Source organism: Janthinobacterium sp. Bl 1, assembly GCF_058215535.1.
Genome location: NZ_CM177086.1, coordinates 57,672 through 115,342 on the forward strand (window position 1 = coordinate 57,672; position 57,671 = coordinate 115,342).

Annotated in this window: 44 protein-coding genes, 4 tRNA genes and 1 pseudogene (1 of these 49 only partly in view); 17 read left to right on the forward strand and 32 right to left on the reverse strand. The window is 62.0% G+C overall.

What is annotated here, in order from left to right; all coding sequences use genetic code 11:
- Positions 1-206 precede the first annotated feature (206 nt).
- A complete protein-coding gene (locus AC4BCN_RS00240) occupies positions 207-2,078 on the reverse strand; it encodes a phosphoenolpyruvate carboxykinase (GTP) (protein WP_490492296.1) in 1,872 nt (623 codons plus the stop codon).
- A gap of 357 nt (positions 2,079-2,435) precedes the next feature.
- Here AC4BCN_RS00240 and AC4BCN_RS00245 point away from each other — a divergent pair, with 357 nt between their 5' ends.
- The gene (locus tag AC4BCN_RS00245; RefSeq protein WP_490492297.1) at positions 2,436-3,449 is read left to right on the forward strand and encodes a D-2-hydroxyacid dehydrogenase family protein; all 1,014 of its coding nucleotides are present in this window, start codon (positions 2,436-2,438) and stop codon (positions 3,447-3,449) included.
- On the opposite strand, the gene AC4BCN_RS00250 is transcribed toward AC4BCN_RS00245, so the two are convergent.
- Entirely contained in the window at positions 3,437-4,210 is a 774-nt protein-coding gene (locus AC4BCN_RS00250) for an L-asparaginase (RefSeq protein ID WP_230519488.1), read from the reverse strand. The two genes, AC4BCN_RS00245 and AC4BCN_RS00250, sit on opposite strands and share 13 nt — an antisense overlap.
- A gap of 176 nt (positions 4,211-4,386) precedes the next feature.
- On the opposite strand from AC4BCN_RS00250, the gene AC4BCN_RS00255 reads away from it, so the two are divergent.
- Both AC4BCN_RS00255 and AC4BCN_RS00260 read left to right on the forward strand, forming a co-directional pair.
- Complete coding sequence (locus AC4BCN_RS00255; protein WP_034754431.1) at positions 4,387-4,872, forward strand: asparaginase domain-containing protein; 486 nt, start codon at positions 4,387-4,389, stop codon at positions 4,870-4,872.
- Between the two features lie 521 nt (positions 4,873-5,393).
- On the forward strand, positions 5,394-8,123 hold the full coding sequence (locus AC4BCN_RS00260) for a TonB-dependent receptor (RefSeq protein ID WP_490492298.1): 2,730 nt from the start codon (positions 5,394-5,396) through the stop codon (positions 8,121-8,123).
- A gap of 133 nt (positions 8,124-8,256) precedes the next feature.
- On the opposite strand, the gene AC4BCN_RS00265 is transcribed toward AC4BCN_RS00260, so the two are convergent.
- Together AC4BCN_RS00265 and dinB are read right to left on the reverse strand one after the other, a co-directional pair.
- Positions 8,257-9,153, reverse strand: coding sequence for a recombination-associated protein RdgC (locus AC4BCN_RS00265; protein ID WP_034754435.1), 897 nt, complete (start codon positions 9,151-9,153; stop codon positions 8,257-8,259).
- 118 nt (positions 9,154-9,271) lie between these two features.
- Positions 9,272-10,456 carry a DNA polymerase IV gene (gene dinB, locus AC4BCN_RS00270; protein WP_490492299.1) on the reverse strand — a complete coding sequence of 395 codons (1,185 nt, stop codon included), beginning with the start codon at positions 10,454-10,456 and terminating at the stop codon, positions 9,272-9,274.
- A gap of 142 nt (positions 10,457-10,598) precedes the next feature.
- On the opposite strand from dinB, the gene AC4BCN_RS00275 reads away from it, so the two are divergent.
- The 6 genes from AC4BCN_RS00275 to AC4BCN_RS00300 all read left to right on the forward strand — a co-directional run bounded on the left by AC4BCN_RS00275 (position 10,599) and on the right by AC4BCN_RS00300 (position 14,206).
- Positions 10,599-12,773, forward strand: a complete 2,175-nt coding sequence (locus AC4BCN_RS00275) for a S9 family peptidase (RefSeq protein WP_490492300.1) — start codon at positions 10,599-10,601, stop codon at positions 12,771-12,773.
- Between the two features lie 99 nt (positions 12,774-12,872).
- Positions 12,873-12,948: transfer RNA gene (locus AC4BCN_RS00280), tRNA-Val, on the forward strand.
- 54 nt (positions 12,949-13,002) lie between these two features.
- A tRNA-Asp gene (locus AC4BCN_RS00285) sits at positions 13,003-13,079 on the forward strand.
- Positions 13,080-13,296: 217 nt separating this feature from the next.
- Positions 13,297-13,372 (forward strand) — tRNA-Val (locus AC4BCN_RS00290).
- A gap of 57 nt (positions 13,373-13,429) precedes the next feature.
- Positions 13,430-13,506, forward strand: a tRNA-Asp gene (locus tag AC4BCN_RS00295).
- 361 nt (positions 13,507-13,867) lie between these two features.
- On the forward strand, positions 13,868-14,206 hold the full coding sequence (locus AC4BCN_RS00300; RefSeq protein ID WP_490492301.1) for a CzcE family metal-binding protein: 339 nt from the start codon (positions 13,868-13,870) through the stop codon (positions 14,204-14,206).
- 68 nt (positions 14,207-14,274) lie between these two features.
- Here the strand turns inward: AC4BCN_RS00300 and ahpF are convergent, their stop codons facing one another.
- From ahpF to AC4BCN_RS00415, 23 genes and pseudogenes are all read right to left on the reverse strand, one after another.
- Positions 14,275-15,870, reverse strand: coding sequence for an alkyl hydroperoxide reductase subunit F (gene ahpF, locus AC4BCN_RS00305; RefSeq protein ID WP_490492302.1), 1,596 nt, complete (start codon positions 15,868-15,870; stop codon positions 14,275-14,277).
- A gap of 98 nt (positions 15,871-15,968) precedes the next feature.
- Complete coding sequence (gene ahpC / locus AC4BCN_RS00310) at positions 15,969-16,532, reverse strand: alkyl hydroperoxide reductase subunit C (RefSeq protein WP_092717461.1); 564 nt, start codon at positions 16,530-16,532, stop codon at positions 15,969-15,971.
- A 187-nt stretch (positions 16,533-16,719) separates the two neighbouring features.
- A complete protein-coding gene (locus AC4BCN_RS00315) occupies positions 16,720-17,118 on the reverse strand; it encodes a DUF3597 domain-containing protein (protein WP_034753903.1) in 399 nt (132 codons plus the stop codon).
- Positions 17,119-17,287: 169 nt separating this feature from the next.
- A complete protein-coding gene (locus AC4BCN_RS00320) occupies positions 17,288-20,089 on the reverse strand; it encodes an EAL domain-containing protein (protein WP_490492303.1) in 2,802 nt (933 codons plus the stop codon).
- Positions 20,090-20,223: 134 nt separating this feature from the next.
- Positions 20,224-20,616, reverse strand: coding sequence for a D-ribose pyranase (gene rbsD, locus AC4BCN_RS00325; RefSeq protein WP_034753900.1), 393 nt, complete (start codon positions 20,614-20,616; stop codon positions 20,224-20,226).
- 4 nt (positions 20,617-20,620) lie between these two features.
- Positions 20,621-21,529 carry a ribokinase gene (gene rbsK / locus AC4BCN_RS00330; RefSeq protein WP_139092007.1) on the reverse strand — a complete coding sequence of 303 codons (909 nt, stop codon included), beginning with the start codon at positions 21,527-21,529 and terminating at the stop codon, positions 20,621-20,623.
- Positions 21,526-22,581 carry a LacI family DNA-binding transcriptional regulator gene (locus AC4BCN_RS00335; protein ID WP_490492304.1) on the reverse strand — a complete coding sequence of 352 codons (1,056 nt, stop codon included), beginning with the start codon at positions 22,579-22,581 and terminating at the stop codon, positions 21,526-21,528. Before AC4BCN_RS00335 ends, rbsK begins: the two co-directional genes overlap by 4 nt.
- A gap of 9 nt (positions 22,582-22,590) precedes the next feature.
- A complete protein-coding gene (locus AC4BCN_RS00340; protein ID WP_035823046.1) occupies positions 22,591-23,562 on the reverse strand; it encodes an ABC transporter permease in 972 nt (323 codons plus the stop codon).
- An 18-nt stretch (positions 23,563-23,580) separates the two neighbouring features.
- Positions 23,581-25,134, reverse strand: coding sequence for a sugar ABC transporter ATP-binding protein (locus tag AC4BCN_RS00345; protein ID WP_490492305.1), 1,554 nt, complete (start codon positions 25,132-25,134; stop codon positions 23,581-23,583).
- Between the two features lie 79 nt (positions 25,135-25,213).
- On the reverse strand, positions 25,214-26,173 hold the full coding sequence (locus AC4BCN_RS00350; protein WP_128140586.1) for a sugar ABC transporter substrate-binding protein: 960 nt from the start codon (positions 26,171-26,173) through the stop codon (positions 25,214-25,216).
- 208 nt (positions 26,174-26,381) lie between these two features.
- A complete protein-coding gene (locus AC4BCN_RS00355) occupies positions 26,382-27,263 on the reverse strand; it encodes an EamA family transporter (protein WP_490492306.1) in 882 nt (293 codons plus the stop codon).
- 159 nt (positions 27,264-27,422) lie between these two features.
- Positions 27,423-28,523 carry a zinc ribbon domain-containing protein gene (locus tag AC4BCN_RS00360; protein WP_490492307.1) on the reverse strand — a complete coding sequence of 367 codons (1,101 nt, stop codon included), beginning with the start codon at positions 28,521-28,523 and terminating at the stop codon, positions 27,423-27,425.
- An 8-nt stretch (positions 28,524-28,531) separates the two neighbouring features.
- A complete protein-coding gene (locus tag AC4BCN_RS00365; protein WP_490492308.1) occupies positions 28,532-29,647 on the reverse strand; it encodes a hypothetical protein in 1,116 nt (371 codons plus the stop codon).
- Positions 29,648-29,712: 65 nt separating this feature from the next.
- The gene (locus tag AC4BCN_RS00370; protein ID WP_139092014.1) at positions 29,713-30,438 is read right to left on the reverse strand and encodes a hypothetical protein; all 726 of its coding nucleotides are present in this window, start codon (positions 30,436-30,438) and stop codon (positions 29,713-29,715) included.
- A 49-nt stretch (positions 30,439-30,487) separates the two neighbouring features.
- Positions 30,488-31,225, reverse strand: a complete 738-nt coding sequence (locus AC4BCN_RS00375; protein WP_490493645.1) for a hypothetical protein — start codon at positions 31,223-31,225, stop codon at positions 30,488-30,490.
- Between the two features lie 174 nt (positions 31,226-31,399).
- Positions 31,400-31,507: pseudogene (locus AC4BCN_RS00380) on the reverse strand (zinc-ribbon domain-containing protein); the annotation flags it as partial.
- A 31-nt stretch (positions 31,508-31,538) separates the two neighbouring features.
- Positions 31,539-31,748: a hypothetical protein gene (locus tag AC4BCN_RS00385; RefSeq protein ID WP_490492309.1), complete on the reverse strand. Its 210-nt coding sequence runs from the start codon at positions 31,746-31,748 to the stop codon at positions 31,539-31,541.
- A gap of 40 nt (positions 31,749-31,788) precedes the next feature.
- Entirely contained in the window at positions 31,789-34,050 is a 2,262-nt protein-coding gene (locus tag AC4BCN_RS00390; RefSeq protein WP_490493643.1) for a YgiQ family radical SAM protein, read from the reverse strand.
- Between the two features lie 244 nt (positions 34,051-34,294).
- A complete protein-coding gene (locus AC4BCN_RS00395) occupies positions 34,295-34,573 on the reverse strand; it encodes a DUF4404 family protein (protein WP_034753883.1) in 279 nt (92 codons plus the stop codon).
- 11 nt (positions 34,574-34,584) lie between these two features.
- The gene (locus AC4BCN_RS00400; RefSeq protein ID WP_034753881.1) at positions 34,585-34,797 is read right to left on the reverse strand and encodes a VF530 family protein; all 213 of its coding nucleotides are present in this window, start codon (positions 34,795-34,797) and stop codon (positions 34,585-34,587) included.
- A 109-nt stretch (positions 34,798-34,906) separates the two neighbouring features.
- On the reverse strand, positions 34,907-37,060 hold the full coding sequence (locus tag AC4BCN_RS00405; RefSeq protein ID WP_490492310.1) for a M3 family metallopeptidase: 2,154 nt from the start codon (positions 37,058-37,060) through the stop codon (positions 34,907-34,909).
- A 229-nt stretch (positions 37,061-37,289) separates the two neighbouring features.
- Positions 37,290-39,449: a M3 family metallopeptidase gene (locus tag AC4BCN_RS00410; protein WP_490492311.1), complete on the reverse strand. Its 2,160-nt coding sequence runs from the start codon at positions 39,447-39,449 to the stop codon at positions 37,290-37,292.
- 154 nt (positions 39,450-39,603) lie between these two features.
- Entirely contained in the window at positions 39,604-39,822 is a 219-nt protein-coding gene (locus tag AC4BCN_RS00415; protein ID WP_034753936.1) for a SlyX family protein, read from the reverse strand.
- Positions 39,823-39,982: 160 nt separating this feature from the next.
- On the opposite strand from AC4BCN_RS00415, the gene AC4BCN_RS00420 reads away from it, so the two are divergent.
- Positions 39,983-40,375, forward strand: a complete 393-nt coding sequence (locus AC4BCN_RS00420) for a type II toxin-antitoxin system RelE/ParE family toxin (protein ID WP_490492312.1) — start codon at positions 39,983-39,985, stop codon at positions 40,373-40,375.
- On the forward strand, positions 40,372-40,728 hold the full coding sequence (locus AC4BCN_RS00425; RefSeq protein WP_100874891.1) for an addiction module antidote protein: 357 nt from the start codon (positions 40,372-40,374) through the stop codon (positions 40,726-40,728). Before AC4BCN_RS00420 ends, AC4BCN_RS00425 begins: the two co-directional genes overlap by 4 nt.
- 7 nt (positions 40,729-40,735) lie before the next feature.
- On the opposite strand, the gene AC4BCN_RS00430 is transcribed toward AC4BCN_RS00425, so the two are convergent.
- A complete protein-coding gene (locus tag AC4BCN_RS00430) occupies positions 40,736-42,796 on the reverse strand; it encodes a UvrD-helicase domain-containing protein (protein WP_051991465.1) in 2,061 nt (686 codons plus the stop codon).
- 209 nt (positions 42,797-43,005) lie between these two features.
- On the opposite strand from AC4BCN_RS00430, the gene AC4BCN_RS00435 reads away from it, so the two are divergent.
- On the forward strand, positions 43,006-43,491 hold the full coding sequence (locus AC4BCN_RS00435; RefSeq protein ID WP_046683204.1) for an SRPBCC family protein: 486 nt from the start codon (positions 43,006-43,008) through the stop codon (positions 43,489-43,491).
- Between the two features lies 1 nt (position 43,492).
- Here AC4BCN_RS00435 and AC4BCN_RS00440 read toward each other — a convergent pair whose 3' ends face one another.
- Both AC4BCN_RS00440 and AC4BCN_RS00445 read right to left on the reverse strand, forming a co-directional pair.
- The gene (locus tag AC4BCN_RS00440; protein WP_456148022.1) at positions 43,493-44,614 is read right to left on the reverse strand and encodes an HD-GYP domain-containing protein; all 1,122 of its coding nucleotides are present in this window, start codon (positions 44,612-44,614) and stop codon (positions 43,493-43,495) included.
- Positions 44,615-44,780: 166 nt separating this feature from the next.
- Complete coding sequence (locus AC4BCN_RS00445) at positions 44,781-46,229, reverse strand: dihydrolipoyl dehydrogenase (RefSeq protein ID WP_490492313.1); 1,449 nt, start codon at positions 46,227-46,229, stop codon at positions 44,781-44,783.
- 128 nt (positions 46,230-46,357) lie between these two features.
- On the opposite strand from AC4BCN_RS00445, the gene AC4BCN_RS00450 reads away from it, so the two are divergent.
- Positions 46,358-47,248, forward strand: a complete 891-nt coding sequence (locus AC4BCN_RS00450; protein ID WP_490492314.1) for an ArgP/LysG family DNA-binding transcriptional regulator — start codon at positions 46,358-46,360, stop codon at positions 47,246-47,248.
- On the opposite strand, the gene AC4BCN_RS00455 is transcribed toward AC4BCN_RS00450, so the two are convergent.
- Positions 47,249-49,306 (reverse strand): primosomal protein N', encoded by a 2,058-nt coding sequence (locus tag AC4BCN_RS00455; RefSeq protein ID WP_490492315.1) that lies wholly within the window; start codon positions 49,304-49,306, stop codon positions 47,249-47,251.
- A gap of 135 nt (positions 49,307-49,441) precedes the next feature.
- On the opposite strand from AC4BCN_RS00455, the gene AC4BCN_RS00460 reads away from it, so the two are divergent.
- Positions 49,442-49,576, forward strand: coding sequence for a hypothetical protein (locus AC4BCN_RS00460; RefSeq protein ID WP_490492316.1), 135 nt, complete (start codon positions 49,442-49,444; stop codon positions 49,574-49,576).
- 572 nt (positions 49,577-50,148) lie between these two features.
- Here AC4BCN_RS00460 and hemE read toward each other — a convergent pair.
- Positions 50,149-51,234, reverse strand: a complete 1,086-nt coding sequence (gene hemE, locus AC4BCN_RS00465; protein WP_332861865.1) for a uroporphyrinogen decarboxylase — start codon at positions 51,232-51,234, stop codon at positions 50,149-50,151.
- Positions 51,235-51,432: 198 nt separating this feature from the next.
- Here hemE and AC4BCN_RS00470 point away from each other — a divergent pair, with 198 nt between their 5' ends.
- The 3 genes from AC4BCN_RS00470 to AC4BCN_RS00480 form a co-directional block, all read left to right on the forward strand.
- Positions 51,433-53,376 (forward strand): dipeptidyl-peptidase 5, encoded by a 1,944-nt coding sequence (locus AC4BCN_RS00470; protein ID WP_490492317.1) that lies wholly within the window; start codon positions 51,433-51,435, stop codon positions 53,374-53,376.
- Positions 53,373-57,542, forward strand: a complete 4,170-nt coding sequence (locus AC4BCN_RS00475) for an SNF2-related protein (protein ID WP_490492318.1) — start codon at positions 53,373-53,375, stop codon at positions 57,540-57,542. The genes AC4BCN_RS00470 and AC4BCN_RS00475 overlap by 4 nt, the downstream gene beginning before the upstream one ends.
- Before the next feature lie 69 nt (positions 57,543-57,611).
- Positions 57,612-57,671, forward strand: the start of a protein-coding gene (locus AC4BCN_RS00480) for a hypothetical protein (protein ID WP_490492319.1). It continues 429 nt past the right edge of the window; the window shows 60 of its 489 coding nt (coding positions 1-60); the start codon lies at positions 57,612-57,614; its stop codon lies off the right edge, out of view.

The following is a 57,671-nucleotide window of genomic DNA, read 5'->3' on the forward strand; positions in this document are numbered from 1 at the left end:
CCCAGTCATTGCCGGCGTGTCATTTATCGCACGCCAGTCTTTGCCGGCGTGTTTCTCCCCCACTACAACTCTCAACACCTGAGAAGCTACTGCGCGGCGCGCTTTGCAGCCTGCGATGCTCACCGTGCTTCAGCACGGTTGCGCTTCTTAGCCATAAATCACTGCCGCTCGCTACGCTTGTCAGATGCCGCTTTACGCTAACTTAATTACGCACTCAGCCGCTTTTCCAGCGCAGCCTTGTTGTCTGCCAATTCCTGCGGCAGATGATACGCGAGTTTTTCAAACAACTCCGTATGCAATTTCAATTCTTCCACCCACGCGGCCTTGTCGATCGAGGTGATGGTGTCGAACTGTTCTTGCGTGAATGGCAAGCCATCCCAGTTCAGGTCGCCATACTGCGGCGTCGTGCCGAACAGATTTTCCACGCCGCCGGCCTTGCCTTCGATACGGTCCAGCATCCATTTGAGCACGCGCATGTTGTCGCCAAAGCCAGGCCAGACGAACTTGCCAGCCTCGTCCGTACGGAACCAGTTGACGCAATAGATCTTCGGCAGGGCGGCCGGGTTGACTTTGCCCACCTTGACGCCCATGTCCAGCCAGTGCTGGAAGTAATCGCTCATGTTATAGCCGATAAATGGCAACATGGCAAATGGATCGCGGCGCACGACGCCCATCTGGCCCACGGCAGCGGCCGTCGTTTCCGAGCCCATGGTGGCGGCCATGTAGACGCCTTCGACCCAGTTGCGCGCTTCGGTAACGAGCGGCACGGTGGTCGAGCGGCGGCCGCCGAAGATGAAGGCCGAGATCGGCACGCCGGCCGGATCGTCCCACGCAGCATCAATGACCGGGTTTTGCGTCGCCGCCACCGTGAAGCGGGCGTTCGGGTGCGCCGCCTTGGTGCCGGACGCTGGCGTCCAGTCCTTGCCCTGCCAGTCGATCAAATGGCTAGGCGCTTCCTTGGTCAAACCTTCCCACCAGACATCGCCATCGTCCGTCAGCGCCACGTTGGTGAAAATCGTGTTGTCGCGCATGGACGCCATGCAGTTGTAATTGGTTTTTTCGTTGGTGCCCGGCGCCACGCCGAAGTAGCCCGCTTCCGGGTTGATCGCGTACAGACGGCCATCGGCACCTGGCTTGATCCACGCGATATCGTCGCCGATGGTGGTCACTTTCCAGCCGTTAAAACTTGCCGGCGGGATCAGCATGGCGAAGTTGGTCTTGCCGCAAGCCGATGGGAACGCTGCCGCCACATAGTGCTTATTGCCTTCCGGCGATTCCACGCCGAGGATCAGCATGTGTTCGGCCAGCCAGCCCGGGTTGTCGTCCGATGCTTGTGCTTCCTGGTAACCCATGTTCGAGGCGATGCGCAGGGCGAAACATTTCTTGCCCAGCAAGGCGTTGCCGCCATAGCCGGAACCGAAGGACCAGATTTCACGCGTTTCCGGGAAATGCACGATGTACTTGGTGCTATTGCACGGCCATTTCACGTCGGCCTGGCCGGCAGCCAGCGGTGCGCCCACGCTGTGCACGCATGGAACGAATGCGCCATCGGTACCCAGCACGTCGTACACGGCACGGCCCATGCGGGTCATGATCTTCATGTTGACGGCGACGTAAGGCGAGTCGGACAGTTCCACGCCGATGTGCGCGATTGGCGAGCCCAGCGGGCCCATCGAGAATGGCACGACGTACATGGTGCGGCCGCGCATGCAGCCATCGAACAGGCCGTTCAGGGTGTGGCGCATTTCGCCAGGCTCGGTCCAGTTATTCGTCGGACCGGCCGCTTCCTTCGTTGCCGAGCAGATATACGTGCGGTCTTCGACACGGGCCACGTCGCTCGGGTCGGAGCAGGCCAGGTAGGAATTCGGGCGCTTGTCGGCATTGAGCTTTTTCATGGTGCCGCTGGCAACCATTTCGGCGCACAGGCGCTCGTACTCTTCTTGCGAACCATCGCACCAGTAAATGCGGTCTGGCTTGGTGAGCGCGGCAATGTCGGCCACCCAGTTGATCAGTTTCTGTTGTTTAATATAAGCTGGAACGTTGAGTGCGGCGACGCCACCCATGACGGGCTGATTCATATTACCTCCAATACCAATAAAAGAAATTCTGGTCGTTCCGGCAAGACAGGCAGCATCGTTGAGAGGTGGCTGCGGCTCACTGCGGGCGACGTGTTCACGCGGGCAGGGCTCTGGTGTCGTGTCCGCCGCGGCGCTCGCGCCGGCGGCATTTACCTGGATCATGCTCCCGGGCTGCAGGAACAGTTTGCGCTATCACTATAATCAGGAAGCTGCAAAAGTGCCGGCGATTGTACACCCGCATAACAGCTATTCTCGCAAAAATGTAGGAGAATAGCTTGACTAATGTAGTAGGCTATTCAGCATTTCCCGTATCCTGTTATTTCCCTACCAAATCCTCACTAAAATCGGCCATCCACCATGAAAATTGCCATACTTGATGATTACCAGGATGCCGTGCGCGGCCTCGATTGTTTCCAGTTGCTCGACGGCCACGAGGTCAAAGTGTTCAGCAATACGGCGCGTGGCCTGGGCCAGCTGGCGATCCGCCTGGCGCCGTTCGACGCGCTGGTACTGATCCGCGAACGCAGCAGTTTCAACCGGGCCTTGCTGTCGAAACTGCCGAATCTGAAACTGATTTCGCAAACGGGCAAGGTCAGCGGCCACATCGATGTGGCGGCCGCCACCGAGCTGGGCATCGCCATTGCGGAAGGCATCGGCTCGCCTACGGCGCCAGCCGAACTGACGTGGGCGCTGATCATGGCGGCGCAGCGCAAGATCGTGCCGTACGCGCAGCATTTGCAAGAGGGGCTGTGGCAGACGTCGTCGCTGGAACCGGCGCGCAACACGCTCGGTACGGTATTGAAAGGGCGCACCCTGGCGATCTGGGGTTACGGCAAGATCGGGCAATTGATTGCCGGCTATGGCCGCGCCTTCGGCATGAGCATCCTCGTGTGGGGCAGCGAAGCGAGCCGCGCGGCGGCCGTGGCGGCCGGCGATACGGCGGCAGAGTCGCGCGAGGCCTTCTTCGAGCAGGCTGACGTGCTGAGCCTGCACCTGCGCCTGTCCGACAAGACGCGGGGACTGGTAACGGCCGAGGACCTGGCACGCATGAAGCCGGCTTCCCTGTTCGTCAACACCAGCCGCGCCGAGCTGGTGGCCGATGGCGCGCTGGAAGCGGCCCTGCCGCAGGGGCGCCCGGGCGCCGCCGCGCTGGACGTGTTTACGGACGAGCCGCTGCCGCCAGGCTCGCCACTACTGCGGTTGCCAAACGTGCTGGCCACGCCCCACCTGGGCTACGTCGAGCGTGACAGCTATGAACTGTATTTCCGCTACGCCTTGCAAAACATCGTCGATTTTGCGCAGGGTCAATGCACGCGCCTACTCAATCCCGAAGTGTTGCAGCACGCGCGGCAAGTCCCTCAGGAGCGCTGAAAGCCTTTCAACAGATCCGGCTCGCCCGTGATGCGAATGGCGGGCGCTGGCAGCACGTGCCGGCCGCGCCACAGCCCGGCCCAGCCGGGCGGCCAGGCGATCTGAGGGCCTGCATATGGCGCCACGCCGGCGCGCACGGCCACGACCGGTACGGGCGGCATGTCTTGCAGCGGCTCGCCTGCGGTGCGCTGCATGTCCAGGCTATACATGTAATTGGGCAATAAAGCGTCGCAGACGCGGCCAAACCACTCGCTATGGTCGTCGTCGCGGCCCAGCGCCTGCGCCAGCCCCTGCGGGTCGAAACGGGCCAGGGCATCGATCAGCTCGCCAGTGGTGGCGCCCGGGGAATCACCCCAGCCCATCACGGGGTTGACGTTGTAATCGGCACCCGAGCCATACCAGCCTTCGCGCCAGGGCCGCTGCATCCAGTCGCGCGGCCCCGTAAACAAATGCCAGCGCCAGTGCAGGCCGGACGGCTTGGGCCAGGAATACAGATACAGTTTTTGATAGCCTGCCTGGTGCAGTTCGCGCACCATGGCCATCAGGCGCGCGTGCGGCATGCGGTCCGGCGGCGCGCGGCGAAACAGGATCGCTTCGCCATCGGCGAACTGCACGTCGTCGGTCGACAGGTTCAGGTCCAGGGTCCGCGCTTCGCTGCCGAAACGGGCGGCGATCCAGCCCGTCAGCAGATTGACGGACGTGATCACCCCGTAACCGCGGTGGCGGTGAAAAATGACGGTGCCGGGAGCGAGCGCTTTCATACGGAGTCGGGGGGCAGGCAAACAAAGAAACCAGTGTACTCACAGATGGCCAAATTTTCCAGATGCGTCGCAAGCGCAGGCGCCATTCACGCTGTCCCATCTATAGCCCCTCTGACGCAAGTGCATCAATCCACGCTATCATGCGCGTCATTCTCCACTGACATCGTGACCACATCATGACATTGCGCATACTCGCCACCGGCGGCACTTTCGACAAGCACTACAACGAATTGAACGGCACCTTGGGCTTTTCCGACAGTCATTTGCCGGCAGCGATTGCCCGCGCGCGCATGACGGCGCCCGTGGCGCTGGAGCAATTGCCACTGCTCGACTCGCTCGACATGCAGGATGCGGACCGCCAGCGCGTGCTGGCCTCGTGCCGCGCGGCGCACGAGAAAGCCATCGTCATCATCCACGGCACCGACACCATGCGCGAAACGGCGCAAGTGCTGGGCGCGGCGAACCTGCAGCAAACGGTGATTTTGACGGGCGCCATGATTCCCTACGAAATCGACAACTCCGATGCCCTGTTCAACCTGGGCTTTGCCTGCGGCGTGGCGCAAACCTTGCCAGCCGGCGTGTACGTGGCCATGAATGGCCAGATCTTCGCCTGGGACAATGTGCAAAAGAACCGCGCCGCCGGCGTGTTCCAGCCCTTGTAAGCCGATGGCGGGACGGGGCGCAAAAGCCGAGCGGCCAACGCTCTGACTGACACTCTGTCACAATTCGGCCAGCCCGCTTTCAGCGGGCTTTTTTACATTTTTTCACTTTGCATAAATTCTGCAATACAACCTTTTTCATCTAATTATTGCTGGCAAAACATCAAATTGCCAATACAGTAATTTTATGTTGCAAAAAAACGCCATCGATCATTTTTAAAAATGTATATATTTATAAATATTAAATCTATATTTAACATTTAAATCAAATATTCTTCAGTATCTCGAATTTATTGCCAAATCCGACACGGTTGAGGTGCATTTTTTCTTGCTGAGACGACATAATGTTTGCCTCGACAAGTTAAAAGTGCATTTATAACAATATTGCGCTAAGTAGTCTTCCACCTCCCACCGACGTGGTTCCGCCTACCGTACACGAGCACCGCAGACCATCTACCCGATGGCTATATCGGTGCTCGTGTGCCGCTTGTCGTTATTAAAACTACTACGGAGTAATTGTTACAATGGCATTTAAAGAAAAAATTGGCGTACGCAGCGTACGTCTGGCCCTGACCGTACTGGCAGGTAGCGTCTTGTTCTCCGGCCAATCCATGGCGGACGAAGCAATCCAAAAAGTTGAAATTACCGGTTCGAGTATCAAGCGTATCGCTGTCGAAGGCGCTTTGCCTGTGCAGCGCCTGTCGCAAGAAGCGATCGCCAAATCGGGCGCCACTTCGGTAGCCGACCTGATCCAGGCCCTGCCAGCCATGCAAGGCTTCACCATCGGCGCAGTTGCTGCCGGCTCCGACTCGGGCGGCAATACCAGTGCATCGCTGCACGGTATCGGCGAGTCCTACACCCTGGTACTGCTGAACGGCCGCCGCATCGCGCCACAAGGTTCCGGCACCACGGTCAACCTGAACGCCATTCCGATGAGCGCTGTTGAGCGCGTCGAAATCCTGACCGACGGCGCTTCGGCACTGTACGGCTCGGACGCCATTGCCGGCGTACTGAACTTCATCCTGAAGAAGAACCAGCAAGGCGCCACTCTGGAAGCCACCTACGGCGGTCCGGAAGACAAAGGCGGCAACGCCTGGAATACCAGCGTCACCTACGGTTTTGGTGACCTGGACGAAGACCGCTTCAACGTGCTGCTGTCGTACCGCCACGACGAGCAATCGAAACTGCGCGCCACCGACCGCGATTTCGCCGCTACCTCCTTCGTGCCATTCAGCCGCAACGGCAAGAACTACACCTGGGATCGCACCAGCACCTCGGGTTCGCCAGCAGGCGCCACCGTGGCCTACAAGAGCGGTGCTACATCGACCGCGTTTTCGCCTTACCTGGCTCAAAATGGCAAGTGCCCTGACGAGTCTTCGAAGACCACCGCCAATGCACGCGCTTGTGGCTTCGATACGGGTTCCACCGTGGAAATCGTGCCGCAATCGAAGCGTGACAGCCTGTTCTCCAAAGCAACGTACAAGCTGAACGACAACCTGAACGCCTTCGCCGAACTGGCTTACTCGCGCTACGACCTGACGGCGCGTATCGCCGCCAATCCGATCCCGATTGCGATCGCCAAGGACAGCGCGCTGTACAACACCTATGTATCGCCATACCTGACGCCAGCGCAACGCGCCGACGTCAAATCGGTGACGGCAAACTACCGCAGCACCGACTTCGGCCTGCGCGCCAGCAACACCATCACCGAAACCAAACACATGGTCGTTGGTGTGGAGGGCGAACTGGGCGCATGGAACTTCGAAAGCGGCCTGACCTGGTCGCAAAACTCGATCGACGAGCGCTACACGGGCGGTTACCAGAAGAGCCAGGAGTTCAAGAACATCCTCGCCAATCCGGACTTCAACCCGTTTGCAGCGACGCAAAAACCATCGGTGCAAGCGCAAGTCGCTGGCGCGCAGTTCGTTGGCTCCGTGCGTACCGCATCGACCACGATGCGCGGCGTCGACACGCACGGCTCGCGTGAACTGTTCAGCCTGCCAGGCGGCAAAGCCAGCCTCGGTATCGGCGGCGACTACCGCACCTATACCTATGAGCAATCGCCAGGCAGCAATGCCACCGGCGACGATATCTACAACTTCAACACCAAGGCCGCATACGACATGAGCCGCGACACCTACGGCGCGTTCGTCGAGTTGCTGGCTCCGCTGACCAAGTCGTTCGAAATGACCGTTGGCGGCCGTCACGATGCCGTCAAGGCGATCGATGACAAGCTGAACAACAAAACTGTCGGCAAAAAAGACAGCGCCAATACCTACAAGGTATCGGCACGCTGGCAGCCGGTACAGACCGTGTTGATCCGCGGTTCCTACGGCACGGGTTTCAAGGCGCCAAGCATGCTGGAAATTGCTCAGCCACTGGTCAATGCAGGCTTTACCGCCAAGAAATTTGACTGCCCATACCCAGGCAACGCACTGTGCCGCGCGGAAGCAACGCAATACAATGCGGTATCGCAAGGCAATCCGGATCTGCAATCGGAAAAGTCGAAGCAGTTCACCTTGGGCTTCCGTGTCGAGCCTAGCGCGGCCTTCTCGTTCGGCGCCGACCTGTGGGATGTGAAGCTGCGCAATGCCGTGTCGGAAGTCTCCGAAGAGCAGGCATTTGCCGATCCGGTCAAGTATGCGTCGAGCTTCGACAAATACATCGAGCCATCGACCGGTATCGCTTACTATGCGTTCAAGAAACTGTCGGTCAACATCGGCAAGAAGGAATACCGTGGTATCGACTGGGATCTGTCGGCCAACCACAAGTTTTCCTTCGGTAAGCTGACCGCCCAATTGAGCGGTACGCACATGTTGCACGCTAACTACACCAAAGCAGGTAGCGACAATATCTACACCAGCAACATGAACTTCTTCGGCGACACCAACGAAGTCACGTTCCGCAACCTGATGAAGCTGACGACGACCCTGGACACAGGCCGCCTGAGCAACACGGTAACGGTCAACTACCGTAACGGCTACACCGATGCAGCCGCTACCGTGTACGACGTGGCAGCCCAGAAAGAAGTGAAGGGTTTCCGTCTGCAAGTACCGTCGTACACGACGTTCGACTGGCAAGCACGTTTCGCCTTTGACAAGCAAACCACGATCCGCGCAGGCATCAAAAACCTGTTCGACCGTGCACCACCGCTGTCGCTGCGCGCTTCGTCGGGCCACCAGATCGGTTTCGACCCACGCTACGCCGATCCAATGATGCGTTCGTTCTACGTCACCGGCAACTACAAGTTCTAATGTGACGTTTTGAATTAGCATGTCTGAAAGCGCCTTGCACTTCACCGTGCAAGGCGCTTTTTTTATGCCGAAACATATTGCGCAGACGAAAAAAAGGAGCCGCAGCTCCTTTTTTGTACCGGCAGGACTGCTGTTACGCCGTCGCTTCGCCGCCCAGGGCTTCGACCACGTCGGCCATCAGCTTGGAGAGCTCGCCCGTCATCAGCATCACGTCGCCGTCGAAACGCTCTTCGTCGTTCTTCGTGCTCGATTCCGTTTCCTTGATCACGTCAAGCGGCTTGACGCTCTTGATGGCCAGCGACTCCGTCAGCACGAACGAGATCTTGTCGTTCCACGTCATGGCCAGACGCGTGCACTGCTTGCCGGCCGCGATGTGGCGGCGCACGTCGTCCGCTTCCAAGGTGTGGCGCACGTAGCGCACGGTGGCCTTGCTCTCGCCCGTGGCGCGCAATTCCGTATCCATGTCGACCGTGAAGCCGGCAGGCGCATCGTCCGCCTGCAGCCATTCCGTCATCACCGCCACGGGCGAGCGCTGCACGCGCAGGCTTTCCAGCGGCAGTTTGTCGACGGCTTTCAACAACAGCTTGATGACTTCATCGGCTTTCGCCGGGCTGGCGGCATCGACCACCAGCCAGCCATTGACGGGGTCGATCCACGTCCAGACGTTGCTGCGGATGCTGAAGGCGCGCGGCAGCAGTTCGTCGGCCACGCGTTCCTTCAATTCCTTCATGGCCTTTTTACCAGGCGCAAAACCTTGCGCTTCTTCCATCTCGGCAGCGCGGGCCTTGGCCACCTGATTGATGACGGTCGCCGGCAGCAGTTTCTTTTCCGTGCCCAGCAAGATCAGCATCTGTTTGTTGACCACGTGGACCAGGCCGCCATTCGGGCGTGGCGTATCCCAGCCCTGGCGCATCAGATCCATGCTGGTCGCCGGCGTAAATTTGTTCGAGGACAGCGCCTCTTCCAGTTGTTCTGGCGTGTAAGCCCACGGTGCGGGCAGGCGGTAAATCTGAAGATTCTTGAACCACATAGTTTTTGTCTTCCGTTTGTTTCAGTAGTGCCAGGGGAACGCCATTCTACACTTTCGACACGGGAATGCCGTCAAAAGCGCGGACTGGCGCGGTGTTGTTGCTGCGTGGGGAAAGCCGCTACAGGGCGGGAAACAGCTCCGCCTGGGCCGGCGCCTGCCGCGTCACGAGGGCCGGGTCGGACAAGGTCGAGATGCGCACGCCCAGCAGGCGGATTTTCTTGTCAAATGGCACGCGCCGCAAGCAATCGCGGCTGGCGCGCAGGATGGCGGCAGCATCCGCCGTGGCGCTGGGCAGGGTGATGTCGCGCGTGACGGTGCTGAAATCCTCGAAGCGCAGCTTGATGCCCACCGTGCGCCCCGCCAGCGATTGTTTATCGAGGTCGCCCGCTACGCGCGTGCACAGGCTTTCCAGCTTTTCCGACAGGGTGGCGCGGTCGCGCACCACCTGCAAGTCGCGCTCGAACGTCGTTTCGCGGCTGACGGACTTGGTTTCCCGGCTCGTCTGCACAGGCCGGTCATCGATGCCCAATGCCGCCTGGCGCAGCCAGCCCGTGTACAGGTCGCCGAACTGCGTGCGCAGCATGGCCATGTCGGCCCGGGCCAGCTCGCCGATGGTGACAATGCCCAGCGCTTCCAGCTTGGCCGTCGCTTTCGGACCGATGCCGTTGATCTTTTTCGCCGGCAAGGGCCACACGCGCGTTTCAATATCCTCCGGGTTCAGGATGGTCAGGCCGTCCGGTTTTTCCAGGTCGGAACAGATTTTCGCCAGCAATTTGTTGGGTGCCAGACCGATCGAGCACGACAGGCCCGTCGCCTCGGACACGGCCGCCTTCAGGCGCGCCGCCATGGCCGGCGCCTGCTCGCCGTATTCGGTGAGATCGATATAGATTTCATCGATGCCCACGTTCTGGATGATGGGGCACAACTGGGCCACGGCCTGCTTGAAGCGGGCCGAATACTCGCGGTAGGCTTCGAAATCGGCCGGCAGCAGGATGCTGTCGGGCGCCAGCTTGGCCGCCTTCATGATGCCCATGGCGGAAAACACGCCGAACACGCGCGCCGCATAGGTCGACGTGGTAACGACGCCGCGCCCCACGTAATCGCGCATGCGCGCAAACTGCCGCGTGCCGTCTTCCTGCAGCACGGGCTGCTGCAAGCGCCCGCCGCCGATGACGACGGCTTCGCCACGCAGTTCCGGATATTTCAACAGTTCGACGGAGGCAAAGAAGGCATCCATGTCCAGATGGGCAATCCAGCGACGGGCGGCGGGTGGCTCGGGAAGGGGGGAGGCAGATGTGGTCAAGGACACCTCGCGGCGGGATACTGTAGTTATATACAGTATCGCTGGAAATGCCCGTGGACGCAAGTTGAAACGCACGCGCAAGGCGGTTGCTTTTCCCAATAGCAAGATTACAATCCTGACACAACTATTCAAAGGAGTCGCCTTGTCTATCGCCCATCACGCTGCGCGCCGCCGGTCCGCCTGGTTATCCATCCTGCCGGCCCTGCTGCTTTCCTCGCTGGCGCCATCCGCGCTGGCCGCCGACGCCGCCACCGCTACCGTCGCTACCATGCCGCCGCCCGTCGCCGCCAAGACGGCCTGGCAGGAAACGCGCCACGGCACAGTCGTCACGGACGACTACCGCTGGCTGCAAAAGAAGAGCGATCCTGCCGTGATCGATTACCTGAATGCGGAAAATGCCTACACGGCCGCCGTCACGGCCCCGATCCAGCCGCTGGCCGACAAGGTGACTGCGGAAGTCAAGGGGCGCATGCAGGAAGTGGACTTGTCCGTTCCCGCGCGCCAGGGCAATTTCTACTATTACACGCGCACGGAAGCGGGCAAGCAATACCCGATTCACTGCCGCCGTCCTGTCGGCAAGAACGGCGCCTACGATGCGCAGGCGCTTGAAGAAATCTTGCTGGACCAGAATCAATTGGCCGAAGGCCACAAATTCTTTGCCGTGCGCGCATTTAGCATCAGCCCGAATGAACAGTTGCTGGCCTACACTACCGACACGACGGGTTTCCGCCAGTACGAACTGCATGTCAAGGATTTGAAGACGGGCAAGCTGCTGGGCGATACCATGCCTAGAGTCACGTCCCTGGCCTGGGCGGCGGACAATGCCACCCTGATGCTGACGCAGGAAGACGCCACCACCAAGCGCGCGGACCGCTTGTTCCGCCTGGCCTTGGGCGGCACCTTGCAGCAGGTCTACCACGAGCCAGTGGAACAGTTCGCCATCGGCGTGAGCCGCACGCGCGACCATCGTTATTTCATGCTCACTGCACGCAGCACGGATACGAGCGAAGTGCTGCTGCTGCCAACGAGCAAGCCGGAAGGCAGTTTCCAGTCCGTGCTGAAACGGGAAAAAGGCCACCGCTACGGCATCGAACACCGCGACGGCCAGCTGTATATTCTGACCAACAAGGAGGCGAAGAATTTCCGCGTCGTCAGCGCGCCGGTGACCGCCCCGCAGCCGAAGAACTGGAAGAGCGTCGTGCCGCACAACAAGGACGCCGTGATCCAGTCCATCGACGTCTTCCAAGGCTACCTGGTGGTGATGGAAAAGGCCCGTGCCCTGAACCGCGCCCGCATCCATGATTTCGCGCGGCATAACTGGAAGACGGTGCAGTTCGACGACCCCGTCTACCTGGCCACGGCGGCCGGTACGCCGGAGTTTTCCGCCACACAATTTCGCATGTCCTACCAGTCGCCCGTCACACCGCCCACCGTCATCGACGTCGGCATGCAAGACGGCAAGCGCACAGTGCTCAAGCAGCAGGAAATCGTCGGCGGCTTTGACGGCAGCCGCTACACGACGCAGCGCCTGTGGGTGACAGCGCGCGATGGCGTGCAAGTACCGCTGTGGGTCGTCTACAAGAAAGGCGTCAAGCTCGACGGTTCCGCGCCGCTGCTGCTGTACTCGTATGGCTCGTATGGCATTTCCACGGAAGCCAGTTTTGCCATCAGCCGCATCAGCCTGCTGGAACGCGGTGTCATCTATGCGCAGGCGCATATCCGCGGCGGCACCGACATGGGCGAAGCCTGGCATGAAGACGGCATGCTGATGAAGAAGAAAAACACCTTCAATGACTTCATCGACAGCGCCGACTACCTGGTGCGCGAAAAATGGACGAGCCCGAACCGCCTGATCATTCAGGGCGGCAGCGCCGGCGGCCTCTTGATGGGCGCCGTCGTCAACATGCGCCCCGAGCTGTTCCACGCCGTGCACGCGGCCGTGCCCTTCGTCGACGTGATGAACACCATGATGGACGCCAGCCTGCCGCTGACGACGGGCGAATACCTGGAATGGGGTGACCCGAACCAGAAGGCGGCCTACGACTACATGCTCAGCTACTCGCCTTACGACAACATTGCGCGCAAGAATTACCCGGCCATGCTGGTGACGACGGGCCTGAACGACAGCCAGGTCATGTACTGGGAACCGGCGAAATACGTGGCCAAGCTGCGCGCGTACAAGACGGACGGCAATCCCCTGCTGCTGAAAACGAATATGGGCGCCGGCCACGGCGGCGCTTCGGGCCGCTATAACGCCATCGCCGAAAACGCATTCAATATGGCGTGGATGCTGTCGCAGTGGGGTATTACAGAGTAAAGTGAAAAAAGCGCTTGCAGAAGGATTTTGTCCGTCCTATAATAGCGCCTCTTCCAGACGTGGTGACAAACGTCGGGATAGTTTTCTGAGACAAGCAACGGGTGCTTAGCTCAGTTGGTAGAGCGGCGCCCTTACAAGGCGTAGGTCGGGAGTTCGAGCCTCTCAGCACCCACCAAATCAGAAAACTGTCCAGTGCTTCATGGATCAGCAATACAGATCATACGAGCTTGGAGTGGTAGTTCAGTTGGTTAGAATACCGGCCTGTCACGTCGGGGGTCGCGGGTTCGAGTCCCGTCCGCTCCGCCAATAAAAGAAAAGCCCTTTGGTTCTCTGAACCGAAGGGCTTTTCCCATTTCAGAAGCAGAAAACACGTCGCCCCCCCCTTCCCTGACTATTTTTGCGCTTTTCAGCAAAAAAACTGCTGTTCACCTTCAAGAATAGTTGCACAAGCACGAAAGCGCCCCCTATAATAGTGCCTCTTCCAGACGTGGTGACAAACGTCGGGATAGTTTTCTGGGTATGCGGGTGCTTAGCTCAGTTGGTAGAGCGGCGCCCTTACAAGGCGTAGGTCGGGAGTTCGAGCCTCTCAGCACCCACCACCAATACAGAAAATTATCCAGTGCTTCATGGATCAGCAACACAGATCATACGAGCTTGGAGTGGTAGTTCAGTTGGTTAGAATACCGGCCTGTCACGTCGGGGGTCGCGGGTTCGAGTCCCGTCCGCTCCGCCAATAAAAGAAAAGCCCTTTGGTTCTCTGAACCGAAGGGCTTTTCCCATTGTGGGACCGCAAATGCTCTAGAATCAGCGCTACCCCGATTCTGCCCCTGCCCCGCAGCTTTTCTCCCTACCTCGTCCTCTGGCCCATCATGCTTTGCTGCAATTTGCCCCAGCCTGGCATCGTAGCTGACCAGCCATTTGGCCCTGGCCTTGGACGTGCCCCTAGCGGCGACCATGCAATTGTGAAATAGGCCTTTGCAGATCCGACAAGAAACGCTTAGGATGCCGTGTTGCAAAAACCGGCGATCCCGGTGCAGCCACAACGACAATATGGCGCGGCTACTCGCTGCGCCAAGCTTATTCTTGGAGAAATTATGTTGAACACCCACCGCAGCGCCCTGGCGATTTTGTGCGCCGTCCTTGCCGCCTCGGCCATCGCCGCCGGTCCCACGGGCACGGCCGCCGACTATGGCAGCAGCGCCCCGCACACCGCCGCCCAGCGCAGCATCGAGCTGCAGCCCGACACCCGCCACATCAACGTCACGCGCGGCGAAACCGTCACCATCGCGCGCGCCGGCCAGCGTTTTACCTGGCACGTGCAAACCTTCAGCAACAAGACCGTCTTCGCCCTGGCAGACATCGCGCCGAAGGACATGCCCGTCGACGGCGTGCAAGTGTATGTGGCTGCCAATCCCCAGTACGCGGGCAGCTAAGTTTCTTCTACGCATAAAAAAACCGGAACCACCTCGCGGCCGTTCCGGTTTTTTTGCAGCGTAAAGATTTACGCCGTCAATGCTTCTTTCGATGCGGACTCTTCCACCACTTCCTCGTCGTCCGAGCGGATCAGGTGGTCAAAGGCGGACAAAGCTGCCTTGGCGCCTTCGCCGGTGGCGATGATGATCTGCTTGTACGGCACCGTGGTGACGTCGCCTGCCGCAAACACGCCGGGGATCGAGGTCTGGCCGCGGGCATCGACTTCGATTTCGCCGTGGCGCGACAGCGCCACAGTGCCTTTGAGCCACTCCGTGTTCGGCACCAGGCCGATTTGCACGAAGACGCCTTCCAGCTCGACCTTTTTCGACTCGCCGCTGACGCGGTCCGTGTAGCTCAGGCCATTGACGATCTTGCCGTCGCCGTGGATCTCGGTCGTTTGCGCCGACGTGATCACGGTCACGTTCGGCAGGCTGTGCAGCTTGCGTTGCAGCACCGCATCGGCGCGCAATTCCGCGCCGAACTCGATCAGGGTCACGTGTTTCACGAGACCGGCCAGGTCGATCGCCGCTTCCACGCCCGAGTTGCCGCCGCCAATCACAGCCACGCGCTTGCCCTTGAACAGCGGGCCATCGCAATGCGGGCAGTAGGCGACACCGTGGTTGCGGTATTCCTTCTCGCCCGGCACGTTGATTTCGCGCCAGCGGGCACCGGTGGCGAGGATGACGGTCTTGGCTTTCAACACGGCGCCATTGGCCGTCTCGATCTGCACCAATTTGCCCGGCGTCAGTTTCGCGGCGCGCTGGGTGTTCATGATGTCGACTTCGTATTCCTTGACGTGCTGTTCCAGCGCCATGGCGAACTTCGGACCATCCGTTTCCTTGACCGAAATAAAGTTTTCGATGGCAAGGGTGTCGAGCACCTGGCCGCCGAAACGCTCGGCCAGCACGCCCGTCTTGATGCCTTTGCGGGCAGCGTAGATGGCCGCTGCCGCGCCGGCAGGGCCGCCGCCGACGATCAACACATCAAACACGTCTTTCTTGCTCAGCGCTTCGGCCTGGCGGGCGCCGGCGTTAGTGTCGAGCTTGGCGAGGATTTCCTCGACATTCGTGCGGCCCTGGCCAAAATGTTCGCCATTGAGGAACATCATCGGCACGGCCATGATTTGCCGCTCTTCCACTTCTTTCGGGAACACGCCGCCATCGATGGTGGTGACCTTGATGCGCGGGTTGATCACCGCCATCGCATTCAAGGCCTGCACCACTTCCGGGCAGTTATGGCAGGAGAGCGAAATAAACGTTTCAAACTCGTAATCGCCGTCGAGGTTGCGGATCTGCTCGATCACGGCCTCGTCGAACTTGATGGTGTGGCCGCCCACTTGCAGCAGCGCCAGCACCAGGGAGGTAAATTCGTGGCCCAGCGGCACGCCAGCGAAACGCACGCCGATGTCGGAGCCTGCACGGTTGATGCTGAACGACGGGGCCCGTACGCCAGCGTCAAGGCGCTCGACCAGCGTGATCTTGTCGCTCAACAGGACTATCTCCTGGAGCAATTCCTTCATCTCGCGGGCTTTTGCGCTGTCATCGAGAGAAGCGACCAGCTCAAGCGGATACACCACTTTTTCCAGGTAGGATTTCAGTTGGGTTTTGAGGGTTGCGTCTAACATGATTTTTTCTTCCTTTACAAATATTTAGGCGAATGCCGGGCCGGACGCCCGGTCCGGCATCGCGGTAACTACTTGTTTGCTACGTGTTGCATCGAGACTTAGATCTTGCCAACCAGGTCCAGCGATGGGGTCAGGGTTGCTGCGCCTTCCGTCCATTTGGCTGGGCAAACTTCGCCTGGGTGAGCGGCAACGTATTGAGCTGCCTTAACTTTGCGCAACAGTTCCGATGCGTCACGGCCGATGCCGTTGTCATGCACTTCCAGCACTTTGATGAAGCCGTCTGGATTGATGACGAAGGTACCGCGCAGTGCCATGCCTTCTTCTTCGATCATGACTTCGAAATTGCGCGACAGGGCGCCGGTTGGGTCGCCGATCAGTGCGTATTGCACTTTCTTGATCGCGTCCGAGGTGTCGTGCCATGCTTTGTGCGCGAAGTGCGAATCGGTCGAGATGCCGTAGACATCGACGCCCAGCTTCTGGAATTCAGCGTGGTGATCGGCCAGATCTTCCAGTTCGGTTGGGCAAACGAAGGTGAAGTCGGCTGGGTAGAAGACGAATACCGACCACTTGCCTTTCAGCGACGCTTCCGTCAGATCGACGAATTTGCCATTGTGGTATGCGGTTGCCTTGAATGGTTTAACTTGGGTATTGATCAGCGACATTTCATTTCCTCTCGTGTGGTGAATCAGTAAGACTCTAGTGTAAGGGGTTTTAATCCATATGCAAAATTGATTGTCACAATAGTTTCAATTGGTTTTAGCTATCATGACACCATGGGAACTCCATGATAGGCAGTTCCCACGCGATTGGATAGCGGTGACAGTGGATACCCCTGCCGCCGCCAAGTGTTTAATTCTTGAGTTCTTCCGGTACCTTGCCACCGTTTTCGGCCAGCTTGATCATCACCTGGCGGTGCAGCCAGATATTCATGCTGGCCGAATCGTTGGTGTCACCTGTGAAGTGCAGCTCTTGCGCCAGTTCCTTGCGCGCGGCCAGGCTGCTGTCGAGTTGAAGCAGTTTCATCAGGTCGACGATGGACGTGCGCCAATTGAGTTTTTCCGCGTTCTTGCTGGCCAGGTCGACCAGCACCACTTCCACATCCACGACGGGCGCGGCAGCGGCCGGAGCGGCAGCAGGAGCGGCCGGTGCTGCGGCAGGTGCTGTCGTGGCGGCGGCCGGCGTGGCAGCCGGTGCGGCGTCGGAAGAATGGTGGAAGATCTTGTTGTAGATATTGCTGAAAATGCCCATGAGGTCACCTCGAGTTGAGTGAATGGAAGAAGATTGCCTGCGCACCCGGTGTAGGTACCGGTGACAGCAAAGCCGGGCGCAGGCGCCAGCCCATCGAGTATAAGCCCGTTCAAGCCGGGAGCCCCGTCCCGCAGGCCTGGATGAAATCTGGTGGCAGGCTGGGCCTGTTTCAAGGGCGCAAGGGCCGCCGGGTGTGCAGCAGCGCGTCGAACGCTTCGATGGCCAGCGGTGGCGCAAACAGCTCGCCTTGCGCGAAATCGCAACCGATCTCCAGCAGCCGCGCGCGCTGCTCTTCGGTCTCCACGCCTTCGGCAATGACCTGCAAGCCCAGCTTGTGGGCCATGGTGACGATGGCTTCGCACAGCACCAGTTCGCTGGCCCCGGCCGCCAGCTTGCGCACCAGCACGCCGTCGAGCTTCAGGTAATCGATACCGCATTGCTGCAGCTGCGTCAGCGAGGCATGGCCGCTGCCGAAGTCGTCGAGGGCGATTTGCAGGCCCGCTTCGCGCAAGTGCTGCAGGCGTGGCGCCATGCTATTGCCGTTGGGTAAAAGTACATCTTCGCGCATGTCGAGCACGATGGCCGAGGCCGGCACATCAAGCGCCATCAGCTGGCGCAGCCAGGTGCCGGGTGCCTCCACTTCGCGCTGCAATTCCAGCGGCGACTGGTTCAGGCACAGTTGCAGTCCCGGCAAGCCGATGACCTGGCCCTGCGCGCGCCAGTGCAGCAGTTGCGTGGCCGCCGTGCGCAGCACCCAGTCGCCGATCTCCACGATCAGGCCGCTGCTTTCGGCCAATGCGAGGAAATCGGGCGGATACACGATACCCCGCTGCGGATGCTGCCAGCGCAGCAAGGCTTCTGCTTTGGCAATATTGCCGCTATGCAGTTCGACGATGGGCTGGTAATACAGCTGCATCTGCTGTTCGCGCAGGGCCGTGCGCAAGTCCGCTCCCATGCGCATGCGGTTGACGGCCGCCACCTGCATGGCCGGCGTAAAGTAGCTGTAGCGGTTGCGCCCCGCGCCTTTCGACACATACATGGCCTGGTCCGCCTGCTTGAGCAAGTCCTCGATCGTGCCCGCATCATCGGGATACAAAGTGATGCCGATCGAGGCCGAGACGAAGGCCTGCTCCTGTCCCAGCAGGAACGGCGCCAGCAAGCCGTCGAGTATCTGCCGCGCGATGCGGTCGACTTGCTGCAGGTCGTCGATGTCGGACAGGATCACCGTGAATTCATCGCCGCCCAGGCGCGCCACCGTATCCGTCTCGCGCACGCCCACGCGGATGCGCCGCGCCGCCTCGATCAGCAAGATATCGCCCTGGTGGTGGCCGAGCGTGTCGTTGACTTCCTTGAAGTGGTCGAGGTCGATGAACAGGATGGCCACGCGGCTCGCATCGCGCCGGCCCTGGGCCAGCGCCAGGCGCAAACGCTCGTGGAACATGCGGCGGTTCGGCAATTGCGTCAGGGTATCGAAATTGGCTTGCTGCCAGATCAGCGCTTCCGTTTGCCGCTTGTCCGTCACATCTTCCAGCATGCACAAATGGTGCGGTCCGCCATGGCGGGCCGTGGCGATGGCCGTCACCGAGGCATCGACCCACACCACGCCGCCATCGGGACGCACGATGCGCTTGGCGTGGCGGAAACCCTGCAGGCGCCGCGCCAGCAACTGCGCCACGTGCGCCTGCTCGCCGGCCACATCATCGGGATGGCTGATCTCCATCCAGCTCGTTTGCTTCATATGCTCCAGGGTGCGTCCGGCGATGGCCAGATAGCGCGGATTGATATCGAGAAACTGTCCGCTCACGGTATCGATCAGGGCGATACCCATGGGCGCTTCCTCGAACATGGTGCGAAAGCGCAATTCCCCCTGGCGGATGGTTTCCTCGGTGCGGCGGCGCTCGCGTGCCAGGTTGTTGAAGTGGAAGCCGGCCGACACGGCCAGCAAACTGCCCGCCAGGCCCAGCGACAAATACAGCCAGCCCAGGTCGGCGCCTGGCACGGGGCGGTACAGGAAGCCCTTGTAGGCGCGGCTGTCCGTGGCCTTGGGCGGCAGCACGCCCATAGCCGCATACGTGTCGGCAATATGCTGCCAGCGCTGGGGATTCATGTAGCCGAGTTCCACCAGCACGGGCTGCAGCAGCAATTCCATCTGCTGCGCCTCGTACAGCAGGTGCGCGCGGTCGTGGCGCTGGCTGTATTTAACGTGGATCAGTTGCGCCATTTCCTCGCGGTGCGCCATCGCGTATTGCCAGCCCCGCAGACTGGCCGCGCGGAACGCTTTGACACGCTCGGGATGGCGGCGCAGTTCCTGCTCGCTGGTAAACAGGTTGTCGCCGTAGAAATCGATGCCGGCCGTGCGCGGCGTAAACTGGTAATAGGAAAATCCCGCCCGGTCCAGGTAGTCCGGTTCGTTGGTGGAGTACGCGGCAATCGCATCGACCTTGCCATCGATCAAATCCTCGATCCGGTAGCTGGGCGGCAAGTGCTGCATCTGCTGCGGCGCGACGCCCATTTTCCCCAGAAACAACGACACTTCATCGGAGGCGGCCGCCACATTGACGGCCGCACCGATCATCACGGGCGCCCCCACCAGCTTGCGCACGTCGGGGGCACCGCCCTGCTGGCGCATCAGCAGCACGCTGGGCGAATGCTGGAACACCACGGCCAGCACCACCACGGGCTTGCCCGCCAGGCGGCTAAGCAACAAGGTGCTGTTGCCCACGCCATATTCGGCCTGGCCCGCCAGCACGGCTGCCTCGGCAGGCGGCATGCCGCTGCCTTCGACCAATGTCACCTCGAGCCCCGCCTCGCGGTAATAGCCTTGCTCGATGGCCGCGTAATAGCCGGCGAACTGGAACTGGTGCGTGAAATTGAGGTGCAGGGAGACGGCTTCCAGCGCCCGGACGGGCGTGGCCAGGCACAGCAGCAGAATGAAACAGCAGCGGAAAGCGTCGGATGCTTTCATCGGCATGGCGGGACACCACAGGAAGCTGCCGCGTTGGCAGGGGTAAGGCTATTGTAGCCGCCCCTTTTGCCGATGGATAATTATTTCAGTGTGGACAATAGCGTTGATGTTTTTGGCAAACAAGCTCGCCATTGTTTGCGCTAGAACACGACGCCAGCCACCAAAATGATGTTGGCGTACGGACTGCACTCGCCCGTGCGCACGATGGCGCGCGCGCCCTTCGACAGTTGCTTGAACTCGTCATGCGTCACCTGGCGCGCATCGGGCAAGGCCAGAGCCGCCACCTGCGCCGCCATGGCCGGATTATGCTGCGGCAATTCGCTGGCGAGCAAATGGTATTCCACCTGCATTTCGCTCAGCACGGTGTTGACGGTATCGATAAAGCCGGGGATGCCGCGCGTCAGGGCCAGGTCGATCAGGGGCACGCCCGGCTGCGACGGCAAGCCCGCGTCGCCGATGACGAGCATGTCGCCATGGCCGAGCGACGCGATCAGTTGCGACAGTGCGATATTAAGCAGCGGTGATTTTTTCATGGGTTCAGAACAGCTCGTGCAAGTGGGGGATCGACGTTTGTGCGCCGGGTTTGGTCACGCTCCAGGCGGCCGCGCGCTGGCCTTGCTGAATGGCTTCCGCCTCGTCCATGCCGGACGCCAGGCCCGCCACAAAACCGCCGATAAACGTGTCGCCGGCGGCCGTCGTGTCAACGGCTTTCACGGCTTCGGCCGGGAACGTGAAATCGCCGCCATACAGGGCCGCGTGCACGCCCTTGGAACCCAAGGTAATGATGACGTTGTCGCTGCCCAGCTTTTGCAGCGCGGCGGCCAGCGCCTTGACGTCCGCGCCTTCCGGGCTGACGCCGGCCAGCATGGCCGCTTCGATTTCATTCGGAATCAGGTAGTCGACCAGTTCCAGCACGCCTTCCGGCAAGCTGGCCGCCGGAGCCGGGTTCAGCACCACGGTCTTGCCCAGCGAACGGGCCAATTTGATCGCATGCACGACGGTGGCCATCGGCGTTTCCAGCTGCAGCACGACGATGTCGGCCTGCTCGATCAGCTCTTTTGCCGCGTCGATATGCGCGGGGCTCAATAAATCGTTGGCGCCGCCGGCGATCACGATGCTGTTCTGGCCGTTGTCATCGACGAGGATCGAGGCGATGCCGGACGCGACACCTGGCAAGGTCGTGATGTGGCTGTCGATGATGCCGTCACCGACGAGCGCCGCGCGCAGGGTCGCGCCAAACGCATCGTCGCCCACGCAAGCGACCATGGCCACTTGCTGGGCACCGGCCACTTTGCCGCTCAGGCGCGCGCAGGCCACGGCCTGGTTGGCGCCCTTGCCGCCAGGAATGGTTCTAAACGCGCCGCCCGTCAGGGTTTCGCCGGGGAGGGGCATGCGCGGCACGCGCAAGACCAGGTCCATATTGATGCTGCCGATAACCACGATCATGATGTCATTCCCATCAGTTCAGTTGCAGGTAAAGAAGTAGGTACAGAAGAAGGCACTGCGGCGGCACTGGAACCGCGCACGTGCAGCTCGGGGGCGATGCTGCGCTGCTGGCGCGGCAAGGCGGGGTCGGCGATGCGCGCCAGCAGGCAGGCGGCCGTGATGTGGCCCAGCTCGCGCGTATTTTGCGCCACGCTGGTCAAGGCCGGATGCACGAAGCTGGCCAGGTCGATATCGTCGAAGCCGACGACGGCCAGGTCCACGGGCACGGCAATGCCACGCTCGGCGGCGGCGCGCAGGGCGCCAAAGGCCATCAAGTCATTGCAGCAGAACAAGGCGTCGGGGCGCTGGCCTGGCGGCAGCGCCAGCACGTCCAGCGCGGCCGCATAGCCGCCCGCGCTCGTAAAATCGCTATGGCGGCACAGCGCGTCGTCCAGGGCCACGCCCGCGTCCGCCATGGCGCTGCGCACGCCGTCGATGCGCTCATTGGAAATGCTCACTTCACGGGGGCCGGCGATGCAGGCGAAACGCCGGCGCCCCAGGCCCAGCAAGTGGCGCGCGGCCAGGGCACCGCCGGCGCGGTTGTCGACGGCCACGGCATCGATGGACAGGTCGCTGGGCGCGCGGTCGAGCAGCACGGCCGGCACCTTCATCTTGCGCAGCAATTCGCCATCGCTGTCGGCCAGCGCGGACAAAATCAGGCCGTCGCAGCGCTTGGTCAGCAGCACATTTAAATAGTCGCGCTGCTTGACGGGGTCGTCATCGGAATTGCATAAAATCACGCTGTAGCCGGCCGCGTAGCAGCTGTCCTCGATGCCGCGCGCCACTTCCGAAAAATACGGATTCGTATTGTTGGGGATGATCAGGCCGATGGTGCCCGTGCTGCGGCTGCGCAAGGACCGCGCCAGCGCGCTGGGCACGTAATGCAATTGTTCCACGGCCGCCAGCACGGCGCGGCGCGCCTCGTCGCTGACGGGGCGGGTATTGTTGAGGACGTGCGACACGGTGGTAAACGACACCCCCGCCGCCTGCGCCACTTGTTTGATGGTTGCCATGGGCCAGTATTATGAACGCTCGCCGCGGCGGCGGTAGGTATCGAGCACCACGGCCGCAACGATCACCAGGCCCGTGACGATGCGTTTCACGGGTTCGGACACGCCCACTTGCGCCAGGCCCGCTTCCAGCACGGAAATGATCAACACGCCAATAAAGGTGCTGATGACGGAACCGCGTCCACCCATCAGGCTCGTGCCGCCGATCACGACGGCTGCGATCACTTGCAATTCCATGCCCACGCCGCCGTTCGGGTCAGCCGCTTCCAGGCGCGACACCTGGAACAGCGCGCCCACGCCGGCGAGAAAGCCCATCAGTGCAAACACCAGCACCTTCGACGGCTTCGTGTTGATGCCGGACAAACGCACGGCTTCTTCATTCGTGCCGATGCCGATCCAGTGGCGTCCCAGCACCGTGCGCGTGAGCACCAAATGGCCGATGACGACGATGGCGATCGAGGCGATGAAAGCGGGCGACAGGCCGAACGCGATCGGCGAGCTGATGCCGTCAACGGCGCTGCCGATGTATTCCGTGCGCGAGTTCGTCACTTGATACGCCATGCCGCGCGCCATTTCCAGCACGCCCAAGGACACGATGAACGAGGGAATGCGCCAGCCGACGGAAATCAGGCCCGTGGTGGCGCCGCACAGGGCGGCAACAAACATGCCCAGCAGGGCCGCGCTCCACACGGGCCAGCCCCAGTGCACGACGGCCAGCGACAGCACGGAAGCGGCCAGCGCCATCACGGAACCGACCGACAGATCGATGCCGCCGATGATCAGCACGAAGGTCATGCCGACGGCCATCACGACCAGGGTCGGGATATTGTTCGACAGGGTGCTCAAGGTGGCCAGGGTGAAAAAGTTTTCGCTGGCGAACGAGAACAGCACGCACATGGCGACCAGGGCGCCGATCAGGCCCGCATAGTTTTTCAGGTCGGCCAGGCTGCGCTGCAGATACGATGGGGAAGAGGTAGTGGTCATGGGAATCTTTCCGGCGGATCAGGCCGCAGCTGGAGTGGAAGTAGGGGTCAAATAGCCGGAGAAGGCGGCCGACAGCAGCGCGTCCTGGCTCCAGGCGCCGCGCTCGAAGGTGTCGACAATGCTGCCCGCGCTCATGACGGCGATGCGGTCGCAGATCAGCATCAGTTCGCGCAAGTCGCTCGAGACGATGACGAGGCCCTTGCCCTGGCGCGCCTGTTCGGCCAGCACCTGATAAATATCAAACTTGGCGCCGATATCGATGCCGCGCGTGGGCTCGTCAAACAGCATCACGGGGCAGTCGCGGTACAGCCAGCGGGCAATCACCACTTTTTGCTGGTTGCCGCCAGAGAGCTCGGCCACCGTTTGCGCGCTGTTGCGCGAGCGGATGCCCAGGCGCTCGATGTAATCGTCGGCCACCGACGCTTCGGATGCATCGTTGAGCCAGCCTGCGCCGCTGACGGTGTCGAGCGAGGCCAGGGTCGTATTGACGGCGATGGACTGGCGCAACAACAAGCCTTGTCCCTTGCGGTCTTCCGTGATCATGGCGATGCCCGCTTTCACCGCTGCCTGCGGCGAGGTCAGAGCGGCCGGTATTTCACTGTCGCCAAGGAACACGTCACCGGCGTCGGCACGGTCGGCGCCGAAGATCAGGCGCAGCAATTCCGTGCGGCCCGAGCCGATCAGGCCGGCGATGCCGAGGATTTCGCCGGCACGCAAGTCGAACGAGGTCGGGTTGACGACCTTGCCGCGCGCCAGGCCGCGCACGCGCAGCAGCGGTGCGCCCAGCGTGCGGCCGCTCAAGTCCACCGCATCGTCTGCCGAGCGGCCCACCATCAGGCTGACCAGATCGGCTGCCGAGTGGCCCGCGATATCGTCGTCGCACACGAGCTGGCCGTCGCGCAGCACGGCGATGCGGTCGGCCACGCGCTTGAGTTCTTCCAGGCGGTGGGAAATATAGATGATGCACACGCCTTCGGCTTTCAGGCGTTCGATTTGCAGGAACAGCAACTCCACTTCGCGGTGCGTCAGCATGGCCGTCGGCTCGTCGAGCACCAGCAGGCGGCAGGCGCCGATCAGATTGCGCGCGATTTCGATCATTTGCTGGTGGCCGATGCCCAGTTCGCCCACGAGGGTCCACGGATCGAGGCCGCCCAAGCCGACTTTTTCCATCTGTTCACGCGCGTCGCGTTCGAGGCGCGTACGGTCGATAAAGCCGAAACGCTGCGGCAGGTTTTTCAGGTACAGGTTTTCCGCGATCGACAGGGTGGGAATCAAATTGAGTTCCTGCATCACCATGCGGATGCCCAGCGCCTCGGCGGCGCCGCGCGAAGCGGGCTGGTAAGGTTTGCCGTCGAGCAGCATCGTGCCCGTGGTGGCTTGCTCCAGGCCGCAGATGATCTTCGACAGGGTGCTCTTGCCAGCACCGTTTTCGCCCGTCAGCGCCAGCACTTGGCCGGGGGCAAAGCGCAAGCTCACGCCACCCAGCACGGGGCCGACATAGGACTTGCCGATGTTATCCAGGGTCAATAGAGGGTGAGCGGCTGATGGCGCCGGGGGGATGTCGGTAGGCATGATAAAACTCCGCGGAATAAGACGGCGGAGCCGGCGCCAGCAATGCTGCTATGGCGCCGGCCCCGGCGGGATCAAACGATCAGGACTTGGCGGCCTTGGCGACCAGTTCGACCTTGGTTTCGATGACGCCACCCAACTCGGCCTGTTTCTTCTTCTGTGCCAGCGCTTTCAGCACGGTATCGATACCGAACACGGCTTGCTGCGAACCGAACTGGTCGGCGGTAGCCAGCACGCGGCCATCGGCCAGCATCGGCTTGATGGCGTTGATGTTGTCGTAGCCGACGACGATGACTTTGCCCGTTTTACCGGCCGCCTTGATGGCGGACACGGCGCCGATAGCCATGTTGTCGTTACCGCACAGCAAAGCCTTGATGTTCGGGTTGGCGTTCAGCATGGCGGCCGCCACCGTATTGGCAGGAGCGATTTCCCACTGGCCCGACTGCACGCTGACAACCTTGGCACCGGCCGCGTTCATCGCGTCCTGGAAGCCCAGGGTGCGCTGCTGCGCGTTGTAGGTCGTCGACACGCCTTCGATGATGCCGACCGGGTCGCCCTTCTTGATCTGCTTGGCCAGGAAGTCGCCGACCACCTTGGCGCCCTTGCGGTTGTCCGGGCCGACGAACGGCACGGTGATGCCCTTCTCTTTCAGCGCGCCCTCGTCGAGCTTGTTGTCGATATTGACGACGATGATGCCCGCGTCGATGGCTTTTTTCAGTACCGGCACCAGCGCTTTCGAGTCGGCCGGCGCGATCACCAGCGCGTTGACGCGCGAGACGATCATTTGCTCGACCAGCTTGATCTGGCTCGACGTATCCGTCTCATCCTTGATGCCGTTCGACAGCAGGTCGTACTTGGCGGCATTGGCCTTCTGATGCGCCTTGGCGCCATTTTCCATGGTCAGGAAAAATTCATTGGCGAGCGACTTCATCACCAGCGCCACCTTCGGTTTGGCGGGTGTCTGCGCCATCGCCGGGACGGCGGGCAAGGCACACACCAGGACAGCGGCGGCAATCATTTTCAGGCGAATACGGGATGTCATGAGCGTCTCCAGAGTTGTTGGTCAAGCACGTCTACACCATGCTTTTATGAAATTTTACGGCGCGCAAACGTTTGCGCGAAGCGAATAGTGCCTCAATGCCCTATTACAGTGCAAGCAAAACTGTATGTGCGGTGCAGCAAAAAGGGAGCGCCCACAGGGAAACCGGCAGGCCGATGCGATCAGCCTGCCGAGGAGAAATACGTAGAAATCAGGCGTTTGTTGCGGGACGGGCGCTGGCCCACTGCACGGCCAGCACGCTGGCCAGCACCAGCAGCAAGCCCAGCATCGACCAGCCCGTCATGGCCTGGCCCAGCAAGGCCCAGCCCAGCACGACGGCCATCAGGGGACTGAGCAGTCCCAGCGAGGAGACGGCCACGGGCGACAGCCTGGCGATGCCGCGAAACCACAGCGCATATGCGAGCAGGGCGCCGGCCAGGCACAGATAGGCGTAGGCCAGGACTTGCTGCAAGGACAGCGCCGGCAACGGCGCATCGGCCAGCCAGGCGACGGGCGCCAGCATCAGGCCGCCGAGCAGCAATTGCCAGCCCGTCAGCGCCAGCACGGGCAAGTCCGGCTTCCAGCGCCGCGTCAAATAGGTACCGGCCGCCATGCAGGCCGTGCCGCCCAGCGCGGCGGCGATACCGATCGGTTCCCACACGGTGCGCGGCGACAACAACAAAATGCCCATGCCCGCCACGCCCAGCACGCTGGCAAGCAAGGCCAGGCGGGCCGGACGGCGCCCTTCCACGCCCCAGGCCAGGCCCATCACCAGCAGCGGCTGGATGGCGCCCACCACGGCCGCCAGGCCGCCTGGCAAGCGGTAGGCCGCCACGAACAGCAGCGCCTGGAACACGCCGATATTCAGTGCCGACAGGATCAGTACGCGGGCCCAGTCGCGCCGCGCGGGCAGGCGACGCATCACAAACAGCAACAGCAGGCCGGCCGGCAGCACGCGGATCAGGGCAGCAGTGAAGGGCCGGTCCGGCGGCAGCAGTTCGGACGTGACGATATACGTGGAACCCCAGATCAGGGGCGCCAGCGCCGTGAGCAGAATATCGCCCCAGGCGGGACGGGCAGGAGAGGCGGACATGCACTATCTCGACATGAAGATAAAAATGGAGTGTGGACGCGAACTATCTTGATGTCAAGATAAGTTGGCTTGCGCACCGCTGCGGGCGGGCGTAAAAAAGCCCGGCATTGCCGGGCTTGGTGAAGCAGACCAGGCGGCACGTTGTGCCGCCTGCCTGATTTAATCGCGCACGCGCTGCAGCACCGCGATCGGCATGCCGCCGACGGTGAAGTGCGCCGTGCTGCCATCGTTGCTCAGGCTGATCTGCATGGCCATGCCGCCCCCCTCTTCCGAGGCGATGGTCACGACATTGCCTTCCGTTGCAAAGGTGGCCTTGCTTGCATTGCCGTTCTCGATAATGCTGTCCTTTGTAAATTCCAGGACTTCACCCGTCGAGCCCTTCCATTTACCCACCAGCGGGTGGCCGCCAAAGCTGAACAGGCTTTTCAGCTTGTCCAGCATGCCAGTTCCTTGCGTACCGGAAGCGTTGCGCATGGCCATGGCCATGGCGGCCTGGTGCATTTGCGCGCGGTCGGTGACTTGCCATTGCTTGTCAACCAGCGCCAGCGGCAGTTGCACTTCCAGGTCGCCGCCCGGCAAGCGCTGCAGGACCAGCGCCCGGTCCGGCGATTTGGCCAGCCACGCCGCTTCATCGGTCAGCGCCAGCGTCGCTGTCGCCATCGCCACCTGCTGCCCGCCCATGTCGCGCACCTGCTCGTAGCCGCTGACCTTGGCCACTTTCACGCCCTTGGCCACGCACAGCTTGTCGTCGCGCAAAGCTGCCTTGCCGGGCGCGGCCAGCGCGTAGACAAATTGCGATTGCGCAATCCAGCCACCGCTGCTTTGCTCGACGGGAGCGTTGTACAGGCCGCCACGCACGAGGATATCGAGCCATTGCCGAGTGGAACTGTCGTACGACGCCACGCGGATTTCTTCCTTCTGGTACGGCAAGTTGGTGAAGCACAGCAGCTTGTCGCGCGCCGCCTCGTCGGCCGCCAGGTGGGCGTCGATGGCGCGGCTGAAACTGCTGGCCGAGGCTGCCTCGGGCGCCAGCAGCCACGCCAGCGCGCCACCGGCCACGATGACCGCCGCCAGCACGCCGCCGGCGATCATGACGTGGCGCCGCTTCACACCGGGCAGCGCCGGCGTCGCGGCCGGTGCAGATGCCGGTACCGGTGCGGATGCGGGCTGCGGTGCGGCGTTGACGGCCTTGCCGCATTCATCGCAAAAGCGCGCGTCGGGCGCGTGGGCGGTGCCGCATGTTGTACAGAATTGCGCCATGGTCTGCCTTACTTGAGTTTATGCGCGCATTCGCCGCAGAACGCGTCGTCGGACGCGACCGGTGCCTTGCAGCTTGGGCAGTGCAGGCTGTCASCCGGGGCAGCGGCAGGTGCCGAAGGCGCGGCTGGTGCAGTCGCCTGTTCGGCCAGGGCACGCGCGCGTTCACGCGCTTCCTCGGCTTTTTTCTTGACCGTGGCCAGGCCGTCGTTCAGGCTCGCTTCCGAGGCGCTGAAATCGACATTGCGCGTAGCGTTCAGGTAAATGATGCACACGCCCTTGGTAAAGATCAGGCCCGGTACCACGGCCGCGGCCGCCAGCAACAAGCCGCCACCCAGACCGGCTGCGATGATGTAGCCGGAACCGCCGCTCAGGCCCGAAGCGAGGGAATACATGTTCATCTGGCCGCCCAGGCCCAGGATGCCGGCCGACATGCCGCTCGTCAGCGACACGCCGGTACCGATCACGCCAAAGATCAGCAGCGCGACAAACGAGGTGATCAGGAACAGCAGCACTTCCAGCAGAATCACCGAAACCAGCTTGGTGCGCACGATCAGGTTCAGGCGGGCAATGATCTGGAAGACGGTGGCGCCCGACCAGGCGGCAGGGCCGGCCAGTGGCAGCATCACGTAGAACAGCGCAAACACCAGCACGCCCAGCACGATGGCCGACAGCGGGAAGACGACCGTGTACAGCACGGGGCCAAGCACGGGGATCTTGCAGACGAACAAGATGATGGCGATGGCGAGCATGGCCGCCAGCACGATCAGAAATTCCAGGAAGACGACCGCGATCAGGCGGTGGCTCGTGTACAGCGAGACGAGCACGGCATCAACCAGGCTCATGCCAGGCTGGCCTTGTACATCGCGCATCAGCAAAATGCCCACGGCGTTGGAACCGTAAAACATCACGAGGAAGGCCATCAGGCCAGCCACAAAGCCCAGCAGCACGCTGCTCATGCTGCCGGCGAGCATCGTCAGTACGCCACCGACGAGCACGGCGCCGATAAAGGTCAGGGCCAGCAGCGCAATCGCGCGGAAGTTCTTGATGGCGTCGGTCGCTTCGATCAGCGAACCGAGCGCGGAGGAAAAGGGAAGAGATTTAGGTACTTCTGTGGAAATGGTCATGTCTAGCCTGGAAGGGGGAAATCGGAAGGGGACGGCCTGCCTGGCCGCCCCGTGGTCATGCTGTGTTAGTAGGCCAGCGCCAGTTGCAGGTCGGACGCAGGCGCCTGGCGCTGGACGATCTGCAGCTTGACGTCCTGGCCACCGACGCGCTTGCTATTCAGGTACAGGGCCGTGCGTACCGGGTAAATGCCTTGCGGCACGCCTTCGGGCATGGGAATCGAGAAGCCACCCTTGTAGGCGCCGCTGCCGTTGTTGCTGCTGACCACCTTGCGCACGGTTTTGATCAAGTCGCCATTGGGCTTGTACAGGCTCAATTCTTCTTCCACCAGCGGGTTCGGATCGCGCGTGCCGGCCGCCACTTCAATATACGAATTGGTCTGCGCCTTCTGGCCCGGACGTACGGACGACGGTGTAAAGCCCGTCTCGTATTTCACCAGGGTCGATTGCTCGGGCAGCTTGCCCTTGTTGGCCACTTTGTAGTCAGTCTGCACCTGCTGCGCCGTCTTGACTTGCTGGCTTTGATAATTCAAGGCCACGCAAGCGAGCGCGCCCAGGCTGGCGCCCAGGGCCGCGCCGCGCACGGTATTGTTGCCACCGCCCAGCAAGCCGCCCACGACGGCGCCGATGCCGGCCAGCATGGCCGTATTGCATTCGCCACTGGCCGGGTCCGTGCCTGCGGTGGTGGTATTGCCCGTGGCGCCAGGGCCGCCCGGCGCGGCGCAGCCGGCCAGCATCGACGACACGACCAGCATCGCCACCATGGGCTTGGCAATTTGTTTCAAGTTTTTCACGTTATTCTCCGAAAGGAACAAAATAGGAATGACAGGCAAGCAGTACGGCTTACTCGATCTGGATTTGCGACAACGCCTTGTCTTGCGCTTCTTTCGCCTTGCGCTTGATGTCGAGTGCATGGCGGTTGCCCGTGTCCATGCGCAGTACGGCATTCGCATTGGCAATGGCACAGTCGTATTTGCGCTGGCTCATGCAGTGGCTCGCTTCGGACAGACTGTCCGTGATCACGCTTTCCAGGCCGCTAGTCTGTTTGGCGGGCGCCGGCGGCGGTGTCACCTTGGCGGGCTTGACCGGCTTTTCCACGACAGGGGGCGGGGCCGCTGCTGGAGCCGGCTCGGGTGCCGGAGCAGGCGCTGCCGCTGGCTCAGGCTCGGGCTCGGCAGCTGGTGTCGCGGCAAGGTCGCCCGCCGTGCCGCCATCGAGCGCAGCGTCATCGATGGCCAGCGGCTGCTCGGCGGCAGGCGCAGGTTCCGCCTGCGCGGGCACGGCTGGCGCGGCTTCTGGCGCCGCGACAGTCGGCTTGCCTGACAGAAAATAGTAAGCGCCCGCACCGCCCAGCAGCACCACCGCTGCGACGGCGGCGGCGATCAGTTTCGTGCGGTTGCCAGCCGGTGGGCCGTCTGCAHTCGTGTCGGGGGCGCCGTCTGACACAGGGGCGGGAGCGGCTTCTGGGTGCAGTGCTCGGGTGAGCTTCGGGACGGGCTCGGCACGGCGCTTATCCAGCACGGGCGGTGGCGGCGGTGGCGCAACCGGTTCCGGCACGGGCGCCGGGGCGGGCTCAGGCACGTACACAAGCTCTACGGCGGGCTCAGTCACTGGCTCGATAGCGGGCGCAATGACGGGTTCCGGCAGCGGTGGCGGCACCGGCACGGCAACGGGCGCCACGGCAAAGCTGAACGCGCACTTGGGGCAGAACTTGGCGTCAAGCTTGCAATCATGGCCGCACTGGCCACAAGCTTTGCCGGGTACGGGAGCGGCTGCGGCAGGAGCAACGGCAAACGTCGTGCCGCAGGAAGAACAGAATTTGGCGCCCGGCTTATTCTCGGCCTGGCAGGAAAGGCATTTCAATTGGCATCTCTTTTCATATCAACGCTGGGAGTCACGTACGCTGGCGCTTGCCAGAATGGCAGCTTTGTTGCTGTACGGCTAAATATTCAACGAGTATATTTTCAAACCCCAAGTTGCCACAAGGGAAAATTGCCTTTTGCTCTATCCAATTTTTAAATATTGGTAAAAATCCCGCCACCACGGCGTCCGCCGCCCCATCTTGGTGCGCAGATAGCAAAAAACCCGGCAACGCTGTACGCATTGCCGGGTTTTCAGTCGATGCCGGGGACAGTGAGGCTGGTTTACTTGCGCCCGCCCCGTGCTGGCGCCCCATGAGCACCCTTGGCTGGCGGCTTGCTGCCACGACCCATCGGCGCGGCGGCCGGCTTGGCCTTGGTCTTGATGGTCGACAAGATCGATGGGCGCACCTTCGACTCGGCGGCCGACGCTTTGGGCGCCGCTGCCGTACCGCCCAGGGCGATGCGGTTCTTGCCTGGCGTGACCTTGAACTTGTCCGGCGTGCCGGCGCCATGCGTCTGGCGGCTGCGCTCGCCTGCCGCCAGGCCGCCCGACTCCGACGACGTCCAGGCGGGTATCAAATGCTTGTCGCCATTGCCGATCAAGTCGCCACGGCCCATGTTGACCAGCGCTTCGCGCAGGATCGGCCAGTTGGCCGGGTCCTGGTAGCGCAGGAACGCTTTGTGCGTGCGGCGGATCTTGCCGCTGCGCGCCGTTTCCACCGCTTCCGAATCCGCTGTCACCTTGCGCAAAGGATTCTTGCGCGTGTGGTACATGGTCGTGGCCATGGCCATCGGCGTGGGCATGAAGGTCTGCACCTGGTCCAGCTTGAAATTGTTTTTCTTCAGCCACAGAGCCAGGTTCAGCATGTCCAGGTCCGTCGTGCCAGGATGGGCGGCGATGAAATACGGGATCAAATACTGCTTCTTGCCTGCTTCCAGCGAGAAACGGTCGAACATTTCCTTGAACTCGTCGTACGCGCCGATGCCGGGCTTCATCATCTTCGACAAGGTGCCCTCTTCCGTGTGCTCAGGCGCAATCTTCAGCAAACCACCGACATGGTGCGTCACCAGTTCCTTCACGTACTCGGGCGAACGCACGGCCAGGTCATAGCGCAAGCCCGAGCTGATCAAGACTTTCTTGATGCCAGGAATGGCGCGCGCCTTGCGGTACAGCGAGATGAGCTTGCTGTGGTCCGTACCCAGGTTGACGCAGATGGACGGGTACACGCACGACAGGCGGCGGCACGACACTTCGATCTCTTTTTCCTTGCAGGCCAGGCGATACATATTCGCCGTCGGGCCCCCCATATCGGAAATGGTGCCCGTAAAGCCTTTGGTTTTATCGCGGATATGCTCGATTTCACGCAGGATTGACGGTTCCGAGCGGCTCTGGATGATGCGGCCTTCATGTTCCGTGATCGAACAGAAGGTGCAGCCGCCGAAGCAGCCGCGCATGATGTTGACGGAAAAGCGGATCATTTCCCAGGCCGGGATATGCGCCTTGCCATAGCTCGGGTGGGGGGCGCGCGCGTAGTTCATGTCGTACACGCCATCCATCTCGTCCATGGCCAGCGGCAGCGGCGGCGGATTGAGCCACACGTCGCGTTCGCCGTGCGCCTGCACCATGGCGCGGGCATTGCCGGGATTCGATTCCAGGTGGAACACGCGCGACGCGTGCGCATACATGACGGGGTCATCCTTGACGACGTCGTAGGCGGGCAGGCGCACGACCGTCTTGTCGTGCTTTTCCTTGGCCATGGCCAGGCGCTCTTCGCGGCTCATGATGCGGATCGGCTTGATGACTTCGGCCGATTTCGACGCATTTTCCGTGGCGCAGGCGGTCTTGTCTTCCTGCACCATCTCATACGGGCTGTAGTGCGGATCGATCTTGCCGGGCACGTCAACGCGCGTGGAATTGTGCACGCCCCAGTCGTCACCGGGCAACCAGCCGGACGGCACCATGAAGGCCGTGCCGCGCAGGTTACGGATATCCTTGATCGATTCGCCAGCGGCCAGGCGGTGCGTCAGGTCGACCAGCGCCCGCTCGGCATTACCGAAGATCAGCAGATCGGCCTTGGAATCGGGCAAGACAGAACGGCGGACCTTGTCCGACCAGTAATCGTAATGGGCGATGCGGCGCAGCGATGCCTCAATGCTGCCGATGACGATGGGCACGTCGGGATACGCTTCGCGCGCGCGCTGGGCGTACACGGTGACGGCGCGGTCAGGGCGCTTGTTCGGTTCCGCATTCGCCGTGTAGGCGTCGTCGGAGCGGATCTTGCGGTCGGCCGTGTACTGGTTGACCATGGAATCCATATTGCCGGCGGTAATGCCGTAATACAGGCGCGGCTTGCCGAGGATGCGGAACGCTTCGGCCGACAGCCAGTCCGGCTGGCTGATGATGCCGACTCGGTAGCCTTGCGCTTCGAGCAGGCGGCCAACGAGGGCCATGCCGAAACTCGGATGGTCGATGTAGGCGTCGCCCGTGACGAGGATGACGTCGCACTGGTCCCAGCCCAGCGCGTCCATCTCGGCACGCGACATCGGCAGGAAAGGCGCCACGGCAGCGCGGGCAGACCGCTTGGGAACGGTCGCAAATAAATTGGTAGGGGAGCTCATAGGGTACGGATTGTACCGGAATTGGCCATTTCCAACCTGACGGCCTGCTTTTTACTGTTGGATTTCAGTACAAAAAACGTTTATTTTTCAATCACTTGGGGTCAGACCCGTTGGGTCTGACCCCAGAATTTTTGACTGCTGGGGTACGACCCGGCGGGTCGGACCCCGATCAAATTCCCATATTCGCCAAAATCTCACCAAGCTCCCGCAACGCCGGCTCCAGTTTCGGGTGCTTGACGGCAAACTTGGCCGACAATTCCTGGCTACGCTCGGCCAGGCCATAGGTGGTCGACTCTTCTTCCTGTTCCTGCGCGGCGCGCTTTTCCATCAACAACTTGATGTCGACATCGAGTTTTTGCAGCAAACCATGCAGTTCTTCATCGACGGGGCCGCTGGTTTCCAGTGTCGAATGCAGTTGTTGCAGCGATTCCTTGAGTTTGCTATCCATGTTTTTTCCTGTCAGTCAGTAAATTGCGTGTCCAGGAACAATTGTTCAACCTTGCTCCTGGCCCACGGGGTCTTGCGCAAAAACTTCAGGCTCGACTTGATGCTGGGATCGCTGATGAAGCAATTGATATCGATGTGCTTGGCCAGGCCGTCCCAGCCGTAGTGGGCTTGCAGGCGCGTCACGATACCTTCCAGGGTGATGCCATTCAAATCTTGCTGACTCATATACTCTTTCGACTGCCTTCTTGTTTACATCTTACTCAATTCTACGCCGCCGGCACGGAAAGCTTGCGTGCGCCATGTCAACGCAACGCAAGCTTCTGATGAGGACGGCTTACTTCGCGTTCAAGCCGCGGCGTTCCAGCAGCGGTTCCACGGTGGCATCGCGGCCACGGAAGTCGCGGAACAGTTGCAGCGCATCGACGCTGCCGCCGCGCGACAGCAATTTGCTGCGGAACCAGTCGCCATTCTTGCGCGTCAGGCCGCCGTTTTCCTTGAACCAGTTGACCGATTCCGCGTCCAGCTTTTCCGACCACAGGTAGGCGTAGTAGGCCGCCGAGTAGCCGCCCGAGAAGCTGTGCGAGAAGTAGCTGGTGCGGTAGCGCGGCGGCACGGGCGCGTAATCGACACCCGCGTCTTTCAGCGACGCCGCTTCAAAGGCCAGCACGTCGGTCGGGATCTGGCTCGGCGTCAGCTGGTGCCAGCGCTGGTCCAGCAGGGCCGCCGACAGGTATTCCGTCGTCATGAACCCCTGGTTGAATTTCTTGGCCGCCGTCACCTTGTCGAGCAATTCCTGCGGCATGGCCGCACCGCTCTGGTAGTGCTTGGCATAGTTTTGCAGCACTTCCGGCCAGACGGCCCACATTTCATTGACTTGCGATGGATACTCGACGAAGTCGCTCGGCACGCTGGTGCCGGCAAAGCGCGGGTATTTCACGTTCGAAAACATGCCGTGCAGCGCATGGCCGAATTCGTGGAACATGGTCGTCACTTCATCGAACGTCAGCAAGGTCGGCTGGCCGGCCGGCGGCTTCGGAATGTTCAATTGGTTGGCGACGACCGGATGCGTGCCCATCAAGGACGATTGCGACACGTATTCATTCATCCACGCGCCGCCATGCTTGTTGCCGCGCGCATAGAAGTCGGCGATGAACAGGGCCAGCGGCTTGCCGTTGGCGTCCGTCACGTCGTAGACGCGCACGTCCGGGTTGTACACCGGCAAATCCTTGCGTTCCTTGAAGCTGATACCGTACAGTTTATTCGCGGCAAAGAAGACGCCGTTGTTCAGCACGCTGTTCAATTCCAGGTATGGTTTCAGCTCGTTTTCATCGAAGTTGAAACGCTGCTTGCGCAGCTTGTCCGTGTAAATGGCCCAGTCGGCCGCCGCCACCTGGAAACCGCCTTTTTCCGCATCGACCACTTGCTGCAGGTCGGCCGCTTCGCGGCGCGCGTTGGCAACGGCCGGTTTCGCCAGTTCCGACAGCAAGGTATTGACGGCCGTCGTGGTCTTGGCCGTCTGGTCTTCCAGCGAATACGCGGCGTAGTTGGCGTAACCGAGCAAGGTGGCCCGTTCGGCGCGCAGTTTCGCCAGTTTCAAGACGATGGCGCGGTTGTCGAACTCGCCGCCCTGGCTGCCACGGTTCAGCGACGCATCCATCAGGCGCTGGCGTGTCTTGCGATCCGTCAATACGGCCAGCGGCGGCTGGCCGCTCGTATTCACGAGAGCGATGACGAACTTGCCCGTCAAGCCGCGTTCCTTGGCGGCAGCGGCAGCCGTATCGATATCGCTGTCCGTCATGCCGGCCAGTTCAGCGCGCGTGTCGACGACGATGCTCTTGGCATTCGTTTCCTTCAGCACGTTTTGCGCGAAGGCCGTTTCCAGGCCTGCCTGCTCGGCGTTATAGGCTTTCAATTTTTCCTTGTCCGCATCGGACAGCTTGGCGCCGGCGCGCACAAAGTCCGTGTGATAGCGGGCCAAGAGGCGCAAGGATTCGGCATCGAGGCCCAGCTTGTCGCGCTTGGCGTACAGGGTGTCGATGCGGGTAAACAATTTCGGATTCAAGGTGATGGCATCGCCATGCGCGGCCAGTTTTGGCGACACGTCCACTTCCACCGCCTCCAGCACACTGTTCGTGTTGGTCGACGTCATGTTGCTGAAGATACTTTGCACGCGGTGCAGCAGCTGCCCCGTGCGCTCGAGGGCCACGATGGTGTTTTCGAACGTGGGCGCCTGGCGGTTGTTGGCAATGGCGTTGACTTCGGCCAGCTGGCGTTTCATGCCTTCGGCAAACGCCGGCGCGTAGTGCTCATCCTTGATCAGGCCGAACTGCGGCATCTGGAATGGCAGCGGACTGGCTTTCAGCAGAGGGTTCTGGGCGCTGACGGCGGCGGCGGGCGCGGATTTTGCAGTGGCGGCAGCCATGGCGGATGGAGCGGCGTGGGCCAGCATGACGCTGGCGGCGATGACGAGCAGTTGTGGACGGATCATGACATCTTTCAGAAAGCGCGGGGAAGAGCCGCGATCGCGTCGCGGGCCAGTGGCAGATCATAGCAGCCTGTCACACAGGCGTCATCCAACATGGGCGATCCTGTGGTGCATCGCGCCAACTGCGCGCTTTACCACGGTGTGCGTGGCGATTCGCCAAATAAAAATGGCCGCCCATTGCATGGCGGCCACTGATGTTCATCACCGGCCAGGCCGGTGACGGGTACGAGGATTACTTGCCGTTCAAGCCACGGCGTTGCAGCAGCGGCTCGATCTTCGCATCGCGGCCGCGGAAGTTACGGTAGATGTCGAGCGCATCGGCGCTGCCGCCGCGCGACAGCAGTTTATTGCGGAACCAGTCGCCGTTCTTGCGCGTCAGGCCGCCGTTTTCCTTGAACCACTCGACCGTGTCGGCGTCGAGCTTTTCCGACCACAGATACGCGTAGTAGCCGGCCGAGTAACCGCCCGCGAACGCGTGCGAAAAGTAGGTGGTGCGGTAGCGCGGCGGCGCCGGGGCGAAATCGACGCCCGCATCCGTCAAGGCGGCCTTTTCAAAGGCCAGCACGTCGGTCGGGATTTGCGCCGGGGTCAGCTGGTGCCAGCGCTGGTCCAGCAGGGCCGACGCCAGGTATTCCGTGGTTTTGTAGCCCTGGTTGAAATTGTCGGCCGCCGTCACTTTCGCCAGCAGCTCGGCGGGAATAGCCGCGCCCGTCTGATAGTGCTTGGCATAGTTTTGCAGCACTTCCGGCCACAGCGCCCACATTTCATTGACTTGCGACGGGTATTCGACGAAGTCGCGCGGCACGCTGGTGCCGGCGAAGCGCGGGTATGTCACGTTCGAAAACATGCCGTGCAGCGCATGGCCGAATTCATGGAACATGGTGTTGACTTCGTCAAACGTCATCAGGGTCGGCTGGCCCGCTTCCGGCTTCGGAATGTTGAGATTATTCGCGATCACCGGCTTGCGGTTCAGCAAGGTCGATTGGCCCACGTAGGCATTCGCCCAGGCGCCGCCGCGCTTGTTGCTGCGCGCGTAAGGGTCAAGCGTAAAGATGGCCAGCTGCGTGCCGTCTTCATTGAAGACGTCGTAGACCAGCATGTCGGACGTGTAGACGGGCAAGTCGGTGCGCTGCTTGAACGTGAGACCGTACAACTTGCCTGCAGCAAAGAATACGCCCTTGGTCAGCACGCTGTGCATTTCAAAGTACGGTTTCAACTGCGTCTCATCGAAGTTGTAGCGTTCGGCGCGTACCTTGTCGCTATAGAAGGCCCAGTCGGCGGCACCCACCTTGAAGCCGCCTTTGCCTGCATCGATGACCTTCTGGATATCGTCCGCTTCGCGGCGCGCATTGACGACGGCCGGCTTCGCCAGCTCGCCCAGCAGGGCGTTCACAGCGGTCGTGTCGTGCGCCGTCTGGTCTTCCAGCGAATACGCCGCGTAGTTCGGGTAGCCCATCAGCGCGGCACGTTCGGCGCGCAATTTTGCCAGCTCCAGCACTTCCTGGGTGTTGTCGAACTCGCCGCCACGGCTGCCGCGCGCTTGCGAGGCGGCCATGATGCGTTCGCGCAAGGCGCGGTTGGTCAACAGCGACAGCGGCGCCTGGCCCGTCGTGTTGACGAGGGCGATCACGTATTTGCCGTCCAGGCCGCGCTTCTTGGCCAGGCCGGCGGCCACTTCGATGGCGGCCGGCGACAGGCCGTCCAGTTCCTCGCGCGTATCGACGACGACGGCCGACGCGTTCAATTCCTTCAGCACGTTCTGCGCGAACTTGGTCGACAGGGCAGCGAGCTGGCCGTTGTAGGCGCGCAACTTTTCCTTGTCCGCTGCCGACAGCTTGGCGCCGGCGCGCACGAAGTCCGTGTGATAGCGCTCGAGCAAGCGTTTCGATTCGGCATCGAGGCCCAGCTTGTCGCGCTTGGCGTACAGGGTATCGATGCGCTTGAAGAGTTTGTCGTTGAGCATGATCGCATCGCTATGGGCCGCTATTTTCGGCGCCAGTTCGCGTTCCAGACCCTGGATCGTGTCATTCGTATTCGAGCCGGACATCACGGAAAACACGGTGCGTACACGGCTCAGCAACTGGCCCGAGCGCTCCATGGCCACGATGGTGTTGTCGAACGTGGCAGGTTTCTTGTTGTTCGCAATCGCACTGATTTCCGCCAAGTTGGCGGCCATGCCTGCCGTAAAGGCGGGTGCGTAGTCGGCGTCCTGCACCTTGTCGAACGGCGGATAGTTGAATGGCAGGCTGCTCGCTTGCGCAAACGGGTTCGAGGCGGGCAGTGTTGCCGCCGCGGTAGCGGTGGAGGAAAACAGCGCAGTCGAGGCAAAAACGGCGGCGGCTGGCGCCAGCATCAGGCTGGCGGCGATGACGAGCATTGTTGGACGGGTCATGTCTTCTTTCAAGAAACGCAAGAGAGCCGCGATTGTGTCGCGGGCCAGCCTGAAATAATAACAGCCTGAAACACTTGCGTCACCAGCAACTACCGATGGTAGCGCGCCCGCCTTTGATGAACGGTTTTCACGTGTCCCGCGTCACGATGCCGATTTAATAATGCGGCGGACGCTCGTTGACCAGCCCGCCATTCGCCTGCTGCGCCCCGTCGCGCACGTGTTCGCCCAGCTTGTGCAGCATCGCTTCGAGCTGATCGATGCGCTTGCCCTGCTGGTACACCATCTGGTTCAGCGATTCGACCAGGTCTTCCTGCTGCGCCAGCTTGATTTCGATATCGACGAAACGTACTTCCATCTGTTCTGCATTGTCCATGGTGCTCACGGTGACTCCTGACTGAAAGCGGCATTTTACCGCCGCAGCGGCGTGAGCCAGGACAAACAAGCGGCATTCTTGCCGAAGCGGTGCCGATTTCTGCCTATTCTCTCCATATGGCTGAATCAAACCGCTTGACGAATGAGAACAAACGATTACAATGGACGTATCCACTTTGCCTGAACCACTGCTGATCGACACGCGCAAGACGGCTGAATACCGCCGCTGGGAAGACTCGCTGCACGACGTGGCGGCCGCCACCATCGATGCGCGCATCAAGCATTTGCAGCACGGTAAAAAGGGCGACTGGCGGCCCGTGGGCGAAGGCGTGTGCGAGCTGCGTTTTTTACAGACGGGACCGGGCTGGCGCGTGTATTTTCACGAAACCAACCTGGGCACCCTGATCTTGCTGCTGCTCGGTGGCGACAAGTCGAGCCAGCGGCGCGACATCAAGCACGCGCAAGCGATACTGCAAACATTGAAGGCCCAACAGGCGGCCATCCGGAAGCAAAAAGCGGCGGCCAGCCCATCGACAGGAGCACGAAAAAAATGAACGACCATACTGACGCTGACGGCTTCGACCTCGACGACCTGGAAGCATTAGGCCTGAGCAAATTTGATCCCACACAACACCTGACCAGCAAGGCCGCCGTGGCCGCCTACATGAGCGAAATCGTCGCCACCGGCAACGCGGAACTGTTCCAGTCAGCCATGAACGACGTGGTGCGCGCCTACGGCATGGGCAAGGTGGCGGCCCGGGCCGACATCACGCGCGAAGGCGCATATAAAGCCTTGCGCGAAGGCAGCAAGCCGCGCTTTGAAACCATTTTAAAGATGCTCGATGCGCTGGGCATGCAACTGGCCATCGTGCCGAAAACCACGCCAGACGGCGCCGTGGAAGCGTGAACGCCGCTTAGCCCTTCGGCGCGGCCAGCAAGGCCTTCATGCGCGCCAACCGCTCCTTGGGCGAAATCACTTCCGCCTCCGTCGGCACGGCGTCGCCCACGTCGAGTTCCATTTCCTTGATGAAGCGCGACGGGTCGCAATGGACTTGCTCGCCAGCCCGCTTGCGCTTCTTGCACCACGTGATGTGCAAGGTGCGCTGGGCCCGCGTGATGCCCACGTACATCAGCCGCCGCTCTTCCTGGATGCGCGCGGCGATGGTTTCGGCCGGCGCGTCAGGGTCGCCCTTGTGCGGCAAGATGCCCTCTTCCACGCCCACCAGAAACACGTGCGGAAACTCGAGACCTTTCGACGCGTGCAGGGTCGACATGCGCACGGCGTCCTGCTCCTCGTCCTTGCCTTCGAGCATGGTCATCAGGGCCACCATCTGCGTCAGTTCCAGCACGTTCTTTTCTTCGCCGTCGCGGTCCTTGCCACCCCGGCCCCGTTCCTTGAGCCAGTTGACGAATTCCAGCACGTTCTGCCATTTGCTTTGCGCTTGGCGTTCCTCGAAAGCATCGTACAGATACGATTCGTAGTGGATTTCCTTCATCATGTCGTCCAGCACTTCGGCCGCGTTGTCGCCGCTGCCGGCCGCGCCGGGACGGCTGGCGCGCGATTCGAGGTCGTTGATGAAGTTGCAGAAGTCGCGCAGCGGCCCCAGCTGGCGGTCCGTCAGCTTGGCCTCGATGCCGCCTTTGAACACGGCCTGGAACAGCGAGCACTGCCACTGCCCCGAAAATGCGCCCAGCACCTCCAGCGTCGATTGCCCCACGCCACGGCGCGGCGTCGTCACGGCGCGGATGAAAGCCGGATCGTCATCTTCGTTGGCCAGCAAACGCAGATAGCTGATGATGTCCTTGATCTCGGCCTTGTCGAAGAAACTCTGGCCGCCCGAAATCGTGTACGGGATGCGTTCCTTGCGCAAGCATTGCTCGATGATGCGCGCCTGGTGGTTGCCCCGGTACAAAATCGCGTAGTCGGAAAATTTGTTCTTGCGCTCGAAATGGTCGGCCGAAATCATGATGGCGACCTGCTCCGCCTCCTGCTCGTCCGTCTGCATGCCCAGCACCTTGATCGGTTCGCCCAGGCCGTGCTCGGACCACAGCGACTTTTCAAACAGTTTCGGGTTGTTGCCGATGACGGCATTGGCCGCGTTGAGCACGCGCATGGTGGAGCGGTAATTCTGCTCGAGCTTGATCACGCGCAGATCGGGGAAATCCGTTTCCAGGGTCTTCAGGTTTTCCACGGTGGCGCCGCGCCATGCATAAATGGCCTGGTCGTCGTCGCCCACGGCCGTAAACATCGGCTTCTTGCCGATGCCCGTCACCATCAGTTTCACCAGTTCGTACTGGCAGGTGTTCGTGTCCTGGTATTCGTCGACGAGCAGATAGCGCAGGCGGCGCTGCCACTTGTCGCGCACGGGGCCGTTGTTGCGGAATAGTTCCACCGGCAAACGAATCAGATCGTCGAAATCGACGGCCTGGTAGGCGGACAAAGTCGCCACATAGCTGCGGTAAATGCGCGCCGCGTTGGCTTCATCTTCATCCTTGGCTTGCGCCAGGGCCATGTCCGGATCGATCAGGCCATTTTTCCAAAGGGACATGGCGTTCTGGATGCCACGAATGACCTGTTTATCGGTGGTAATGGCAAGGTCTTGCACGAGGGAAAAGCAGTCGTCGCTATCCATGATGGAAAAGCGGTCCTTCAAGCCCACGCCATTGGCTTCCTGGCGCAGGATTTTCACGCCCAACGAATGGAAAGTCGACACCGTCAATTGCTTGGCCTGACGCGGCTGTTTTAATAACTTGGCGATACGTTCCTGCATTTCCAGCGCCGCCTTGTTGGTGAAGGTCAACGCGGCGATGGTGCGCGGGTCATAGCCCCGATCTTCGATCAGATGGGCGATCTTTTGCGTGATCACGCGCGTCTTGCCCGAACCGGCGCCCGCCAGCACCAGGCAAGGGCCGTCGAGGTAGGTAACCGCTTCGCTTTGGGGCGCATTCAGACCGAACTGTGGTGCTTTGGACATCAGGGTATTTCCGCAGGGAACAGCAGCCCATTGTAACAGCGTCGCGCAGGCTATTTGCACGGCGGACCATGCCTGAAAAACAGGCATAGTCATTGATATATCGCCATATGCCGTCATCTTGGCCGATTCAATGCGTGCGGCGATGCCACGCCTGGAGTACCATTCCGCCTATATCGCCCGTGCGCGCCCACTTACCGAATGGCAGTCCCATGAAATTTGAACACCTGATTGAAATCAACGATCCATTGAACCCGCTGATCGACACCTTGACTCTGGAACAGGTGTGGCGCGGCCTCGTCTTGCGCGCCGAGTCGCCGAAGCTGTTCGTGCCGCACCTCGACGAGTGCCAGATCAGCGAGCGCAGCGACGCCGGTTTCGCGCGCAGCCTGCGCTATGGCGAACTGGTCATCAACGACAAGGTGGTGCTGATACCGCAACTGCAGGTGCGCTACGAGGTGCCGGCGCAACAGGATATCAGCGCGTCCTCGCTGGTGATGACCATCGAAATGCCCGACGAAGCGAGCATGTGGGTGCGCTTCCAGTACGACGACGGCCACGATGCGGCCACCGACGCGGCCAACGCCCTGTACGACGACTTCCGCCGTTCCGCCTACAAGGAGTCCGATATCGATACGGTGCGCATCATGCGCGAGCTGGCGCTCGAGGGACGGCTCGATGCTGGTCTGCTGAACTAAATCAAACCCGCGCGCTGCGGCCCCACAGCTGATCGGGCCTAAACTGCAGTCCCGCCTGCTCCGCGCTCAGCACTTCGCGAATCGCATGCAAGTCCACACGCGTATCGCGCCGCAGCGGCACGTCCAGGCGCGCGCCGCGAGGGCCGATCAGCGACTGCACGTGCGGCGTAGTGGCATTCAAGCCCTTGCGCGTGACGACGCCGATTTCCCCATTGAGTAGTTTCACGAAAGTGCCGACCGGGTAGATGCCCAGCTCGCGCACCAGCAGCGAGGCCAGCGGCGCATCGAGGGTGGCCTTGTCGGCCATCAGCATTTCGCGCAGGGCCACGTTCGGCAGCAAGGGCTGGCGGTAGCTGCGCTTCGATACGCGCGCGCAATAGCGGTCGGCCAGCATGATCAGGCGCGCGCCGATGCCGATCGCCTCGCCTTGCGTGCCCAGCGGATAGCCGCTGCCATCGATATTTTCATGATGCTGCAGCACGGCTTGCAGCCAGACGGCGTCCGTGACGCCCGCCGCGCGCAGCAAGTCGACACCGGCTTGCGGATGGGCGCGCAAATAGGCGCGTTCCTGCGCGTCCAGCGGCCCCGCCTTGTGCTGGAAATGGGCGTGGCGTTCCAGCATGCCCACATTCATGCTCAGCGCGGCCAGCACCACGCTGCGGATCACGCCGTCATCGAGTTTCAGGGCACGCGCCAGCAGAGCCGTGATGACGGCCGTGTCGACACTGTGGCGCACGGCAAAGTCGCCCGCGCCCTGGTTGTGCAGGATGCAGGCCAGCGCCACGTCGGCGTCCAATGCAACGGCCTCTTCCACCAGCTGCGCCAGCGGCGCGAGGGATACATGGCTGTCCTCCTGCCCGGCGGCAATGACCGGCAAGACGAGGGCCAGGCCAGCCGTGACGAGATTCAGCATGCGCAGGGCCGACGGTGCTTCCGTGGCCGTGCGCGGCACGTCGGCACTGGTATCGGCGATGACGCCGCGCGCCAGCAGCAATGCGATCTGGTTCTCGCTGCTGATGACATGGCCCAGCCTGGCCAGCAAGCCGCCCGTCTCGCTGTGCACGTCCCAGGGCAGGGCCACGCCCAGTGCGAGTTCTCCCGCATAAATGCGCCGAATTTTCACATCGTCTCCGTGTCATCGCCAGCCGCTACCCTTTTTACCATTGCGGCATGGGCGGCATGTGCCAATTGAAATGTTTTTTGCTTTTAATCAATATTTCAATGTGGCAGCGATGATCGCGCAATCATGTGAGCTTGTCTACAAAATTATGTAAATCATAAAGTTGCCTTCAAGGTCCCGGTGTGCAATCGGCGCAGCCGGGCGCGTGTTCCGGGTCTTTTTCCAGGTGCAGCGCCAGTTCGCGCAAGGCCGTGCGCACGCCTTCCTCGATGACGGGGTGATAGAACGGCATCTCGAGCATGGCCGGCACCGTCAGCTGGGCTTGGCAAGCCCAGGCGAGCAGATGGCCCAGGTGTTCCGCCCGTGGGCCGATCAGTTCGGCGCCGAGAAAGCGCTTGCTGCTGAACTCCGCATATACGCGCAGCAAGCCCTGGTTTTGCAGCATCACGCGGCTGCGGCCCTGGTTGCCGAACGACACGGCGCCGACGGCGAAGCGGCCCGCGTGGCTCACGCACAATTGCTGGTACGTGGCACCCACGGTGGCGATCTGCGGTTCCGTGAAGGCAATCGTCAACGGCGTGCGGCGCAAGCCCGATTTGACGTCAGGAAAGCGCGCCGCGTTGTCGCCCGCGATGCGGCCCTCGTCGGCCGCTTCAGGCAGCAACGGCAGTTCGTTATCGGCATCGCCGGCGATGAAGATGGCGCTCTTGCCGCACTGCATGGTATGCCGGTCATGCAGGGGAATGCCGTGACGGTCGAGCTCGATTTGCGCCGCCTCCAGGCCGATCTTGTCCACGTTCGGCGCGCGGCCGATGGCGGCCAGCACATACTCGAACTGCTCGGTTTTTTCCACGCCGGCGTCATCGCGGCTGGTCAGCAAGATGCCGCTGCCGTCAGGCGTTTTTGTCATGTGCGCGACCTTGGTCATGAAACGGATATCGAGTTCGCGCGCCAGCACGGCATCCGCCTCGCGCAGCACCAGCGGGTCCGTCAGCTGCGCGACTTTATTGCCGCGCGCAAACAAGGTCACGCGCACGCCCAAGCGGGCCAGCGCCTGGCCCAGTTCCAGGCCGATGACGCCGCTGCCAACCACGGCCACCGAGCTGGGCAAATCCGTCCACTCGAACACGGCGTCGCTGGTGATGAGGCGCTCGCCCGCCGCCTGCCACTCGGGCGGCACGATCGGCGTGGAACCGGTGGCGATCACCACGCTGGCGGCCTCGACGATCGTATGCTCATCCACCTGCAGCTTGCCTGGGCCGATGAAGCGCGCATGGCCGCGCAGTTTTTCTTCGTCGGGAATCGCATTGACGCCGTCGAGCACGAAGCCGACAAAGCGGTCGCGCTCGCTGCGCACCCTGGCCATCACTTGCCGGCCATCGATGCGCACGGGGCCCGGATGCACGCCGAAACCGGGCGCGGCAGCTACCGCATGGGCCGCCTCGGCCGCCGCGATCAGGAGTTTGCTGGGCATGCAGCCCACGCGTGCACAGGTCGTACCGTACGGCCCGCTTTCGATCATCAGCACGCGCTTGTCATGCATGCGCGCCGCCCTGTGCGCCGTCATGCCGGCCGTGCCGCTGCCGATCACGGCCACATCCACTTGTATCGTCTTCATGGTGCTATCCATCCACTGAGGTTGCTCACAGCGTTCGATACTACCCGTTTGCCGAAAATAAGGTTTTACTTTGCAGCAATATATGCATTAGTATAACTAATCATTTTCAAAATTTATAAGCTGAGCTAATGGGATCACTCGATTATCGCGCGCTGGCCGTGCTGGACGCCGTGGCCAGTCATGGCAGTTTCGACAAGGCCGCCCTGGCGCTGGGCATCACCCAGTCGGCCGTCTCGCAGCGCATCAAGGCGCTGGAAGACGCCAGTGGGCGATTGCTGATCATCCGTGGCCAGCCCGCCGTGCCGACGGGCCTGGGCCAGCGCCTGATCGTGCATCACCGCAACGTCAAGCTGATGGAAGCGTCGCTCGACATCGACCTTGGCAACAGCGTCAGCATGCCGGAAATCGCCATCGCCATCGATGCCGACAGCCTGGCCACGTGGTTTCCCGACACCTTGCCGGCCCTGCTGGCGCCGCCGCGCTGCCAGCTCGACGTACGGCTGGCCGACAGCGACAGCGCCCTGCAAATGGTGCGCGACGGCTCCGTGTTTGGCTGCGTCGCAGCCGAGTCCGGCACAGCGATCGACGCGGCGGCGGCCACCAGCGTCACGCCGCTGGGTGCCTTGCGCTATGTCTGCGTGGCGACACCCGTGTTTGCCGGGCACTGGTTCGGCGATGGTTTTATTGCCGAGGCGGTGCAACTGGCGCCGGCCGTCGTGGGCCAGCACAGCTTGCTGGCGCGTTTCCTCGCTGAACAATTGAGCATGCGTGAACCATTCCCCCACCATACCTTGCCGGTGGAAACGGCGCGCCGCGGCTGCGTCCAGGATGGCCTGGCCTACGGCCTGATGCCGCAGCGCCTGGCCGCGCCAGCGCTGGCGACGGACCGTCTCGTGGATCTGATGCCGGGCAGCACCCTCGACGTAGCACTGAGCTGGCACTCCTGGACCCTGGACACGCCGTTTACCAAGCTGCTGTCGGAACAGATCGTCAAGTCGGCGCGCGATTACCTGCAGTAATCAGATATCGAGCGGGTCCACTTCCAGCGACCATTTCACGCGCGTCTTCAGGGCGCGCAGCTCGGCTAACCATTCCTTCAAGAACGTCTGCAGCGCGGGCCGCGAGGGCGATTCCAGCAGCAGCTGGGCGCGGTCCACGTTGTAGACGCGCGTCATGCTCATGGGAATCGGGTCATTGATGGTCACCTGCGGGTGTTCCATGCACTCTTTCGCCGCCTGCAGGAATTCGATGGCCGTGGCCAGCTCGGGTGCCTCGGCGCGCAGCAGGGCCTGGAACAGGTAGGGCGGCAGCGCCGCCTGCGCCCGCTCTTCCAGCAAGGTGGTGGCGAAATGGTCGTAATCGTGGTTGACGACGGCGTCGTACAGCGGATGGCGCGCATAGCGCGTCTGGATCAGCACTTCACTGACGCTGCCCCCTTCCGTCTGCGCGGCCCGCCCGGCGCGGCCCGCCACCTGCATCAGCTGGGCGAACAGCCGTTCGCTGGCGCGGTAATCCTGCGAAAACAGGGCCGTGTCCGGATTCAAGATGCCGACCAGGGTCAGCTTTTTGAAATCGTGGCCCTTGGCCACCATCTGCGTGCCGATCAGAATATCGACTTCGCCCCGGTGCACGGTGTCGAACGCTTCCTGCGCGCTGCCCTTCTTGCGCGTGGAATCGGCGTCGATGCGCAAAATCCGCGCCTCGGGAAACAATTGCTGCAAGCCCTCTTCCACGCGCTGCGTGCCGCGTCCCAGCGGCTGCAAGTCGACGTTGCCGCAGGTGGGGCAATGGCGGGGAATGCGCAGTTCCAGGCTGCAATGGTGGCAGCGCAAGCGGTGTTCGGGTTTGTGCAGCACCATGAACGAGGTGCAGCGCGTGCAATTGCTAATCCAGCCGCACGATTCGCAACAGATGACGGGCGAATAGCCGCGCCGGTTCAGGAACAGCAACGACTGCTCCCCGCGCTCCATGCGCAGTTTCAAGGCGGCTACCAGATGCGAAGTCAGGCCATCTTTCGGCTTGTCGCGCTCCATGTCCAGGATCTTGACACGCGGCAATACCGCATTCCTGACGGCCCGTTCGCGCAATTCCAGCTTGCGATAGCGCCCCGTCTGTGCGTGGTGCCAGCTTTCCAGCGACGGTGTGGCCGAACCGAGCACGATCGGAATCTGCAATTGCCAGGCGCGCCACACGGCCAGGTCGCGCGCGGAATAGCGCAAGCCTTCCTGCTGCTTGTAGGAAGGATCGTGCTCCTCGTCGATGACGATCAGTTTGAGCTTCGGCAACGACGCCAGGATGGCCAGCCGCGTGCCGAGCACGATGCGCGCCTGGCCCTGGTGGGCGGCCAGCCAGTGCAGCATGCGCTCGCCCTCGGACAGGCTGCTATGCAGGGTCGCCAGCATGACGCCGGGAAAGCGCGCGCGGATATTGCCTTCCAGCTGGGGCGTGAGGTTAATTTCCGGCACCAGAATCAGGATTTGCGCATCGTCCTCGCGCGCCAGCACCTGGGCGCAAGCTTGCAGATACACTTCCGTCTTGCCACTGCCCGTCACGCCGTACAGCAGGGTCGGCTTGAAGCCCTGGGCGCCGCCGATGGCGTCCGCCGCTTCCTGCTGGGCGGCATTCAGGGCCGGCATGTTCAGCGGCGTGCCGTCGTGCGCGTCGGCCAGCTTGCCCAGCTTCTTGATGGCGCGGTCGAGCGCCACGGTGGTGAGCACGCGCAAATTTTTCGGCAAACCGGGCAGCGCTACTTCACCGAGCGGGCGCTGGTAGTAATCGGCGGCAAAGGCGGCCAGCGCCAGCCACTGTGCCGACAGCGGCGCCAGCTGGCTGCGCACGGCCAGCACGTCCTTCAATTTCGCGGCGGGCACGTCGGTGCTGTCGGAGACGCCGACGATCAGCCCCATCACTTCGCGCCGGCCGAAGGGCACCAGCGCCAGCTGTCCCACTTGCGGCAGCGGCGCGGCAACGTCCGCACCGGCATCGGCCGCCGCGTTCCAGCGGTAGTCGAACAGGGCGTTCAAGGGCGTGTCGAGCGCGATTTTCAGGATGCACGACGTCAAAATGCACTGCGACATGGGGGATGGGCCTATCTCAATAAAAAAACGCGCCGCAGGGTCGGTGGCGCGCGGGATGTCCGGCATCAAGCCAGCGGGCCATGATACTTGTTTCGCCCATCAAACACCTAACGGCAGGCAGGACAGCGTGTCATCGTGCCTGAAGAAAATTCTGTGGATAACTTTGTGGACAAAGCAAAATTAACTTTCAGAAAAATGTGGACAGAAAATTTCGATCGCCGTCAAGAGCAGTACGCAAGAAAAATTAATCTTTTAAAATCAATGGCTTAAAAATTGATGCCCGGGAAGCCATAAATCCACAGGGCATTTCCGCTGCTGTGCATAACTGAACCATTTGTAATGTATTTATACAGAAATCAGCACCGTTTTGATGCATGCGATCCGCAAAAATACGGGAGGAATGAAGCAAAGTTGACAATTGCCGGGCAAGCGTTCGTTTTTAGCTGACGAGCGGCGAAACATTGTTCAATTATCATGCACTGCAACATGCACTTCAGGTGAAACCTGAACATCGGCGCTAAGTATCGGTTAACAAAATACTTTTCAATTTTATCCACAGAATCTGTTGATAACTTTGTGGACAATGAAGGAATAAGGCAAGCGAACGAAAGAATAACCTTATCAATAGCAACAAAGTCCGCCGAACAATGTATTTTTTATGTCTTAATAATCAAGCACTTGCAGAGCGCCTCCGGGCATGGCTTTTACACTGCCTCTTATTTCCGCAGCAAAAAAAATTGTGCATAAGTCGGTATTTCTTGCTACGGCGCAGCAAAGAAAAAGGCAGGCTTCCGCTGGAAAGCCTGCCTTGACTTGCCCCTGAACCAGGGGGAAGCGAATACTTACTGGCCGCTGCGCATGGCGCGGCTCATGCTGTGCACGGCTTCCACCATGGCTGCCACGGATTCCGGCGGCGTGAACTGGGAAATGCCATGGCCCAGGTTGAACACGTGGCCCGTGCCTGCCGATGGCGCGCCAAACGCGTTGAGCACTTTCGCCACTTCGGCGCGGATCTGATCCGGGCTGGCAAACAGGATGGCCGGGTCGAGATTGCCCTGCAAGCCCACTTTATGGCCGACCAGCTGGCGCGCGCGCGTCAGGTTGACGGTCCAGTCCAGGCCCACGGCATCGGCGCCGATGTCGGCGATCTGCTCGATCCACTGGCCGCCGCCCTTGGTAAACACGATGGCGGGAATCTTGACGCCATCCTTGTCGCGTTTCAGCTGCGCCACCACTTGCTGCATGTAGGCCAGCGAGAATTCCTGGTAGGCGCCGTCAGCCAGCGCACCACCCCAAGAGTCGAAAATCATCACGGCTTGCGCGCCGGCATCGATTTGCGCATTCAGATATTGCGCCACGGAGGTGGCGTTGATGGCCAGGATGTGGTGCATCAGGTCCGGGCGGTTGTACAGCATCTTCTTGATGGTATGGAACTCTTTCGAGCCGCCGCCTTCCACCATGTAGCACGCCAGGGTCCACGGGCTGCCGGAAAAACCGATCAGCGGCACGCGGCCATTGAGTTCCGTGCGGATTTGTGTGACGGCCTTGAAAACGTAGTCGAGCGACTCCAGGTCCGGCACTTGCAGCGCCTTCACGTCCTGTTCCGTGCGCAGCGGACGCTCGAACTTCGGCCCTTCGCCATCGGCGAAATACAGGCCCAGGCCCATGGCGTCAGGCACCGTCAGGATGTCGGAGAACAGGATGGCCGCGTCGAGCGGGAAGCGCTCCAGGGGCTGCAAGGTCACTTCCGTGGCGTAATCGGGATTCTTTGCCAGACCCAGGAAAGAGCCGGCCCGCTCGCGCGTGGCGCGGTATTCGGGCAAATAGCGGCCCGCCTGGCGCATCAGCCAGACGGGAGTGTGCTCGGTCGGCTGGCGCAGCAGGGCGCGCAGGAAAGTATCATTCTGGAGCGGAGCAAATTGTGGCATGGCAGGCAATCGAGCTTGGAGAAGCGGTATTATCGCATCCAATCGCTGCCATTTCATTGATTCCGGTGCCGCTTTGCAGCATTTGCCACGCACAGCGATGACTTTCGTTGTGCCTGCCCTTCCATTATGATGATGCACGCCGCCGCGCGCCCTGACCCTGCCTGGCGGCCCTTGATTCCCTCACTACACGGAGCCCGCATGACCTCGACCGCATCCAGCACCCCTTATGGCATCTGGCCATCGCCGATCAGCGCGGCCATCGTCGCCGCCGGCGCCTCGCCGCTGACGCAGCTGGCCCTGGGGGGGGCGGATGGCACCGACGTGTTCTGGCTGGCCGGGCGCGCCAGCGAGGCGGGCCGCAACACCCTGCTGCGCCAGCGCGGCGCCAAGGTTGATGAATTGACGCCGGCGCCGTTCAACGTGCGCACCCGCGTGCATGAATACGGCGGCGGCGCGTATGCCGTGGCCGGCAATACCGTATATTTTTCGCATTTCGCCGACAATTGCCTGTACCGCGTAACCGGCGACGGCGCGCCGGAAGCGTTCACCACGGGCGGCAACACGCGCCACGCGGACTTCGTTGTCGATGCGGCCCGTGCCCGCCTGATCGCCGTGCGCGAACAGCACCCGGCAGAAGGCCATGCGCATCCGGAAAACAGCCTGGCGGCCGTCGGCTTCGACGGGCGCGAAACGGTGCTGGCGCGCGGTCACGATTTTTATGCGGCGCCGCGTTTGTCGCCGGACGGCAGCCAGCTGGCCTGGATCAGCTGGGACCACCCGCGCCTGCCGTGGCAAGGCACGGAACTGTGGCTGGCCGACGTGCAGGCGGACGGCACCCTCGGCTCGCCACGCCTGATCGCCGGCGGCGCGCGCGAATCGATTTGCCAGCCGGAATGGTCGCCGAACGGCTTGCTGCACTTCGTTTCCGACAGCAGCGGCTGGTGGAATTTGTACCGCCTGCACGGCGCCGACATCGAGGCGCTGTGCCCGATGGAAGCGGAATTTGCCACGCCGCACTGGACCTTCGGCGGCAGCATGTACGGTTTTCTTTCCGACGACGAGATCGTCTGCACGTATATCCAGGCCGGCGTCAGCTACCTGGCGCAATTGAACGTGGCGGCGGCCAAGCTCGAGCCGATACCGCACCCGTACCAGGAAATCCGCGAACTGCGCGTGGGCCCCGGCTTCGTCGCGCTCTTGGGCGGCAGCCCGACCATCGCGCTGGAACTGGCGCGCATCGATTTGTCCAACCATGAGCTGGAAGTGCTGGCGCAGTCGATCGCACAATTGCCCGCGCTCGAGTATTTGTCCGTGCCGCGCAGCTTGAGTTTCCCAAGCAGCAATGGCCGCACGGCTTACGCCTTCTTTTATGCGCCCACCAATGGCGACGTACAGGCGCCCGCGGGAACCTTGCCGCCCGTCATCGTCATCAGCCACGGCGGCCCCACCAGCATGGCCAGCAATACCTTGAAACTGGCGACGCAGTACTGGACCAGCCGCGGCATCGGCGTGCTCGACGTCAACTATGGCGGCAGCAGCGGCTTCGGCCGCGAATACCGCGACGCGCTGCGCGGGCAATGGGGCATCGTCGACGTGGAAGACTGCATCGCCGGCGCGCGCTACCTGGTCGCCAACGGCCTGGCCGACCCGGAACGCCTGATCATCCGCGGCGGCAGCGCGGGCGGCCTGACGACCCTGTGCGCGTTGACGTTCCACGACGTCTTCAAGGCCGGCGCCAGCTACTATGGCGTATCCGACCTGAAGGGCCTGGATGACGATTCGCACAAGTTCGAATCGCGCTACACCGATTACCTGATCGCTTCGCAGCCGCAAGCCGAGGCCCTGTACCGCGAGCGCTCGCCCATCCACCACACGGATAAACTGTCGCGCCCGATGATCTTCTTCCAGGGCCTCGACGACAAGGTCGTGCCGCCGCAGCAGTCGCAGCTGATGGTCGACGCCCTGCAGGCGCGCGGTGTGCCTGTCGCGTACGTGCCGCTCGAAGGCGAGGGGCACGGCTTCCGCAAGGCGGAAAACATCGTGCGCACCCTGGACGCGGAACTGTATTTCTACCAGCGCGTGTTCGGCCTGCCCGTGGCGGCCGGCGAACAGCCCGTCCACATTGCCAATTTGCCCGCATGACAGACCAGCTCTTGCTTGACGAATTTGCCGCCCTGGAGCAGCACGAACAGATGATCCTGGCCCTGCTGGCCATCGCTGGCGAACCGGTGGGCAAGCATGCCGTGTATGAACACTTGCAGCGCGCCAATGTCGTCGAGCCGGATGGCACGCCGTTCGCCCTGCTCACCGTCACGAACATGCTGCAGCATTTGACGCGGCACGCGCTGGCATCCGAAGTGGTGGGACGGGGCTTTGCCTGCGAAGCGAAATTGCGCTGGCCCGCCATGCGCGCCGCCATCGAGCACCTGGTGTTTCGGGACCTGTGCCAGGCCATCGAGCTGATCAACCCCGTGCGCCGCAACTGGGATGGCTATGTGGAATTGCGCAGCTACCGGCAAGGCGTGGCGCGCCTGCGCATCGCCCTGCTGCGCAACGACGAAGTGCGCCACGTGGCCGCCATTCTGGCCGCCTGCATGGCGTGCTATGAAGCGCAACAGCTGCATCCGCTGATCGAGATTTTCGGCCGGCCGTTCGAGCCGGAAATGCTGTCTTTCGTCATGCCGCAGCTGCAGGATGACATCCTCGCCGTGCTGCTGGGCAACGCCCCGCGCGAACCGGGCACGGCGCACGCCATCCGCACGTATGCGCGCGCCCACCACGCGCGCCAGGCGGCCGCCGGCGACCATATCGGCGCCGCCCTGCCGCTGGCCTTGGCCGAAGACGCCCTGCTGTGCGGCGAACTCGACGCGGCTGCCCGCTACCTGGCGGGCCAGCAGGGGCCGCAGGCGCTGTTTGTCGACAGCAGCATCGCCTTGTTGCGCGGCGAACATGCGCACGCCGTGCCCGGCTACGAAACGGCCTTGAAGGGACTGCGCAAGGAAGCGGGCAAGCGCAAGCTGTGCTTTACGGGCATCGGCGGTCACCTGTACGTGCTGGCCCTGCTGCGCGGCAACGACGCCAAGCTGCTGAAAAACGCGGAAACCTATCTCGATATCGCGCTGCACGCGCAGCCGAACCACGACAGCATCGTCTACCAGCAACTCAATACCTTGCGCCTCGTGCGTGCCGGCGTGCAGCAGGCGGAAAGCATCCCCACGCGCAGCTGGGAAACGGGACTGCAGGCACAGCTGTTCCAGGCCTTGCTGTACTACTGGCTGGCGCTACCACAACTGGCCGAACGCAAGGACCAGCTGCGAGCGCTGGTGCAGCAAGCGGACGCCGCCGGCTACGATTTGATCGCGGCGCAGGCGGCCGGCCTGCTGGGCTTGATGGGCGAACCGCAGCAGGAGCGCTATGCCACGGCCAAGCGGGCGCAGCACGGCCTGACGGACATGGCGCCGTGGTTCGAACGCCAGGAAGCGTGGCAGCGCCAGCTGAGCGCGCTCATCAACCTGCAGCAGAGCGCCCCCGCCGAAGCACTGGGCGGCGTGTCGCGGCTCGTATGGCTGGTGGCGTTCGATCCGCGCTTTGGTCTCACGGCAGTGGAAGTGCGCGAGCAGAAACGCGACGCACGGGGCGGCTGGAGCAAGGGCCGCGCCATGGGTCTCAAACGCCTGGCCGAGGAAGCGGGCGACATCGATTTCCTCACGCCGCAAGACGCACGCGCGGCCGGCAGCATCGCGCCGTTCAAACAATACTATTCATCGGCGCCCCGCTATGAAGTCGAGCTCGACAAGGCCGCCATCTTGCTCGTCGGCCACCCGCTCGTGTTCTGGCTCGACAACCCCGACACGCGCGTGGAACTGATCGCCGGCGCGCCCGAACTGCTGATCAAGTCGCATGAGGGGCAGCTGTGGCTGGGCATGCAGCCGCCCCTGCCCGACAGCGGCAGCAATGTCGTGGTGCAGCGCGAGACGCCGACGCGCCTGCGCGTCGTGCACATCCTCGACGAGCACCGGCGCATCGGCGCCATCGTGGGCCTGGGCCTGTCCGTGCCGCTGCATGCGGAAAAACAGGTGATGCAGGCGATCGGCGCCATCTCGTCCATGGTCACCGTGCAGTCCGATATCGGCGGCGGCGCCGGCGACGCGGAAGCGATCACGGCCGACCACCGCCTGCACGTGCATTTGCTGCCCTACCAGCAGGGTCTCAAGATGCAAATTCTCGTGCGGCCATTGCTCGACAACGGCGCCTATTACGCACCGGGCAGCGGCGCCGAAAGCGTGTTTGCCGACGTGGCGGGCCGGGCCGTGCAGGCGCGGCGCGACCTGAACGCGGAACGCGAAGCGCAGCGCCAGCTGATCGGGAAATGTCTGGTGCTGGAAGAGGCGGAAGAAGAGCATGGCGAGTGGCTGCTGGGCCAGCCTGCCTTGGGCCTGCAATTGCTGGTCGAGCTGCAGGCACTCGACCCGACCGGCATGGTATTGGCGTGGCCCGAAGGCGAAACCATGCGCGTGTCGAAACGCATCGACAGCGGCCAGATGCGCCTGAATATCAAGAGCGAAAAAGACTGGTTTGCCGCGAGCGGCGAAGTGCAGATCGATGAAGACAAGGTGATGGATTTGCGCGCCCTGCTCGACTTGATGCAGAACAATAAAAGCCGCTTCGTGGCCTTGGGCGACAACCAGTTCCTGGCCCTCAGCGACGAACTGCACCGGCGCCTGTCGGAACTGGCCGCATATGGCGAGGCGCATGCCGATGGCGTGCACATCCACCCGCTGGCCGCGTTTGCGCTGGAAGAGCTGGCCAACGACGCGGGCGGCGTGAACGCCGACAAATTGTGGCGCGAACACTTGCTGCGCCTGCGCGCGCTCGACGACTATCAACCGCAGCTGCCCAGCACCTTGCAGGCGGACTTGCGCGACTACCAGCTGGCCGGTTACGAATGGCTGGCGCGCCTGGCGCACTGGGGCGTGGGCGCCTGCCTGGCCGACGACATGGGCCTCGGCAAGACCTTGCAAGCGCTGGCCCTGATCCTGGCGCGCGCGCCGAACGGCCCCACCCTCGTCGTCGCCCCCACGTCCGTGTGCATGAACTGGATCAGCGAAGCGCAGCGCTTCGCGCCCACCTTGAACATCAAACTGTTCGGCAGCGGCGACCGCGCCGACATGCTCGATACATTGCAGCCGTTCGACGTGGTGGTGGCCAGCTATGGCTTGCTGCAGCAGGAGGCAGCCATGTTTGCCGGCGTGCACTGGCATACGATCGTGCTCGACGAAGCGCAGGCGATCAAGAATGGCGCGACCAAGCGCTCGCAAGCCGTGATGGCCCTGCAAGGCGATTTCCGCATGGTAGCCAGCGGCACGCCGCTGGAAAACCATTTGGGCGAATTGTGGAACCTGTTCCGCTTCATCAACCCGGGTTTGCTGGGCACCCTCGACCAGTTCAACCTGCGCTTCGCCGGTCCCATCGAAAAAGATCAGGACAAGCGGGCGGCGGCCGGCGCGCGCTTGCGCTTGCGCCGCCTGATCGCACCGTTCATCTTGCGCCGCACGAAGACGCAAGTGCTGTCGGAATTGCCGTCGCGCACGGAAATCGTGCTGGAAGTGGAATTGTCGCCGCAGGAAACGGCGCTGTATGAATCCTTGCGCCGCGAAGCACTGGAAAAGCTGGCCATGGTGGAAGGGCCGGCATCCAAGAAGGCGATCCAGATCCTGGCCGAGATCATGAAGCTGCGCCGCGCCTGCTGCAATCCGCAACTGGTGGCGCCGGAATTGGGCCTGGCCAGCAGCAAGCTGGCCGCCTTCGCGCAACTGCTATCGGGCTTGCTGGAAAACCGCCATAAGGTGCTCGTCTTCAGCCAGTTCGTCGACCATCTGACCCTGATCCGCCAGCATCTCGAGCAGCATGGCGTGCGCTATCAGTATCTCGACGGCAGTACGCCGATGCAGGAACGCAAGCGCCGCGTCGATGCTTTCCAGGCGGGCGACGGCGATGTCTTCCTCATCAGCCTGAAGGCGGGCGGCATGGGCATCAATTTGACGGCCGCCGATTACGTGATCCACATGGACCCGTGGTGGAACCCGGCCGTGGAAGACCAGGCCTCGGACCGCGCCCACCGCATGGGGCAATTGCGCCCCGTCACCATCTACCGCCTGGTGGCCAAGCACACGATCGAGGAAGGCATCGTCGAATTGCACCAGCACAAGCGCGACCTGGCCGACAGTCTGTTGGAAGGCAGCGATGCGGCCGCGCGCATGTCGGCCAATGACATGCTGGGCATGCTGCAAGAGGGGTTGAAGCGATGAGATTGAAAAAATGAGCGGCGCCGCCGCGTTCCATGCGATGATCCATTTTCCCTGTTGCCCTCCCACGCCATGACCGACTACATCGCCACCAGCGCCGGCCAGCGCGCCACCTTTTTGTGCGGCAAATCC

Excerpts from the sequence above, each read along its gene's own strand:
- AC4BCN_RS00320 (WP_490492303.1), bottom strand. The coding sequence starts at position 20,089 with ATGCCGATGAAAGCATCCGACGCTTTCCGCTGCTGTTTCATTCTGCTG.
- AC4BCN_RS00335 (WP_490492304.1), bottom strand. The coding sequence starts at position 22,581 with ATGGCAACCATCAAACAAGTGGCGCAGGCGGCGGGGGTGTCGTTTACC.
- AC4BCN_RS00425 (WP_100874891.1), top strand. The coding sequence starts at position 40,372 with ATGAACGACCATACTGACGCTGACGGCTTCGACCTCGACGACCTGGAA.
- AC4BCN_RS00470 (WP_490492317.1), top strand. The coding sequence starts at position 51,433 with ATGACCTCGACCGCATCCAGCACCCCTTATGGCATCTGGCCATCGCCG.
- AC4BCN_RS00415 (WP_034753936.1), bottom strand. The coding sequence starts at position 39,822 with ATGGACAATGCAGAACAGATGGAAGTACGTTTCGTCGATATCGAAATC.
- AC4BCN_RS00410 (WP_490492311.1), bottom strand. The coding sequence starts at position 39,449 with ATGACCCGTCCAACAATGCTCGTCATCGCCGCCAGCCTGATGCTGGCG.
- AC4BCN_RS00255 (WP_034754431.1), top strand. The coding sequence starts at position 4,387 with ATGACATTGCGCATACTCGCCACCGGCGGCACTTTCGACAAGCACTAC.
- AC4BCN_RS00430 (WP_051991465.1), bottom strand. The coding sequence starts at position 42,796 with ATGTCCAAAGCACCACAGTTCGGTCTGAATGCGCCCCAAAGCGAAGCG.
- AC4BCN_RS00340 (WP_035823046.1), bottom strand. The coding sequence starts at position 23,562 with ATGACCACTACCTCTTCCCCATCGTATCTGCAGCGCAGCCTGGCCGAC.
- rbsK (WP_139092007.1), bottom strand. The coding sequence starts at position 21,529 with ATGATCGTGGTTATCGGCAGCATCAATATGGACCTGGTCTTGCGCGTG.
- AC4BCN_RS00250 (WP_230519488.1), bottom strand. The coding sequence starts at position 4,210 with ATGAAAGCGCTCGCTCCCGGCACCGTCATTTTTCACCGCCACCGCGGT.
- AC4BCN_RS00435 (WP_046683204.1), top strand. The coding sequence starts at position 43,006 with ATGAAATTTGAACACCTGATTGAAATCAACGATCCATTGAACCCGCTG.
- AC4BCN_RS00450 (WP_490492314.1), top strand. The coding sequence starts at position 46,358 with ATGGGATCACTCGATTATCGCGCGCTGGCCGTGCTGGACGCCGTGGCC.
- AC4BCN_RS00475 (WP_490492318.1), top strand. The coding sequence starts at position 53,373 with ATGACAGACCAGCTCTTGCTTGACGAATTTGCCGCCCTGGAGCAGCAC.
- AC4BCN_RS00390 (WP_490493643.1), bottom strand. The coding sequence starts at position 34,050 with ATGTCGCGTGCCGAGATGGACGCGCTGGGCTGGGACCAGTGCGACGTC.
- AC4BCN_RS00245 (WP_490492297.1), top strand. The coding sequence starts at position 2,436 with ATGAAAATTGCCATACTTGATGATTACCAGGATGCCGTGCGCGGCCTC.
- AC4BCN_RS00445 (WP_490492313.1), bottom strand. The coding sequence starts at position 46,229 with ATGAAGACGATACAAGTGGATGTGGCCGTGATCGGCAGCGGCACGGCC.
- ahpC (WP_092717461.1), bottom strand. The coding sequence starts at position 16,532 with ATGTCGCTGATCAATACCCAAGTTAAACCATTCAAGGCAACCGCATAC.
- AC4BCN_RS00355 (WP_490492306.1), bottom strand. The coding sequence starts at position 27,263 with ATGTCCGCCTCTCCTGCCCGTCCCGCCTGGGGCGATATTCTGCTCACG.
- rbsD (WP_034753900.1), bottom strand. The coding sequence starts at position 20,616 with ATGAAAAAATCACCGCTGCTTAATATCGCACTGTCGCAACTGATCGCG.
- AC4BCN_RS00395 (WP_034753883.1), bottom strand. The coding sequence starts at position 34,573 with ATGGATAGCAAACTCAAGGAATCGCTGCAACAACTGCATTCGACACTG.
- AC4BCN_RS00400 (WP_034753881.1), bottom strand. The coding sequence starts at position 34,797 with ATGAGTCAGCAAGATTTGAATGGCATCACCCTGGAAGGTATCGTGACG.
- AC4BCN_RS00240 (WP_490492296.1), bottom strand. The coding sequence starts at position 2,078 with ATGAATCAGCCCGTCATGGGTGGCGTCGCCGCACTCAACGTTCCAGCT.
- AC4BCN_RS00265 (WP_034754435.1), bottom strand. The coding sequence starts at position 9,153 with ATGTGGTTCAAGAATCTTCAGATTTACCGCCTGCCCGCACCGTGGGCT.
- AC4BCN_RS00420 (WP_490492312.1), top strand. The coding sequence starts at position 39,983 with ATGGACGTATCCACTTTGCCTGAACCACTGCTGATCGACACGCGCAAG.
- AC4BCN_RS00405 (WP_490492310.1), bottom strand. The coding sequence starts at position 37,060 with ATGATCCGTCCACAACTGCTCGTCATCGCCGCCAGCGTCATGCTGGCC.
- AC4BCN_RS00455 (WP_490492315.1), bottom strand. The coding sequence starts at position 49,306 with ATGTCGCAGTGCATTTTGACGTCGTGCATCCTGAAAATCGCGCTCGAC.
- AC4BCN_RS00345 (WP_490492305.1), bottom strand. The coding sequence starts at position 25,134 with ATGCCTACCGACATCCCCCCGGCGCCATCAGCCGCTCACCCTCTATTG.
- AC4BCN_RS00260 (WP_490492298.1), top strand. The coding sequence starts at position 5,394 with ATGGCATTTAAAGAAAAAATTGGCGTACGCAGCGTACGTCTGGCCCTG.
- hemE (WP_332861865.1), bottom strand. The coding sequence starts at position 51,234 with ATGCCACAATTTGCTCCGCTCCAGAATGATACTTTCCTGCGCGCCCTG.
- AC4BCN_RS00360 (WP_490492307.1), bottom strand. The coding sequence starts at position 28,523 with ATGGCGCAATTCTGTACAACATGCGGCACCGCCCACGCGCCCGACGCG.
- AC4BCN_RS00315 (WP_034753903.1), bottom strand. The coding sequence starts at position 17,118 with ATGGGCATTTTCAGCAATATCTACAACAAGATCTTCCACCATTCTTCC.
- AC4BCN_RS00350 (WP_128140586.1), bottom strand. The coding sequence starts at position 26,173 with ATGACATCCCGTATTCGCCTGAAAATGATTGCCGCCGCTGTCCTGGTG.
- ahpF (WP_490492302.1), bottom strand. The coding sequence starts at position 15,870 with ATGTTAGACGCAACCCTCAAAACCCAACTGAAATCCTACCTGGAAAAA.
- AC4BCN_RS00300 (WP_490492301.1), top strand. The coding sequence starts at position 13,868 with ATGTTGAACACCCACCGCAGCGCCCTGGCGATTTTGTGCGCCGTCCTT.
- AC4BCN_RS00385 (WP_490492309.1), bottom strand. The coding sequence starts at position 31,748 with ATGCGTACAGCGTTGCCGGGTTTTTTGCTATCTGCGCACCAAGATGGG.